Origin of the sequence: Taklimakanibacter albus (assembly GCF_016595235.1) — a bacterium.
Taxonomy (GTDB): domain Bacteria; phylum Pseudomonadota; class Alphaproteobacteria; order Rhizobiales; family Aestuariivirgaceae; genus Taklimakanibacter; species Taklimakanibacter albus.
The window spans coordinates 292,390-348,123 of sequence record NZ_JAENHL010000008.1 but is presented as its reverse complement, the minus strand read 5'-3'; the positions used below and the strand labels follow the sequence as shown (position 1 = coordinate 348,123).

The 55,734-nt window shown below is 63.6% G+C and carries 56 protein-coding genes and 1 other RNA gene (1 of these 57 only partly in view); 31 read left to right on the top strand and 26 right to left on the bottom strand.

The features are described 5' to 3' along the window. Positions 1-423, bottom strand: partial view of a retropepsin-like aspartic protease family protein gene (locus JHL16_RS24560; RefSeq protein ID WP_200187536.1) — the 5' portion only. It extends 129 nt beyond the left edge of the window; 423 of the gene's 552 nt are visible here — the first part of the coding sequence; the start codon lies at positions 421-423; the stop codon falls past the left edge of the window. Positions 424-629: 206 nt separating this feature from the next. After that, positions 630-1,427 (bottom strand): adenosylcobinamide-GDP ribazoletransferase, encoded by a 798-nt coding sequence (cobS, locus tag JHL16_RS24555; RefSeq protein ID WP_200187535.1) that lies wholly within the window; start codon positions 1,425-1,427, stop codon positions 630-632. A gap of 66 nt (positions 1,428-1,493) precedes the next feature. Here cobS and cobT point away from each other — a divergent pair, with 66 nt between their 5' ends. Beyond that, on the top strand, positions 1,494-2,519 hold the full coding sequence (cobT, locus tag JHL16_RS24550) for a nicotinate-nucleotide--dimethylbenzimidazole phosphoribosyltransferase (RefSeq protein WP_200187534.1): 1,026 nt from the start codon (positions 1,494-1,496) through the stop codon (positions 2,517-2,519). 156 nt (positions 2,520-2,675) lie between these two features. On the opposite strand, the gene JHL16_RS24545 is transcribed toward cobT, so the two are convergent. Next, positions 2,676-4,184 carry a sensor histidine kinase gene (locus JHL16_RS24545; protein ID WP_200187533.1) on the bottom strand — a complete coding sequence of 503 codons (1,509 nt, stop codon included), beginning with the start codon at positions 4,182-4,184 and terminating at the stop codon, positions 2,676-2,678. A 159-nt stretch (positions 4,185-4,343) separates the two neighbouring features. On the opposite strand from JHL16_RS24545, the gene JHL16_RS24540 reads away from it, so the two are divergent. The 3 genes from JHL16_RS24540 to JHL16_RS24530 all read left to right on the top strand — a co-directional run bounded on the left by JHL16_RS24540 (position 4,344) and on the right by JHL16_RS24530 (position 6,919). Next, positions 4,344-4,943 (top strand): uracil-DNA glycosylase family protein, encoded by a 600-nt coding sequence (locus tag JHL16_RS24540; RefSeq protein WP_348647278.1) that lies wholly within the window; start codon positions 4,344-4,346, stop codon positions 4,941-4,943. A gap of 50 nt (positions 4,944-4,993) precedes the next feature. Beyond that, positions 4,994-6,085 (top strand): Mrp/NBP35 family ATP-binding protein, encoded by a 1,092-nt coding sequence (locus tag JHL16_RS24535; RefSeq protein ID WP_200187531.1) that lies wholly within the window; start codon positions 4,994-4,996, stop codon positions 6,083-6,085. Positions 6,086-6,187: 102 nt separating this feature from the next. Beyond that, complete coding sequence (locus tag JHL16_RS24530; protein ID WP_200187530.1) at positions 6,188-6,919, top strand: hypothetical protein; 732 nt, start codon at positions 6,188-6,190, stop codon at positions 6,917-6,919. Between the two features lie 63 nt (positions 6,920-6,982). Here the strand turns inward: JHL16_RS24530 and JHL16_RS24525 are convergent, their stop codons facing one another. From JHL16_RS24525 to JHL16_RS24515, 3 genes are read right to left on the bottom strand one after another with little or no spacing between them, the layout of a single operon-like run. Further along, positions 6,983-7,606, bottom strand: coding sequence for a glutathione S-transferase family protein (locus tag JHL16_RS24525; RefSeq protein WP_200187529.1), 624 nt, complete (start codon positions 7,604-7,606; stop codon positions 6,983-6,985). Between the two features lie 13 nt (positions 7,607-7,619). Further along, the gene (locus JHL16_RS24520) at positions 7,620-8,627 is read right to left on the bottom strand and encodes a universal stress protein (RefSeq protein ID WP_246771271.1); all 1,008 of its coding nucleotides are present in this window, start codon (positions 8,625-8,627) and stop codon (positions 7,620-7,622) included. 38 nt (positions 8,628-8,665) lie between these two features. Further along, positions 8,666-10,216: an SLC13 family permease gene (locus tag JHL16_RS24515; protein WP_200187528.1), complete on the bottom strand. Its 1,551-nt coding sequence runs from the start codon at positions 10,214-10,216 to the stop codon at positions 8,666-8,668. An 83-nt stretch (positions 10,217-10,299) separates the two neighbouring features. Between JHL16_RS24515 and JHL16_RS24510 the strand changes: the two genes are divergently transcribed. The 7 genes from JHL16_RS24510 (at position 10,300) to JHL16_RS24480 (ending at position 17,459) form a co-directional block, all read left to right on the top strand. Beyond that, a complete protein-coding gene (locus JHL16_RS24510; protein WP_200187527.1) occupies positions 10,300-11,718 on the top strand; it encodes a M20/M25/M40 family metallo-hydrolase in 1,419 nt (472 codons plus the stop codon). Beyond that, positions 11,715-13,112 (top strand): M20/M25/M40 family metallo-hydrolase, encoded by a 1,398-nt coding sequence (locus tag JHL16_RS24505; protein ID WP_200187526.1) that lies wholly within the window; start codon positions 11,715-11,717, stop codon positions 13,110-13,112. The genes JHL16_RS24510 and JHL16_RS24505 overlap by 4 nt, the downstream gene beginning before the upstream one ends. A gap of 225 nt (positions 13,113-13,337) precedes the next feature. Then, complete coding sequence (locus JHL16_RS24500) at positions 13,338-13,928, top strand: DUF4956 domain-containing protein (protein ID WP_200187525.1); 591 nt, start codon at positions 13,338-13,340, stop codon at positions 13,926-13,928. Further along, entirely contained in the window at positions 13,906-14,733 is an 828-nt protein-coding gene (locus JHL16_RS24495; protein ID WP_200187524.1) for a polyphosphate polymerase domain-containing protein, read from the top strand. Before JHL16_RS24500 ends, JHL16_RS24495 begins: the two co-directional genes overlap by 23 nt. Beyond that, the gene (locus JHL16_RS24490; protein WP_246771156.1) at positions 14,730-15,659 is read left to right on the top strand and encodes an esterase-like activity of phytase family protein; all 930 of its coding nucleotides are present in this window, start codon (positions 14,730-14,732) and stop codon (positions 15,657-15,659) included. The genes JHL16_RS24495 and JHL16_RS24490 overlap by 4 nt, the downstream gene beginning before the upstream one ends. Before the next feature lie 44 nt (positions 15,660-15,703). Next, positions 15,704-16,330: a DUF47 domain-containing protein gene (locus tag JHL16_RS24485; RefSeq protein ID WP_200187523.1), complete on the top strand. Its 627-nt coding sequence runs from the start codon at positions 15,704-15,706 to the stop codon at positions 16,328-16,330. A 10-nt stretch (positions 16,331-16,340) separates the two neighbouring features. Then, positions 16,341-17,459 carry an inorganic phosphate transporter gene (locus JHL16_RS24480; protein WP_200187522.1) on the top strand — a complete coding sequence of 373 codons (1,119 nt, stop codon included), beginning with the start codon at positions 16,341-16,343 and terminating at the stop codon, positions 17,457-17,459. Positions 17,460-17,463: 4 nt separating this feature from the next. Here the strand turns inward: JHL16_RS24480 and JHL16_RS24475 are convergent, their stop codons facing one another. Continuing rightward, complete coding sequence (locus JHL16_RS24475) at positions 17,464-18,225, bottom strand: helix-turn-helix domain-containing protein (RefSeq protein WP_200187521.1); 762 nt, start codon at positions 18,223-18,225, stop codon at positions 17,464-17,466. A gap of 212 nt (positions 18,226-18,437) precedes the next feature. Here JHL16_RS24475 and JHL16_RS24470 point away from each other — a divergent pair, with 212 nt between their 5' ends. From JHL16_RS24470 to JHL16_RS24455, 4 genes are all read left to right on the top strand, one after another. After that, the gene (locus JHL16_RS24470) at positions 18,438-20,579 is read left to right on the top strand and encodes a marine proteobacterial sortase target protein (RefSeq protein WP_246771155.1); all 2,142 of its coding nucleotides are present in this window, start codon (positions 18,438-18,440) and stop codon (positions 20,577-20,579) included. 191 nt (positions 20,580-20,770) lie between these two features. Beyond that, entirely contained in the window at positions 20,771-21,385 is a 615-nt protein-coding gene (locus JHL16_RS24465; RefSeq protein WP_420884584.1) for a class GN sortase, read from the top strand. Positions 21,386-21,445: 60 nt separating this feature from the next. Next, on the top strand, positions 21,446-22,225 hold the full coding sequence (locus JHL16_RS24460; protein WP_200187519.1) for a DUF707 domain-containing protein: 780 nt from the start codon (positions 21,446-21,448) through the stop codon (positions 22,223-22,225). A 66-nt stretch (positions 22,226-22,291) separates the two neighbouring features. Next, complete coding sequence (locus tag JHL16_RS24455) at positions 22,292-23,020, top strand: type 1 glutamine amidotransferase (RefSeq protein ID WP_200187518.1); 729 nt, start codon at positions 22,292-22,294, stop codon at positions 23,018-23,020. On the opposite strand, the gene JHL16_RS24450 is transcribed toward JHL16_RS24455, so the two are convergent. The 10 genes from JHL16_RS24450 to JHL16_RS24405 form a co-directional block, all read right to left on the bottom strand. After that, positions 22,986-24,005: an acetamidase/formamidase family protein gene (locus JHL16_RS24450; RefSeq protein ID WP_200187517.1), complete on the bottom strand. Its 1,020-nt coding sequence runs from the start codon at positions 24,003-24,005 to the stop codon at positions 22,986-22,988. The two genes, JHL16_RS24455 and JHL16_RS24450, sit on opposite strands and share 35 nt — an antisense overlap. Continuing rightward, positions 24,002-24,799, bottom strand: a complete 798-nt coding sequence (locus JHL16_RS24445) for an ABC transporter ATP-binding protein (protein ID WP_200187516.1) — start codon at positions 24,797-24,799, stop codon at positions 24,002-24,004. The genes JHL16_RS24450 and JHL16_RS24445 overlap by 4 nt, the downstream gene beginning before the upstream one ends. Then, positions 24,796-25,590, bottom strand: a complete 795-nt coding sequence (locus JHL16_RS24440) for an ABC transporter ATP-binding protein (RefSeq protein WP_200187515.1) — start codon at positions 25,588-25,590, stop codon at positions 24,796-24,798. Before JHL16_RS24440 ends, JHL16_RS24445 begins: the two co-directional genes overlap by 4 nt. After that, a complete protein-coding gene (locus JHL16_RS24435) occupies positions 25,590-26,444 on the bottom strand; it encodes an ABC transporter permease (RefSeq protein ID WP_200187514.1) in 855 nt (284 codons plus the stop codon). Before JHL16_RS24435 ends, JHL16_RS24440 begins: the two co-directional genes overlap by 1 nt. Continuing rightward, a complete protein-coding gene (locus JHL16_RS24430; RefSeq protein WP_200187513.1) occupies positions 26,441-27,406 on the bottom strand; it encodes an ABC transporter permease in 966 nt (321 codons plus the stop codon). Before JHL16_RS24430 ends, JHL16_RS24435 begins: the two co-directional genes overlap by 4 nt. 47 nt (positions 27,407-27,453) lie before the next feature. After that, the gene (locus JHL16_RS24425; RefSeq protein WP_200187512.1) at positions 27,454-29,091 is read right to left on the bottom strand and encodes an ABC transporter substrate-binding protein; all 1,638 of its coding nucleotides are present in this window, start codon (positions 29,089-29,091) and stop codon (positions 27,454-27,456) included. Between the two features lie 124 nt (positions 29,092-29,215). Next, positions 29,216-29,881 (bottom strand): GntR family transcriptional regulator, encoded by a 666-nt coding sequence (locus tag JHL16_RS24420; protein WP_200187511.1) that lies wholly within the window; start codon positions 29,879-29,881, stop codon positions 29,216-29,218. A gap of 15 nt (positions 29,882-29,896) precedes the next feature. Next, positions 29,897-30,730, bottom strand: a complete 834-nt coding sequence (locus JHL16_RS24415; RefSeq protein WP_200187510.1) for a nitrilase-related carbon-nitrogen hydrolase — start codon at positions 30,728-30,730, stop codon at positions 29,897-29,899. 90 nt (positions 30,731-30,820) lie between these two features. Beyond that, on the bottom strand, positions 30,821-31,807 hold the full coding sequence (locus JHL16_RS24410) for a glycerophosphodiester phosphodiesterase family protein (protein ID WP_246771154.1): 987 nt from the start codon (positions 31,805-31,807) through the stop codon (positions 30,821-30,823). A gap of 43 nt (positions 31,808-31,850) precedes the next feature. Further along, positions 31,851-32,297, bottom strand: a complete 447-nt coding sequence (locus JHL16_RS24405) for a pyridoxamine 5'-phosphate oxidase family protein (RefSeq protein ID WP_200187508.1) — start codon at positions 32,295-32,297, stop codon at positions 31,851-31,853. A gap of 60 nt (positions 32,298-32,357) precedes the next feature. On the opposite strand from JHL16_RS24405, the gene pdxR reads away from it, so the two are divergent. From pdxR to JHL16_RS24390, 3 genes are all read left to right on the top strand, one after another. Next, complete coding sequence (pdxR, locus tag JHL16_RS24400; RefSeq protein ID WP_200187507.1) at positions 32,358-33,800, top strand: MocR-like pyridoxine biosynthesis transcription factor PdxR; 1,443 nt, start codon at positions 32,358-32,360, stop codon at positions 33,798-33,800. Between the two features lie 14 nt (positions 33,801-33,814). Beyond that, positions 33,815-35,407 carry a zinc-binding metallopeptidase family protein gene (locus JHL16_RS24395; RefSeq protein ID WP_200187506.1) on the top strand — a complete coding sequence of 531 codons (1,593 nt, stop codon included), beginning with the start codon at positions 33,815-33,817 and terminating at the stop codon, positions 35,405-35,407. Positions 35,408-35,471: 64 nt separating this feature from the next. Further along, on the top strand, positions 35,472-35,939 hold the full coding sequence (locus tag JHL16_RS24390) for a copper chaperone PCu(A)C (protein ID WP_200187505.1): 468 nt from the start codon (positions 35,472-35,474) through the stop codon (positions 35,937-35,939). 200 nt (positions 35,940-36,139) lie between these two features. Here the strand turns inward: JHL16_RS24390 and fmt are convergent, their stop codons facing one another. The 3 genes from fmt to JHL16_RS24375 form a co-directional block, all read right to left on the bottom strand. Beyond that, positions 36,140-37,051: a methionyl-tRNA formyltransferase gene (fmt, locus tag JHL16_RS24385; RefSeq protein WP_200189530.1), complete on the bottom strand. Its 912-nt coding sequence runs from the start codon at positions 37,049-37,051 to the stop codon at positions 36,140-36,142. 19 nt (positions 37,052-37,070) lie between these two features. After that, the gene (gene def, locus JHL16_RS24380) at positions 37,071-37,592 is read right to left on the bottom strand and encodes a peptide deformylase (RefSeq protein ID WP_200187504.1); all 522 of its coding nucleotides are present in this window, start codon (positions 37,590-37,592) and stop codon (positions 37,071-37,073) included. A gap of 107 nt (positions 37,593-37,699) precedes the next feature. Beyond that, positions 37,700-37,972 (bottom strand): hypothetical protein, encoded by a 273-nt coding sequence (locus JHL16_RS24375; protein WP_200187503.1) that lies wholly within the window; start codon positions 37,970-37,972, stop codon positions 37,700-37,702. A 139-nt stretch (positions 37,973-38,111) separates the two neighbouring features. On the opposite strand from JHL16_RS24375, the gene ffs reads away from it, so the two are divergent. The 4 genes from ffs (at position 38,112) to recR (ending at position 40,918) form a co-directional block, all read left to right on the top strand. After that, an RNA gene (gene ffs / locus JHL16_RS24370) (signal recognition particle sRNA small type) lies at positions 38,112-38,208 on the top strand. 61 nt (positions 38,209-38,269) lie between these two features. Continuing rightward, positions 38,270-39,988 (top strand): DNA polymerase III subunit gamma/tau, encoded by a 1,719-nt coding sequence (locus JHL16_RS24365; RefSeq protein ID WP_200187502.1) that lies wholly within the window; start codon positions 38,270-38,272, stop codon positions 39,986-39,988. Next, positions 39,985-40,308: a YbaB/EbfC family nucleoid-associated protein gene (locus JHL16_RS24360; protein WP_200187501.1), complete on the top strand. Its 324-nt coding sequence runs from the start codon at positions 39,985-39,987 to the stop codon at positions 40,306-40,308. The genes JHL16_RS24365 and JHL16_RS24360 overlap by 4 nt, the downstream gene beginning before the upstream one ends. A gap of 7 nt (positions 40,309-40,315) precedes the next feature. After that, positions 40,316-40,918, top strand: a complete 603-nt coding sequence (gene recR / locus JHL16_RS24355; protein WP_137855774.1) for a recombination mediator RecR — start codon at positions 40,316-40,318, stop codon at positions 40,916-40,918. A 21-nt stretch (positions 40,919-40,939) separates the two neighbouring features. On the opposite strand, the gene JHL16_RS24350 is transcribed toward recR, so the two are convergent. The 3 genes from JHL16_RS24350 to JHL16_RS24340 all read right to left on the bottom strand — a co-directional run bounded on the left by JHL16_RS24350 (position 40,940) and on the right by JHL16_RS24340 (position 42,896). Beyond that, complete coding sequence (locus JHL16_RS24350; RefSeq protein WP_200187500.1) at positions 40,940-41,266, bottom strand: hypothetical protein; 327 nt, start codon at positions 41,264-41,266, stop codon at positions 40,940-40,942. A 77-nt stretch (positions 41,267-41,343) separates the two neighbouring features. Further along, positions 41,344-41,850, bottom strand: a complete 507-nt coding sequence (locus tag JHL16_RS24345) for an isoprenylcysteine carboxylmethyltransferase family protein (RefSeq protein ID WP_200187499.1) — start codon at positions 41,848-41,850, stop codon at positions 41,344-41,346. A gap of 5 nt (positions 41,851-41,855) precedes the next feature. Beyond that, positions 41,856-42,896: a type III polyketide synthase gene (locus JHL16_RS24340; protein ID WP_200187498.1), complete on the bottom strand. Its 1,041-nt coding sequence runs from the start codon at positions 42,894-42,896 to the stop codon at positions 41,856-41,858. Between the two features lie 178 nt (positions 42,897-43,074). On the opposite strand from JHL16_RS24340, the gene JHL16_RS24335 reads away from it, so the two are divergent. Continuing rightward, positions 43,075-43,821: a sulfite exporter TauE/SafE family protein gene (locus JHL16_RS24335; protein ID WP_200187497.1), complete on the top strand. Its 747-nt coding sequence runs from the start codon at positions 43,075-43,077 to the stop codon at positions 43,819-43,821. 33 nt (positions 43,822-43,854) lie between these two features. Here JHL16_RS24335 and JHL16_RS24330 read toward each other — a convergent pair whose 3' ends face one another. Together JHL16_RS24330 and JHL16_RS24325 are read right to left on the bottom strand one after the other, a co-directional pair. Beyond that, entirely contained in the window at positions 43,855-44,787 is a 933-nt protein-coding gene (locus tag JHL16_RS24330) for an EamA family transporter (RefSeq protein WP_200187496.1), read from the bottom strand. Further along, a complete protein-coding gene (locus JHL16_RS24325; RefSeq protein ID WP_348647276.1) occupies positions 44,784-47,099 on the bottom strand; it encodes a penicillin acylase family protein in 2,316 nt (771 codons plus the stop codon). Before JHL16_RS24325 ends, JHL16_RS24330 begins: the two co-directional genes overlap by 4 nt. 165 nt (positions 47,100-47,264) lie before the next feature. Here JHL16_RS24325 and JHL16_RS24320 point away from each other — a divergent pair, with 165 nt between their 5' ends. Together JHL16_RS24320 and JHL16_RS24315 are read left to right on the top strand one after the other, a co-directional pair. Next, the gene (locus JHL16_RS24320; protein ID WP_200187495.1) at positions 47,265-47,666 is read left to right on the top strand and encodes a hypothetical protein; all 402 of its coding nucleotides are present in this window, start codon (positions 47,265-47,267) and stop codon (positions 47,664-47,666) included. A gap of 222 nt (positions 47,667-47,888) precedes the next feature. Then, positions 47,889-48,761: a lysophospholipid acyltransferase family protein gene (locus tag JHL16_RS24315; RefSeq protein WP_200187494.1), complete on the top strand. Its 873-nt coding sequence runs from the start codon at positions 47,889-47,891 to the stop codon at positions 48,759-48,761. Between the two features lie 18 nt (positions 48,762-48,779). Here the strand turns inward: JHL16_RS24315 and moaA are convergent, their stop codons facing one another. Next, complete coding sequence (moaA, locus tag JHL16_RS24310) at positions 48,780-49,811, bottom strand: GTP 3',8-cyclase MoaA (RefSeq protein WP_200187493.1); 1,032 nt, start codon at positions 49,809-49,811, stop codon at positions 48,780-48,782. Positions 49,812-50,006: 195 nt separating this feature from the next. Here moaA and JHL16_RS24305 point away from each other — a divergent pair, with 195 nt between their 5' ends. From JHL16_RS24305 to JHL16_RS24280, 6 genes are all read left to right on the top strand, one after another. Next, positions 50,007-50,714, top strand: coding sequence for a DUF1194 domain-containing protein (locus JHL16_RS24305; RefSeq protein ID WP_200187492.1), 708 nt, complete (start codon positions 50,007-50,009; stop codon positions 50,712-50,714). Next, positions 50,714-51,631: an ornithine cyclodeaminase gene (locus JHL16_RS24300; RefSeq protein WP_200187491.1), complete on the top strand. Its 918-nt coding sequence runs from the start codon at positions 50,714-50,716 to the stop codon at positions 51,629-51,631. The genes JHL16_RS24305 and JHL16_RS24300 overlap by 1 nt, the downstream gene beginning before the upstream one ends. An 11-nt stretch (positions 51,632-51,642) precedes the next feature. Next, a complete protein-coding gene (locus JHL16_RS24295; RefSeq protein WP_200187490.1) occupies positions 51,643-52,905 on the top strand; it encodes a M24 family metallopeptidase in 1,263 nt (420 codons plus the stop codon). 80 nt (positions 52,906-52,985) lie between these two features. Then, the gene (locus JHL16_RS24290) at positions 52,986-54,131 is read left to right on the top strand and encodes an iron-containing alcohol dehydrogenase (RefSeq protein ID WP_200187489.1); all 1,146 of its coding nucleotides are present in this window, start codon (positions 52,986-52,988) and stop codon (positions 54,129-54,131) included. A 213-nt stretch (positions 54,132-54,344) separates the two neighbouring features. Next, positions 54,345-54,962 carry a dimethylsulfonioproprionate lyase family protein gene (locus JHL16_RS24285; RefSeq protein WP_200187488.1) on the top strand — a complete coding sequence of 206 codons (618 nt, stop codon included), beginning with the start codon at positions 54,345-54,347 and terminating at the stop codon, positions 54,960-54,962. After that, positions 54,959-55,734 (top strand): alpha/beta hydrolase (locus JHL16_RS24280; RefSeq protein WP_200187487.1); only part of this gene is annotated, 776 nt, incomplete at its 3' end. The genes JHL16_RS24285 and JHL16_RS24280, both read left to right, overlap by 4 nt.

The window sequence follows — 55,734 nt, the reverse complement described above, 5'->3', positions numbered from 1 at the left end:
GACGTTGTCCACCTCGACACGGCGCAGCGTGACCCGGGCGGCCTTCACCACGCCATTGGCGGTGCTGATCGGAATGTCGAAGTCGAGCCCGCGCGGCCGCAAGCCCACTTTTTCGGCATCCTCATAGGAGAGCGCCACGCCGGTGGCCCCGGTATCGACCATGACCGCGATCGTTGAGCCATTGATGTCGGCTTCGGTGACATAGTGGCCGTTGCGGTCGGCTTTGAGCTCGGTCGCGCTGAGAAGCTGCGGCATGTCGAGCGTGGGCCGCAAGCCTTGGATCGTCGGCTGCACGCTGAAGGCTTCGAGACCCGCGGCGGCGGCGAGCACCGCGATGATCGGCAAGGCCAAGGAGCGCCGGCTGATGAAGCCTGTGGCGATCAGCAGGGCGGTCAGCAAGGCGAAACCGGTGATCCAGATCATCGTTCCTCGACAGCTGTGGCAGGCGGAATGGCTAGATCACGATCACATTAGGTCGGACTGACCTAATGTGATGAACGTGATCGAAATCCTAAATATGGCGCGTGATCGGACGGAAAACCGGTGCCCACTTTTCCTGATCACGCGCTAGTCTTGCGCAGCCTCTGATCAACGACCGGTAAAGGCGAAAGTCCTGTGCGATTCTGTGGTTAAGAAAGGCTTGCCGCGGCTGTGACAATCATCGCCGTCTCGCTCAGGAACTGCAGCGCTCCGCAGGTGTCGCCGCTATGGCCGCCGATCTGGCGCAGGCTCAGAGACCGGAAAAGTGCCGCCACCAGGGCGCCGGCGCCGATGATCAGGAGCGCCGGGACGAGGCCCTGGGTCAGGAGAAGCAGGATCAGCGCAATAACGCCCCCGGAGATCAGCGCGCTCCTGGCGGTGAAGTCGGAGGGCTGGCCGGCCGCATGGGCGACGCCGTCTCGGCGGGCCGGCGGCGTCGAGGCCATGAACCAGACGATGCTGGCACGGGACACGGCGCCCGTGGCGGCCAGCAGCGCCACGATATGCAGCACCGAGAGGTCGGTCAGGGCGGCAAGGCTCGCCGTCTTGACGAGGAGCCCCAGCACCAGGGCCAGCACCCCATAGGTGCCGATATGGCTGTCGCGCATGATGGCGAGCTTGCGGTCGAGGTCGCGCCCGCCGCCGAAGCCGTCGGCGGTGTCGGCGAGGCCGTCCTCATGCAGCGCCCCCGTAGCGACGGCGAGGGCGGCGAGGGCCAGGCCGGCGGTGACAAGATCCGGCAGCCCGAGGGCGGCGAGGGTCGCGAGCAGGAGCCCCGCCACCGCCCCGATCAGGGCGCCGGCCCAGGGAAAGGCCCGCATCGCATCGGCGAGCGTCGTGAAAGGCAGGCCGGACGGCATCGGCAGACGGGTCAGAAAGCCGAGGCACGTGACGAGATCGGCGGCCCAGCCTTTTGCAATGTCGGTTCCGGAGCTACGTGAAGCCATGGCGTAGTCATTATGCGGCGGCTATGAGCTACGCAACATTCCCGATACGCCACGACAGGAAAAAAGATGAACGCAACGACCGGCCTGCCTTTTGACGATTTCCGCCGCCTTCTCGAGGATATGCCGGCCCCGGACGAGGAAGCGGCGGCGGCGGTCCGGGCGCGTGACGGCAGGCTCACCAAGCCGCCGGGGGCGCTCGGCCGAATGGAGGAGATCGCCGTCTGGCTGGCCCGCTGGCAGGGCCGCCATGCGCCCCGGGTGGAGCGTCCGGTCGTTGCCGTCTTTGCCGGCAACCACGGTGTGGTGAATCAGGGCGTGGCCGCCTATCCCCAGGCCGTCACCCAGCAGATGGTGGCCAATTTCCAGGCCGGCGGGGCGGCGGTGAATCAGATCTGCAAGAGCTTCGATCTGGGGCTCAAGGTCTTCGAACTCGCCCTGGAGACGCCGACCGGCGACATCACCGAGGCCGCCGCGATGGAAGAGGCCGAATGCGCCGCGACCATGGCCTATGGCATGGAGGCGGTCGCCGGCGGCGCCGACCTTCTCTGCATCGGCGAAATGGGCATCGGCAACACCACCATCGCGGCCGCCATCTGCCACGCGCTCTATGGCGGAACGGCGGAGGAGTGGGTGGGACCCGGCACCGGCGTCGACGGCGAAGGGCTCAAACGCAAGGCCGACGCGGTGCGCCGTGCCGTCGCCTTTCATGGCGGCCATCTGAAGGATCCCCTCGAGGTGCTGCGCCGGCTCGGCGGGCGCGAGCTCGCCGCCATGGCCGGGGCGATCCTCGCGGCACGTCATTCCAAGGTGCCGGTGCTCATCGACGGTTATGTCGCGAGCGCCGCCGCCGCCATCCTGCATGCGCTCGATCCCCGGTCTCTCGACCATTGCCTCGCCGCCCATTGCTCGGCGGAGCCAGCCCATCGCCGGCTCCTGAAACACCTCGGCCAGGAGCCCTTGCTCGATCTCGGCATGCGGCTGGGCGAAGGGTCGGGCGCGGCTTTGGCCGCCGCCCTCGTCAAGGCCGCTGCCGATCTCCATAACGGCATGGCGACTTTCGAGAGTGCCGGCGTCAGCGACAAGGAAGGGTAGAGCGTCGGGCCGGGCGGCTTGCATTCTCGGACGCAATCGTCGGATGGTACGGAAGACGGCAATCCGCTGTTCCGCGATTTTCGCGAAATTCCCTGTAGATTCCTGCAGATCCGCTGCTAATCCGCTGCAAATTCCGCTGTTGTTTACAGGGGAATATCAGCCGGTGATGGCGATCAGCTTGCGCTGGCTGGGCGTGGCGGCGGCGGGCTCGGAGACGACACCGGCGCGCGGTCCGCTCATGACCCGGGCCGCCGGGAAGATCACGGTCGCCTCGGTGCCGAGACCCGGCTTGCTGCGCAGCACGAACGAGCCGCCATGCATGGTGATCAGTCCCTTGACGATGGGCAGGCCGAGACCGGCGCCGTCGACGGCTTTCTTCACCGCGAGCGAGCCGCGCGAGAAGGCCTCCATGGCGGTGGCGATTTCCTCTTCCGGCATGCCGGGACCGTTGTCGATGACGCTGACCGAGATCTCGCCGCTGTCGCGCTGGCGGACTCTGACGCCGATGCGGCCGCCATTGGGCGAGAACTTCGCGGCGTTGGACAAGAGATTGATCCAGATCTGCCGCACCGCGCGGCGGTCGGCCATGACCTTCGGCAGATTGGCCGGGATGTCGAAATCGAGCGTCTGCGACTTCTCGGTGAGCTTGAAGGAGACGAAGTTCCGCACGTCCTCGAGTGTCTCGGCGACAACGAGCGGCTCGGCATTGAGATCCCGGCGGCCCGCTTCGATGCGGGTCAGGTCGAGAATGTCGTTGACGAGGCTGAGCAGGTAGCTGCCGGAGTCATGGATGTCGTTGGCATAATTTTTGTAGGCGGCGACCTCGTGACGGCCGAACATCTCGCGGCCGATGATTTCCGAGAAGCCGAGAATGGCGTTGAGCGGCGTGCGCAGCTCATGGCTCATGGTGGCGAGGAATTGCGACTTGGCTTTGCTCGCCTCCTCGGCGCGCAGCTTCTCGCGCAGCGCCTCGGCCCTGGCGATCTCGGAGCGGTCACGCTCGGCCATGAGCTTGGTGACGAGTTCTTCCTTCTGCGCCTTGAAGATCAGCATGTCGCGCGCCGTTTCCTGCAGCTTGCGGGCGACGAGCACGAAGAAGATCTGACAGCCGATGGCGAGCGCGCCGAGGCCGGCATAGAGATAACCGGTCTCGGTGAGGCAGCGCAACGCCAGGGCGAAGGTCATCAGACCGGTGCCGGCAATGATGATCGGCATGAAATTCGCCGAGATCATGATGCGCGCCGCGACCATCGCGATGAGGCTGGCGACGATGTAGACATGCTGCAGGTCGCTGGCATTATTCCACAGCAGGAAGAGTGGGGTCGACCAGCAGGCCGCGGCGAGGAATTCGCTCGCCGACAGAATGCCGAGCCACTCGGTGAACTGGGATTTCTTGGGTTGCGCCCTCAGATAGAGACGGCACAGGACATATTGGATGATCTGGCAGCCGAGCGCGCTGGCGAACCAGGCCAATGATTGCTGCCAGGGCGTCCATTGCAGCGTCATCAGCGCGAAAAGCGCGGCGAAGAACGGCAAAGCGAGAACGACCCTGATCTGATTCTGAACGAACAGAGTGAGAAGATCGCGCTCCCACGGAAGGGTCTCGCCGTCGGCGATGACGACATCGTCGGTGGCAGGAGCTGTCGTTGCATCCGTTATCTGCATGGCGGCCTGTCGATCACCCAGTGTGGAGCGTCGCTCCGCGCTGGCGGAGATACGCTTTCGTCGTCCCATGCACAGGATAAGAAACGCGGCTTAAAACCCCCTTCGCGAAAACACTAAAAATGCGCTTATGTATTAACTATGCCGGAGAGCCTCGCCAAGTTGAGCGCCCGTATGAGGGCCTGCCGTATCTGCATCGAAACGCCGAAAGGCCGTCCATTGCCGCATGCGCCGCGCCCGGTTTTCCAGGCCGGTTCAACGGCCAAGGTCCTGATCGCGGGGCAGGCGCCGGGAACCCGTGTTCATGCCTCCGGGCGGCCCTTTACCGATCCCTCCGGCGTCAGGTTGCGGCAATGGCTCGGCATGGACGAAACTCTCTTTTATGATGAACGCAAGGTTGCGCTCGTTCCCATGGGCTTCTGCTTCCCGGGCCAGGACGCCAAAGGCGGCGATCTGCCGCCGCGCCCGGAATGCGCGCCGGCCTGGCGCGCGACGCTGCTCGCGCATCTGAAGAACGTCGAGCTGATCGTGTGTCTGGGCCGCCCGGCGCAGCTCTGGCATTTGGGCGAGCTTGCCGGCGCCGATCTGACCGCCGCGGTGCGGAACTGGCGGCAAGCCTATGCGCTCACCCCGCGCATATTGCCGCTGCCGCATCCATCCTGGCGCAACAATGCCTGGCTCAACCGGAATCCCTGGTTTGCCGAGGAGCTTCTGCCGGTGCTGCGCCGGGACGTGGCAGACCTCTTTCGCAAGCATGGGTAGGTCTGACTTTGGCGTTTTATCTTTGGCGGAATTTGTTCTAAGCGGGACCCATGGAACAGATTACACGCGACCAGATTCTGGCGGCACTCGGCAAGCTCTCCCTCCCGGGCGGCGGGCGGAGTATTGTCGAGGCAGGTCTCATCAGCGACATCGTCATCGCCAACAACCGGGTGATGTTCGCGATCACCGCAGACCAGGCCAACATGTCCGCGATGGAGCCGTTGCGCCGCGAGGCGGAGCGTATCGTCGCCGGCCTGCCCGGTGTCGAGAAGGCGATGGTGGCCCTGACCGCCGAGCGCAAGCAGGCTCCGCCCAAGACCGCCAATCTGAAAGCCGGAATTCCGGGCTTACGCCATATCGTGGCGGTGGCCTCGGGCAAGGGCGGCGTCGGCAAATCGACCATGGCCGTCAATCTGGCTTTGGCGCTCAAGGCCAATGGCCTGCGGGTCGCCGTTCTCGATGCCGATGTCTATGGGCCGTCGCTGCCGAAACTGCTCGGCATCATGGGCAAGCCCAAGGCCGCCGACATGGAAGGCAAGCTCATGCAGCCGATGGAGGCCTATGGCCTCAAGGTGATGTCGATGGGGTTCCTGGTGCCGGAGGACACGCCGATGATCTGGCGCGGCCCGATGGTGATGTCGGCCCTGATGCAGATGTTGCGCGATGTCACCTGGGGCGAGATCGACATCATGATCGTCGACATGCCGCCGGGCACTGGCGATGCGCAGCTCACCTTGGCGCAGCAGACGCCTTTGTCGGGTGCCGTGATCGTGTCGACGCCCCAGGATCTGGCCCTGCTCGATGCCCGCAAAGGCCTCAATATGTTCCGGAAAGTCAGCGTGCCGGTGCTCGGCATCATCGAGAATATGAGCTACTTTATCTGTACCAAATGTGGCGAACGTCATGAGATTTTCGGCCATGGCGGGGCGCGCGCGGAGGCGCAACGCCTGGGCGTGCCGTTCCTCGGCGAGGTGCCGCTCGACATGGAGGTGCGGGCGCGTTCGGATGCCGGCGAACCCATCGTGGCGACTTTGCCGGATGGCCCGCATGCCGCCATTTTCCGGAATATCGCCCGCGAGGTGTGGGCCGGGATCGAGGCTGGAACTGGCCGGAAAACCCCGCGTATCGTCATCGAGGACTAGCCCTCTATGTCCCGATTAAGCTTGATATTAGCGGCCGGTAACGCAAGATTTACCATATGTTCGCATAAACTGGTCGAGTAGAGCAGTCGGGAAGGGCCAATCATGTCGAAACTGATGATCATCCTGGGCATCATCGTCGCCGCAGCAGGCGCGGTGTTGGGGGCGCTCATCTATGTTTCCCCGGGCGAGATGCAGGTCCGCGGACTGACGTATGATGTCGCCTCAGTGTTGCTGGTGGGCGGTCTTGGCCTCGTCGGCCTGGGGGGCGTGATCGCCGCTATGGAGAAGACGACTGCCGCCACGCGCGAGCTGCGCGACTGGCTGACCGGCCAGGACGGTGGTCAGGTCGTCGCTGCCGCTGCCGCGGCTACCGCCGCTGTCACGGCGGATGCAGGTACGTCCGAGTTCAGCGCCGACGCCGTAACACCGCCGCCCTTTACCGTGCCGACCCCGGAGCCCGCTTCCTCGGTGACCAAGTTCGAGAAGCTGGTCGAGGAATCGCGGGTGAGCACCGACCGCGCCGTCGCCGAGACGCGCGAGACGATCGCCGCCATCGACAAGGCGAACAGCGAATTGAAGCAGGCCTTGGGCGATGAGACCGAGCCTGCGGCCGAGCCGCCGGCGGCGCCGGCCCCCGAGGCCGCGGCCGAAGCGACCGAGGAAGTCGAGGATACTCAGCTCTTCGTCGTCGAGGAGCGCTTGATCCGCGGCCGTCCGGCGCGCGTCCTGTCGGACGGCACCGTCGAGGCGGAAACCGACGATGGCTGGATGCGTTTCGAGAATCTCGAGCACCTCGAGGAATATCTCGACGCCATGTCGCCTGGGCAGGCCTGATTCAGGCCTTAAGCATGATCCGGAAAAGTGCGAAGCGGTTTTCCGGAAGGATCATGCGCAGCTTTAGATGCCGCGCGGCATCAGCTCATAGGGTGGCTTCCAGCCGGGAAGCGCCCTGATCCGGTCGAGCCACTTCATCACATGGATGTGCTCTTGGAGCGGCACCGGTATCTCCTCGCCATAGAAGAGATAGCCGCATAGCGAAAAATCGGCGATGGTGGCGCGCTTGCCGATGATGAAGGGCTGGCCGGCCAGATGCTGGTCGACGATTTTCAGCGCCGAGATCACCCGTGGACGCAGAAATTCAGTCACCGGCGTTTCACCGGTCTTGGTGAAATTGATCATGAATCTGAGCGTCGCCAGATAGCTCGTGAATTTGTGGTTGTCGAACAGGATCCAGCGCCAGACCTCGCGCCGCTCGTCCTCGCTCTTAGGCCCGAATTTCCGCGTCTGCTCGGCGAGGTAATCCAGGATGACGCCCGATTGCGTGAGCTTCAGTCTCTTGTGGCCGAGAATGGGGACCTCTCCCATTTCATTGGTTCCAGCGCGGAATTCCGCCTGGCGCGTCTCGCCGTTGAAATAATCGACCCAGACCGGCGACCAGTCGCAGCGGGACAGCTCGAGCATCAACGCCGCCTTGTAGGCGTTGCCTGACTCGCCGAAGCAATGAAGCGTGTATTCCGACATCCGTAGACCCGTCCTATCTGACGTCAAGAACGCTGGTGCGGGCACCACGCACCACAGCGCTCGCCGTCGATCCCTTGAAAATGCGTTCGAGCCGCGAGCGGCCTTCATCGGTCACCACGATGATCCGGTAGCTTGATCCGGTCTCGATGATCTCCTCGACCGTATCGCCGACCGCGGTGCGTGTGTCGGTGACGGTGATCTTCATCGCCTTGAGCAGCGCCTTGGCATTGGCGACGGCCTCTTCCGCCGCCGGCCGCGCCGCTTCGTCCGGGGCCACGGAGAACAGGGTGATGGAAGCGCCTTGCATATGGGCGAGAACGGCGGCTCTTCGCACCGCCTGCATCGAGCGCGACGACCCATCGGTGCAGATGAAGAAGCCTTCCTTGTCGAGGCTGGGGCGCGCCACCAGCACCGAGCAGGACGCATGCGTCACCACCTCCTGGACGACGCCGGTGCCGAACCAGGCCTTGAACTCGCTGCGCCAGCGTGACGGCTCGCCCAGGATCATGAGATTGTAAGGACCGAGCTCATATTGATCGAGAATGCCGTGGCCGGCGTCGGGCGCCGTCTTGAGCTTGAGCACGACGCTCTGGCCCTTGGGGCTTTTGTATTCCACCTTGGTGTCGCCGGCAGGGTCGCCCCAGGCATCCTGGTGGCTCGCTTCCTGCGGCCAGCTTTCGACGTCGATGCCTTCCTCTTTCAGGATCTCGAGCGACCGCTTGAGGTCGCGCACGCCGGGCAGCTCGAAGCCCGATTCCATCATGTTCTGGCGCGCGATGCGCAACTGCAGGCCACCCGACCACAAGGCCTGGTCGATCGGGCGCACATAGAGAACGATGATGTCGCATTCCTCGTTGACCGCGAGCCGGGCGGCGAAAGTGACGGTTATGAAGGATTCCTCCGTACCGTCGATGCAGGCGAGGATGCGGAAACGGTTGCGCCGCTGCTGACGCAGATTGTGCAGCGTCTTCTGGACCGCGCGTTCCTGCCGGTCGCTGAGCTTGGTGCGCGTGAACAGCATCTTCAAGGCGGGGCCGACTCCTCTTGGCTCGCTTTATTCTATCGCGCGATGAAGGGCCAATAAAGGCTCGCGAGCGCCAGGAGGATGATGACCGAGACGACCATCATGCGCGAGCCGATGGTGAAGAAGTCGCGGCCCTTGAGGTAGCCGGAGGCATAGATGATGGTGAAAGCGGGCTGCGCCGCCGGTGTCAGGTAGCCGAAAGCCGACGAGATGGCGGTGATGAAACCGGCGATGATCGGATCCTGTCCCGCCACATGGGCGGTATTGAGCACGATCGGACCGAGTACCGCGACGGCGGCGCCCGCCGTCATCGTGTTCGAAACGCCGATGGTGAGGAGCGAAATGGCGGTGTTGAAGCCGAGGCCGCTGCCGGCGCCGATATTCTCCAGAAGATCGAGGAAGCTCTTGGCCACCCAGTCGGCGGCCCCGGTTTCGGTCATTTCGACGCCGAGCGAGATCGCCGCCGCGTAAAGGAGGACGACGCCCCAGTTGACGCCGGAATTGATGTCCTCCCAGCGCACCAGGCCGAGGACCAGGAAGGCGGCGACGCCCAGCAGCGCGATGACGCCGAGGCCCAATTGCTCCGACAGGAAGATCCAGCCCAGGATGGTCAGGCAGAAGATCAGGATGGTGAGCCAGCCCGAGGGCTTGAGCGGCCCATCCATGATGACCTGGGTCCGGAGCCTGGAGACGGCCCGCGACATGTCTGTCGTTTCCGGCTTGAAGGTGAAGACCAGGAGCGCCGCCACGATCGGCAGCCGGATCAGGAACATCGGGAAGGCATAGATTGCCCAGGTCAGGTAATCCATGAGATAGCGCCGGGTCTCCGGGCTCAGGGGATCGTAGAACAGGTCTTTCCAATAGGAGATGATGATGGCGTTGCGCGCCCCGCCGGAAGGGGTCGCGACGCCCGCGATCGAGCAGCCATAGGCGATCGAGAACAGGATGACGGCGGCGAGATTGTGGACCTTCTTGGGGTCCTGCGAGGTGAGCGTGATGAGCGTCACGCCCACCGGGAGCATCATCGCGGCGACGGTGTGCTCGCCGATGAAGGCGGCGATGGTGCCGCAGACCGCGGTGATGCCGAAGCTGATCCAATAGACGTTGGTGCCGGTCATCTGCACGATCGCCCAGGCGATGCGCTTGTCGAGGCGTTGCTTGACGATGGCGACCGCCAGCATCAGTGAGCCCATGATGAACAGCACCGAATCGGTCATCAGGCTCTGCGCCACCTTGGTCGGATCGACCTTGAGGAGCACCACCTGGCCGATGATGATGAGCAGCGGCACGGTGGGCAGCGGCACCGCCTCGGTGACGAACAGGATGGTCGCCATGATCGACATCGCCAGCACGATCTGGCCTTCCTCGGTGAGGCCCTCGGGCGTCGGCGCGATCATCAGGAGGAAGCCGACCAGCATGGATATGAAGAACCAGCGTCGGGTCCAGAAAAAATTGAGGTCGACATTCTGGCGGACGATCAGATAGCGCTGGTAGCCGCGGCGCTGGAAGCGGGTCAGCCGCTGGCTCGCTTCATGCGCCTGCAGGCTGTCGCGCGGAAGGGAGAAAGTGGCAGCCGCTTGCGTCATTCCACGGCCCTTGCCGAAGGATTGTGGCGCATGAGAGACTGCATGGTATCCCGCTTTGGAAAATTGGCCTTCAGGTTTTGTAGATGAAGAATATTGAAGATGTTTTGCAGGGCATCGACGGCGCCCTGGATGAAAGTGTCGCGCGCCTTTTCGAGCTGCTCCGTTACCCTTCGGTCGGCACCGACCCGGCCTATCACGGCGCCTGCCGTGACGCGGCGGCATGGCTCAAGCGGCTTCTCGCCGAAATGGGCTTCAAGGCGCGCCTGGACAAGACCACCGGCCAGCCGGTCGTCGTGGCTGAATATGCGCCCAAGGGCTTGCCGTCCCATGCGCCTCGCATCCTGTTCTACGGGCATTACGATGTTCAGCCACCCGACCCGTTGGACTTGTGGGAGAGCCCGCCGTTCGAGCCTCAACTGCGCAAGGGTACGGATGGTGAGGAGCGCATTTTTGCCCGCGGAGCCGTTGACGACAAGGGCCAACTGATGACCTTCCTGGAGGCCAGCCGGGCCTGGATCAAGGCCAAAGGCGGCTTGCCGTTTCATCTCACCGTGCTGCTCGAAGGTGACGAGGAGGGCGATTCGACCCATCTCGACCGCTATGTCGCCGAGAATCGCGCCAAGCTCAAATCCGACGTCGTCTTCATCTGCGACACCGGCATGTGGGACGCCAAGACGCCGGCCATCATCACCCGGCTGCGCGGCTGCATCGCCGAGGAGATCGTCATTTCGGGCCCCTCCAAGGACCTGCATTCGGGCTATTATGGCGGCGCCGCGCGCAACCCCATCAGGGTCCTGACCAAGATCCTCGGCGAGTTGCATGACGGCAATGGCAAGGTGACGCTGCCGGGTTTTTATGATGGCGTCGACCCGGTGCCGGCCTCGACCCGCCGGCAATGGAAGTCGCTCAACTTCCCCGCGAAGAAATATCTGAAGGGCGTCGGCCTTTCGATCCCGGCCGGTGAGAAGGGCTATGCGGTCTATGAGCAGATCTGGAGTCGGCCCACCGCCGAGATCAACGGCATCTATTCGGGCTATACCGGGGCGGGCTCCAAGACGGTGCTGCCCGCCGAGGCGATGGCCAAGCTCACTTTCCGTCTGGTCGGCCGCCAGACCCCGGCCCAGATCCGCAAAGGCTTGCGCCAGTTCGTCAAGGCGCGGCTGCCGGCTGATTGCAAGGTCCGCTACAAGTCGGAAGGGGGCGACTCGATGGCCGTGACGGTGGCCGAGACGAGCCCCTGGGTGCGCCTGGCACAGAACGCCCTCAAGCAGGAATGGGGCCGTGCGCCGGTGCTTATGGCGGAGGGCGCCTCGATCCCTGTCGTCGGCACCTTCAAGTCGCTGCTCAAAGTGGACAGCCTGCTGATCGGCTTCGGGCGTGAGGATGACGGTGCCCACAGCCCGAACGAGAAATATGACGTCACGAGTTTCCGCAAAGGCATCAGGAGCTGGGCCCGCATCATTGCCGGCCTCGCCGACCAACAGGAGCGTCCCAAATCATGACCGACATCAATGCCGTCCTCGGCGCCGCCGACCGGGCGCTCGACCAGAGTCTCGACCGCTTGTTCGATCTCGTCCGCATTCCCTCGATCTCGACCGACCCGGCCTACAAGGCGGATTGCCGGCGCGCCGGCGAGCGCATCGTTGCTGATCTTTCCGCCCTCGGCTTCTCCGCCTCGCTGCGCGATACGCCCGGCCATCCCATGGTGGTGGCGCATTTCGAGCCTAAGGACGCTTCTGCCAAGCTGCCGCATTTTCTTTTCTACGGCCATTACGACGTCCAGCCGCCCGACCCCCTCGACAAATGGACCACGCCGCCCTTTGAGCCCCAGAAACGTACCGGCAAGGACGGGGTGGTGCGCCTCTATGGCCGCGGCACCGCCGACGACAAGGGCCAGCTTCTGACCTTCGTCGAGGCGATGCGGGCCTGGATCACCGCGACCGGAACGCTGCCGATCAAGGCGACTATTCTGATCGAGGGCGAGGAGGAATCGGGCTCGCCGAGCCTCATTCCGTTCCTGAAGGAGAACAAGGCCGAGCTCGCCTGCGACGCCGCTTTCGTCTGCGACACGAATATGTGGGACGCGAAGACGCCGGCCATCACCACCAGGCTGCGCGGCATGGTCAAGGACGAGATCACCATCACCGGGCCTCGCGTCGATCTTCATTCCGGCGCCTATGGCGGTCCTGCCGCCAACCCACTGCGTGTTCTCTCGAAGCTTTTGTCGAAGCTCCATGACAAGAACGGCAGGGTCACCATTCCGGGATTCTATGACGGCGTCAGCGATCTTCCCAAGGAGATGAAGGCGCAGTGGGGCAAGCTCAATTTCTCGGACAAGAAGTTCTTGAAGGAAGTCGGCTTGTCGGTGCCGGCGGGGGAGAAAGGAAAGGGCGTGCTGGAGCAGGTCTGGGCGCGCCCGACCGCTGAGGTGAATGGCATATGGGGCGGCTATAACGGGGCCGGCACCAAGACGGTTATTCCCTCCGAGGCCCATGCCAAGCTGACCTTCCGCCTCGTCGGCAAGCAGAATCCCCAGAAGATCCTGAAGGCGTTCCGCGCCTTCGCCAAGGCCGAGGTGCCGAAGGACTGCAAGATCGAGTTCGCCGCCTATGGCTCGGGAAGCCCGGCGACCGAGATCGCCGAAACCTCGCCCTTGATCCGCAAGACCGCCCAGGGGCTGAAGGAGGAATGGAAGCGCGACACGGCCCTCATCGGCTCGGGCGGCTCGATCCCGATCGTGCGCTATTTCAAGGACATTCTCGGCATGGACAGCGTGCTGGTCGGTTTCGGCCTCAATGACGACGCGCTGCACAGCCCGAACGAGAAATACAATCTCACCAGCTTCCATCGCGGCATCAGAAGCTGGGTGCGCATCCTGGCGGCCATCGGACGCTGAATAGCCCTTCCTATTCCGACCGTTTCAATCCGGAAACGGTCGGAATGACCCTGGGTTATGCCGGGCCTCGGCGGAAATATCCGCGTCATTCCCGCGGCATGCCTCTTTAAATAAATGTCATCCGGTCGTCATAATCGGCGAATGGCCGGGAATAGAACCCTGAATGCTCCGTTCTTCTCCTCGCGCGGCTGAAACGCGTGAGAAAGAATAGGAGTTCGAATGTCCATGTCCTCGCTTCAACAGATCCTTCAGGATCCGGTTCTATCGCAGGCGGTCAGGATAGGATTGAATCTCGTCGGGATGAGTGTGCTCGTCTTTGGGCTTTATTATCGCCGCTATCGCGACAAGGAGCTGGTTACCGCAGCGGCGTTGTTCAATGTCTTCATTTTCGCGGTCCTGACCATCCTCTCCTCGGTGAATTTCAGCGTGGCCGCGGGCTTCGGCCTGTTCGCCATCCTGGCGCTCTTCACCTTGCGTTCCGAGCCTCTGAGCAAGACCGAGATGACGTATTTCTTCGGCGCCGTCGCCATCGCGGTCATCACTTCCGTACAAGGAACGACGGTGCCATTCGCAGCATTGGCGGTGAGCTTCGTTCTCGCCGGCGCCTACGTCATCGACCACCCGAAGATTCTGCAATCAGTCTCGGGCGCAAAGGTCACGCTCGACAAGATCAACACCGATCTGCTGGCGGATCCCGCTGCGATGCGCGCCGAGTTGTCGGAGCGCCTCGGCGTCGCGGTCCTGTCCTACCAAGTGCTTCAGCTCGACTACATCACCGAAATGGCGAGGCTCAATGTCTATTATCGCACACGCTGACCTCTCACTGGGGCAGGGCTTCGATCCGATCAGCCTTGCCACGCTCAACGCCCGGGCGGAAATGCTGGAACGACTCGACAACAAATATGTGGTGAAGCGCGCCGTGCTGCAGTCTGCCGCCGCCGAGCTCGCCCGGCACTTCGACATCCTCGAGATCGCCGGCCGCCGCGCCTTCACCTACGAGACCTGCTACTTCGACGACCATGACCGGCGCAGCTATTTCGATCACCATCAGGGGCGCCGCCGGCGGGTGAAAGTGCGCATCCGTAAATATCTCGATGCGGCGCTGTGCTTCGTCGAGGTGAAGCTCAAGGACAAACGCGGCGTGACGGTGAAGAAAAGACTGCCTTACGCGCCGGAGAAATTCGGCCGGCTGGATGACGAGGCGCTTGCCTTCGTGCATCACGTCTATCGTGCTCTCTATGGCGAGTGTTTTCCCTATGAGCTGCAGCGCGTGATCGACATGCGTTATGTCCGCTTGACACTGGTGGCGAAGGAGGGCGGCGAGCGCATGACGATCGACAGTCGACTGCGTTTCTATGATCTGGGCTCCTATTACGCGGTCGACGACGACCAGTTCATTCTCGAGACGAAGTCGGCGCGCGGCAATGGTCTCGCCGACCGGGTGCTGCGGATGTTGCACCAGCATCCGACCAATCATTGCTCGAAATACTGCGCCGCGACCGCGTTGCTCAATCGCGATACCAAGAAGAACCGCTTCCTGCCGGCCTTGCGCAAGCTCGCGAGCCCCGGTCTGACATGCCTGAAACCGGCCGCTCGGCCCGAACTGGAGTTGTTGCAATGAACGCTAAGTACAAAATGATCATGGGCGGGCTCGCGCTGGCTGCTCTTGTCGTGACGTCGCCGGCCGGCGCCGAGCCGAAGCTGGAGGTGCTGGGCAAAACGGAAATCCCCGCGACCGGCAAGAACGGCGTTCTGGTCAATGAGCTCTCGGGCCTCGCCTGGGACGCGGATGAGAAGCTTCTCTATGCGGTCTCCGACGGCGGCGTCCTGCATCAGTTCCGCCTCCAGCTGGAAGGCGACAGGATCAGCGGCATCGAGCATGTCTTCTCGGCGCCCCTGGCGGCGCCGGCGGCCGGCAAGACGGTCACCAATGCCGAGGGGCTGGCGGCGCTCAATGGCGACGACGGCAAACCGGGCAACAGCGAGCTGCTGGTCGCCTTCGAGGACGGGCCGGCCATCGCGCGCTTCACGCCGCAAGGCCAATGGATCGCGGACATCACGCTGCCGGGCCCCCTGGCGGATGCCAAGAACTACGCCAAGAAGAACAGCCGGCTCGAATCCGTCGCCTTCGACAATACCCATGGCGTGCTGACGGCGCCGGAACGGCCCTTGCGTGGTGAGCCCGAGACGCTGCACAAGATCTATGCGGGCGACGGCGCGACCTGGGGTTTCGAGGCGGCCCAGCCCGATGGCCGGATCAAGGCGATCGAGACCATGGCTGACGGCAATCTCCTGGTGCTGGAGCGCACGGAAGGGGCCGACGGCGCCCGCGCGGCGCATCTGCGCTATCTCGATCTGGCGGTCTGCGCGGCCGGCGGTCAATGCGCCGCCCCCGACCTGTCGGCCACCCCCGATCCCCTCCTGATTGACAATTTCGAGGGGTTGGCCCGCCTCACCGGCAGCCTCTTCCTTATCGTCACCGATCGGACGAAGAAAGACGTGGAACCCACGCGCTTCGTGCTGTTCAAGCTCACCGACGCCAAGTAAGGACGGCCAATGACCCCACAATTTCCTGGTGTAAGGACTTAGCGATGTTCTCCCTTCAGACGATCTTCGGCTCCGGCAAGCAGTTCTATGAGCTCCTGGACGCCGCCGCCGTATCGGCTCATGACAGCGCCAAGGCCCTGCACGAGATGCTGGACCCTGCCTCGGGCGACAAGAGCCTGGATGCGATCAAGCTCGCCCGCCACCACCAGCGGGAAGCGACGAACCGGATCAGCCAGGCGCTGGTCGACAGCTTCATCACGCCCATCGAGCGCGAGGACATCGAGGAGCTGCGTGTGGCGCTCTACAAGATCTCCAAGCAGGTCGAGCGCTTCGCCGACCGCTATACCTTTGCGGCTCACCGGCTCGAAGGTGTCGATTTCGCGCCACGCGCCGCCATGCTGGAGAAGGCGACGCAGATCGTCCTCGACATGGTGCGGGAATTGCCGAAGCTCAAGCTCGAGACGATCAAGTCGCTCGACGACCGTCTACATGCGATCGAGACCGAGGCCGATCGCCTGCTGCTCGAGCTCTATCGCGAGCTCTATTCGGGTGACCTCGACGGCGCCCGCATGTTCCTGCTCAAGGAATTCTTCGAGATCCTGGAGAAGGCGATCGACCGCTGCCGCGACGCGGGCGCCATCGTCTATCAGGTCGCGTTGAAGAACAGCTGACGGCGCCCCCATGCTGATCCTCGTTCTGACCGTCGTGCTGATGGCGCTGGTCTTCGAATTCATCAACGGCTTCCACGACACGGCCAATTCCATCGCCACCGTGGTCGCCACCAAAGTCCTGTCGCCGGCCCAGGCCATCATGCTGGCGGCCGTCACCAATCTGATCGGCGCCTTCTGGGGCACGGCGGTGGCCAAGACCATCTCCTCGGGCCTGGTCGACACCGGCGTCGTCAATGTCAGCTTGCAGGTGATTCTCTGCGCGCTTCTGGGCGGCATCATCTGGAATCTCTTCACCTGGTGGCGCGGCCTTCCGTCGTCCTCCTCGCATGCGCTGATCGGTGGCCTGTGCGGCGCCGCCTTGGCCGCCGCCGACAACAACTGGGGCGCGCTCATCTGGTCCAAGACAGTCGGCGACTGGACGAAGAACGAAGGCCTCCTGTGGAAAGTGCTGCTGCCCATGGTGACGTCGCCGGTAGCGGGCTTCACGCTCGGCATCATCATGATGGTGGGTCTGTGGGCGCTCATCGCCGGCATGGCGAAAGCCGGTGGCCTGCTGGGGCGGCTAGCGCGACCGGTCTGGGTCAATGCCTTCTTCGGCAAGGCGCAGCTTGCTTCTGCCGCCTATATGGGACTCGCCCATGGCCGCAATGACGCGCAGAAGACCATGGGTATCATCGCGCTCGCTCTGCTGGGCGCGGAGAGCGCCGGTGCGCTGCAAGGCCTGCCGGAATGGGCGCGTTTCCTCGAGCCCGATCCCGGCAAGGACGGCATCGACAGCTGGATCATCGTCTCCTGCGCGCTGGTGATGGCGGCGGGCACCGCGGCCGGCGGCTGGCGCATCATCAAGACGCTCGGCCACAAGATGGTGAAGCTGCATCCGATCCATGGCTTCGCCGCCGAGACGAGCTCGGCGACGATCCTCACCGTGGCGGCGCATTTCGGCATGCCGGTCTCGACCACCCACAGCATCTCGACGGCGATCATGGGCGTCGGCTTCGCCAAGTCTTCACGCGCCCTCAAATGGACGGTGATCGAGCGCATCGTCTGGGCCTGGATCCTGACCTTCCCGGCGGCGGGCGGCCTCGCCTATGGCCTGCACTGGCTGCTGGAGCTCGTCGGCTGGAGTTGAACGATCACTTCGCGACGAAAAGCGCGAAGGGCTCTTCCAAGGCGCGTGTCACATAGGCCTTGTATTTGGCATAAAACGAATGGCCCTTCTCGACGCGGCCATAAGCGGGATTGCCGCCGAGCGTCTTGGCTGGAACCAGGATGATCGGCGTCGCAACCGGAGTCAGATGCATGCCGCGGCCGGACTGCAGCGTCGTCAATATGCCGAACATTTCGCCCGCGATGGTGGGACGCGAGATGATGACGAAGCGATATTGCCCGAGCTTGTTGGTGATGAGATAGATATAGCCCGACTGATGCGGGATCGACACATTGCCGTCCTGAGTGAAGGCGGCATCGACCCGCTCGCTCTCCTTGAAGGTGAGATGCGACTTTTCCTCGTTCCACGCGATGCAGGTCAGATAGGCGTAGATGGAATCGGGATTGGAGAAAGAGGGGCGGATCGTCACGTAGTCGCCCTCGATCCATGACACCGCCGGTCGCGCATAGGAGCCGAGATCTTCCGGCGCGATGCCGGTGAAGCGTGATGCGGCCGCGAGCTTGGCGGGTGTCGCCCGCCTGAGGGTGAGGCCCAGCGCCGCTTCGAGCCTGACGATGCTGGCGAGCGTGAAGGGGCGTTGCCCCGACAGCGCCTTCTCTAGTGTCGAGAGGCTGATCTTGGCCTGATCGGCGAGATATTGCCTTGTGATGCGGCGGCGGGCGAGCGCCTCGCGCACCATATCCGCCACGGCGTCGTTTTCTTCAGCCGAGAGGGTCTGGTCGGTCATCGGGCGGATGGAGCCTTAAGGGGAAGAGGGCCGTACAAATCCATACATTTCCACAAGGACCTGTCCAAAACAAGGCAAGCTCTGCCGCGTAGCGGCAAGACGCGACGGAAGAATGGCGGATTGCCCGCTCGCGGCGCAGCCTCGACCGGCCCCACATGATGGAGCCACGGACCACCCGGGATCGGGCGGGCCGTTATGGAGCGGAAATCATCATGTACCGATTGTTGCTGACCCTGCTGGGTGTCATCGCCATGACACTCAGTGCCGGCGCCGGCCTCGTCACGCCCTCGCAAATGGGCACCGGCGCCTTGCTGCTCACTACCAGCGAGCCTGGAAAATATGTCGAGGCGCCCCGGGTCGCCACCGATTTCGACATCACCGTGACCGGACCGATCGCCCGGACGCGCGTTACCCAGAAATTCAGGAATCCCACCAATGGCTGGATCGAAGGCACCTATGTGTTCCCACTGTCGGAGAAGGCTGCCGTCGATACGCTCAAGATGGTGATCGGCGACCGGGTGATCGTCGGCGACATCAAGGAGCGCCAGGAAGCCAAGCAGATCTATGAGGAGGCGAAAGCCAAGGGCCAGAAGGCGGCGCTCCTCGACCAGGAGCGCGCCAATGTCTTCACCAACCAGGTCGCCAATATCGGTCCCGGCGAGACCATCGTCATCCAGATTGAATATCAGGAAGCGGTGGCGCAGTCGGGCGGCATATTCTCTCTCCGCGTGCCGACTGTCGTGGCCCCTCGTTATGTGCCCGATCCGAAGGTCGTGCTGTCGGAGAACGCACAGTATTACACCGTCAGGGACAGCATTCCGGATCGCGACCGGATCACGCCGCCGGTGCTCGACCCGCGCAAGTCGGTTCCCGTCAATCCTTTGACGCTCACCGTGCATCTCAATCCTGGCTTCGCGCTGGGCGAGGTCACAAGCTCCTTCCACGATGTGACGGCCGAAGCGGCGCCCGAAGGCGGCAAGGTGATCGCGCTGGCGCGCTCCGAATTCGCCGATCGCGACTTCGAGCTTACCTGGACGCCGGCACAAGGGGCGGCCCCCGAAATCGGCCTGTTCAGCGAAAGAGTGAACGGCACCGACTATGCGCTCGCTTATGTGACGCCGCCTGCCGCGACGACGAACGAGAAGCGCATGCCGCGTGATGTCGTCTTCGTCATCGACAATTCGGGCTCGATGGGTGGTCCGTCGATGTCGCAGGCGAAGGCAAGCCTTCTCTATGCGCTGGGCCGGCTCGATCCCGCCGACCGGTTCAATGTCATCCGTTTCGACGACACGATGGATATTCTTTTTCCCGACACCGTCACGGCGAACCGCGACAACGTCGAGACGGCGAAGAATTTCGTCGGCCGTCTCGAAGCATCGGGCGGCACCGAGATGATCCCGCCCTTGCGCGCCGCCCTGCGCGATGCGCGGCCCGATGATGAGGGCACGCTCCGCCAGGTGGTGTTCATCACCGACGGCGCCATCGCCAATGAGCAGGAGATGTTCGACATATTGAGCGCCATGCGCGGCCGCTCGCGCGTCTTCATGGTGGGCATCGGGTCTGCGCCCAACTCCTATCTGATGACGCGTGCCGCCGAGCTCGGCCGTGGCAGCTATGCGATGATCGGCGAGGGCGGCCAGGTCGAGGATCGCATGCGCGAGCTCTTCGCCAAGCTCGAAAATCCCGCCGTGACAAACCTCAAGGCGCGTTTCGACCAGACTTCGGCGGAAGTGACACCCGCCATGCTGCCCGATATCTATCAGGGCGAACCTGTGCTCTTCCTGATGAAGATGCCGGAGCGCAAAGGCAGCTTGACGCTCACCGCCAAGATTGCCGGACGTGACTGGCAGGTAAGCCTGCCGCTCGCCAAGGCCGAGCCTGGCGCCGGCATCGCCAAGCTCTGGGCGCGGCGCAAGATCGACGACGCCGAGGTGGCGCAGACCATGGGCACGATCACGCCCGGCGAGGCCGACAAGCGCATCCTGGCGCTCGCCCTCGAGCACCATCTGGTGAGCCGTGTGTCGAGCCTCGTCGCGGTCGATAAAACGCCGTCGCGCCAGCCGGGCGAGAAGCTGAGCCGGGCCGATATCCCGCTCAATCTCCCGGCCGGCTGGGATTATGACAAGGTGTTCGGTAAGGAGCAGGCGCCGGACATCCTCCAGCGCGACGCCAAGCTCGATGTCACGCTGATTGCGATGAACAAGACGCCGGTAAGCCATGATGCAAATGCGGTGAAGACGGTCGACCTGCCGCAGACGGCGACTCCCTCGGAGCTGCTGATGCTGTTGGGTGCGCTGCTGTCGCTCCTGGCGATCCTCTTCGCACTCCTCAGCCGGCGCGCGAGGCTCGCATGAGAAGCGGGATCGACCAGATGCCGGTCTTCTGGATGCGGCGCTCGCGCCGCGCCCGCAAGGCTCGCGAGGAGCTGCACCATCGGATGGCGAAGGCGGCCGCCGAAGAGAACGGAATACGGACGGCGATCGGCTCGCTCTCCCTCACCGGGCGAAAGTCCGGGGAGGGGAGCGAAGCTGAAACCCGCAAGGCCATTCCGAGGCTCTTCCTGGTCCTTTCTCTTCTCTGCGCCGTTCTCGGCATCGGTCTTCTCGGCGAGGGCCTGTGGATCAAGGCCAAGGCGGGATTGGCGCAGATCCTGCTCGACCGCGCTTTCGGGGAGAGCGTTGCCACCAGCAAACCGGTCAAACCCTGGAACTGGGCCGATACCTGGCCGGTGGCGCGCATTGCGGTGCCGCGTCTTCAGGCATCGGCGATTGCGCTTGCCGGCGGCAGCGGCCAGGCGCTGGCCTTCGGCCCCGGTCACCTCGCGCAGACACCCAGGCCCGGCGAGCGCGGCACGGCAGTTTTCGCCGCGCATCGCGATACGCATTTCAGCTTCCTGGGCGATCTTAAAGTAGGCGACGAGATCAAGGTCACCCGCGATGATGGCATCACCTTCACCTATGAGATGACAGGCGCCGAAATCGTGCGTTGGGACCAGTCGAAGATCGATGCCGGTGCGCCGGGCTACAATCTGGCACTCGCCACCTGCTGGCCTCTCGACGGCCAGCTCGGCGGGCCATTGCGCTACGTCGTTCATGCGCGCCTCAAGCCCTCCGCGATGTTCGGTGACAGCAAGAGGATCGCCCGCGCCAATCTCTATTGAAACTGTCTGTTTTGTGTCTATGGTTCGTCTCTCGCCACAGGATCAATCCAGAGAGACGATATGAGTGCAAGTGAACGGCGCGTTCTTGTCATTGTGCGTGCTGGTGATGAATCCCTGCATCCCCAATGGCTGGTGCAACCGCCGTCGCAGAAGCGCAATTGGGATTTGCATATCAGCTATTTCGGGGACCTGCGGCGGCCTTATCGCCACCGGGCCTCCGACATCACCTTGTCTTTCGAGAAGGGCACCAAAGCGATCGGCACGGCGGAGTGTCTGGAGAAGCTCGGAAGCCGGATCGACCACTATGACTGGTTCTGGTTGCCCGATGACGATCTGTCCGTAGATCTGCCGACGATCAATCGCTTCTTCGAGATCGTAGCCCAATATGATCTCGATCTGGCGCAACCGGCTCTGGACGAAGGCTCATATATTTCGCATCAGATCACCGTGCGCCGCCCCCATATGCGGTTGCGTTATACGAGTTTTGTCGAGGTCATGGCCGCGTGTTTTTCGCGCAAGGCGCTCGATCTTTGTGCCCCCTATTTTGGCGCGACGGCCAGCTCCTGGGGCCAGGATCTGCTGTTTCCTAAATTGCTGGGCTATCCCGAGCGTGGGATCGCGGTGATCGATGAGAGCCCTGTTGTCCACACCCGACCAGTGGGGGGGCCCAATATGGACTTGGTCGCGAGGATGGGAATCGATCCGCGCGAGGAATTGGCCGAGTTCCGGAAACGTCATGACCTCGAGATGCGACGCGAGATCCGGAGTGGCATTGATCGTGACGGCAACTACGTCACCGATCTCGCGGCGATCGACCGCCATAAGGTCAGCGTCAAATGATTTGCGCTGGGCGGCTTTCCCGATAGACTGCACCCGTCATCGCTATTCGAGCGCCAGGGATTGGGCATGAAACTCCTCGTCTTCCAGCATCTCGCTTGTGAACATCCGGCGGTTCTGCGTAGCTTTCTGAAGGAAGACGGCATCAGCTGGGATGCCGCCGAGCTCGACGAGGGCGACGCCATCCCACCGCTCGAGGCCTATGATATGCTCTGGGTCATGGGTGGGCCGATGGATGTGTGGGATGTCGAGGAGCATCCCTGGCTCATCCCTGAGAAACGCGCCATCCGCAAATGGGTGCGGGAATTGAAACGGCCATTCCTCGGCGTGTGCCTCGGCCATCAGCTGCTTGCCGACGCGCTGGGCGGCACCTGCGGACCGCAGCGACCGCCGGAAGTCGGTATTCTCGATATCGAGCTCACTGAGGCCGGCAAGAGCGATCCGGTCTTCTCAGGCCTGCCGCACCGGATGAAGGCTCTGCAGTGGCACAGTGTGAAGGTGGCCCAGGCGCCCGAGGATGCGGTCATCCTGGCGCGCTCCGATGTTTGTGCGATCCAGGCGATGCGCATCGGTCGCCACACTTATTCGATGCAGTATCATGTCGAGCTCGAAGCTTCGACCATACCCGACTGGGGCAAGGTACCGGCCTATGAAGAGGCGCTTGCCAAGGTGCGCGGCCCTAGCGCATTGCAGGCTCTGGCCAAGGAAGCGGAGCCTTTGATGCCGGGCTTCATCGCCAATGCGCGGACACTCTATCGCGGCTTCATGAATGCCGCGATGCCGGCGCTGGCGAAATAGCGGACAGCACGCGGTCGAGATCGCTTCTGGCAATATGCGCCAGAACGCTTGACCAGCCATCCGCATCGCTGCCGACGGCCTGGTTGACGGTGATCCGACCGAAGAGATTGAAGAGCTGAAGCGCATCGCCCGGTGAGAGTCCGCAGGCCTGCTCCAGGCTGAGGGCCAGGTCGCGGACAGCGATCTGGATATTGGTCTGGAGACTCCCACGCGCCGCGCAGCCGAGTGAGCCCAGGCAATCGTCGTCGCTCAAACGGGGCGTCGCAAGCGAGATGCGGCGGTTCTTCTCCACTCGCACCCGGATCGTGACATCGGCGCTGGTTTCGAGCGCGGTGCCGGTGATCTCGCCGTCGCCCATCAAGGCATGGACATCGCCCAAAGAGAGCAGCGCACCCGGCACATTGACGGGGAGATGCACGGTCGCGCCGGGACGGATGAGCGGGCAATCGAGATTGCCGCCATGCGATGCACCGTAGAGGAGCGAGCTGATCGATTGAGCTGGCGCTGTTCCTATGGTGCCGATCATCGGCCGTGCGGGACAAGCGATGAGTCCGCCATCGAGTGGCAGCATAATTGTGCCGCCATCGAGCCGGGCGATGACCGTCGCCGGCGCAACGCTGCCGGCAAAATCCTCGCCGCCGAACTGACGCGCCCAGTCATCCGCCACATGGGTCACCGCAAAGCCTTGCCGGGCGCCCAGCGCGATGTCGATGATGTCGACCGCGAGCACATCGCCGGGTTCGGCCTCGGTGACGAAGATCGGTCGGTTCACCGGATTGTAGCGCCCGCCGATGTGGTCGAGCACATCTTGGTCGTCCCGCAGGGGCGGACTCTCGGCAGTGAGGCGCCCCGAGAAACAATCGAGCGTCTCGACCAGGATCGTGTCGCCGGAGCGGATATGGAGAGCGGGCACGGCATCGGGGTCGAAGACGAACTGATGCGCGGCGGCCGGGACGCGGACGGGATGCGGACGGCTGATCGTCATGCGACGGGCCGTCCGCTTGCCGCCCGGATCAATGTTTTTGTGTAGTCGTGGCGCGGCGCCTGGAAGACTGTCCGCGTCGCCCCGTGCTCGACGATGCGGCCGTTGTTCATCACATAGACGCGGTCGGCGAGATGGTAGGCGGATGGCAGATCATGCGTCACCATCAGCGTGCTCATCTGGCGCTCGGCGCGTAATCTGGCGAAGAGATCGAGAATGCCGGCCCGGATCGACGGATCGAGCATCGAGACCGGCTCATCGGCGATGAGCAGATCAGGCGAGAGAGCGAGGGAAGCGGCGATGGCGACGCGCTGGCGCTGGCCGCCTGAGAGTCTGTGTGGATGGCGGGCGAGGAAGTCGCCGGGCGGGCTGAGGCCAACGAAGCCCAGAGCCGCATCGATCATCTGACGTCGTTCCGCGGCGTTGGCGCCGATGTGGTGGATGCTCAGGCCTTCGCGCATGATCTCATCGACCGTCATGCGCGGATTGAGCGCCTCGGTCGGGTCCTGAAAGATGAGCTGCACGCGCCGGCGCAGATCCTTGAGCGCGCCCCCCGCCATCTTGTTCAGGGCCTGACCGGACAGCAGGATCTCGCCCGCATCGATGGGCTGCAGCCCGAGGGCGGCGCGCATTGTCGTCGTCTTGCCGGAGCCCGAGGCGCCGATCAGCGCCACGATCTCGCCGCGCCCGACAATAAGGTTCGCATCATCGACGGCGACGACCCGTGGGCCTTCGCCGAAGAGGCCGCGCGCCGCGAATTCCACCCGCACGGATTTGAGTTCGAGAAGGGCGCTCATGCCGGTTCCTCCACCAGACCGAAATCCGGCAAGGCGGCGAGCAGCGTGCGTAAGTGCTCGTGCGTGGGTTTCGTCATCAGCTGGTTGACCGGTCCATATTCGACGATCTCTCCTGCCAGCATCACCGCGAGATCGCCCTGCATGCGCCCGACCAGCGCCAGATCATGGCTGACCAATACGAGCGCCAGATCGAGCGACTGGCGTAGCGCCAGGATCAGCTCGATGATCTCGGCCTGGACGATCGGATCGAGCGCCGTGGTCGGCTCATCGGCGAGCAGGATCTTCGGTCGGCAGGCGAGGGCGAAGGCGATGACGACGCGCTGACGCATGCCGCCCGACAGCTGATGCGGATAGAGTTGTTCGCACGCGGTGGGCAGGCGCACCATGTCGAGAAGCTCGCGCATGCGGGCCTTGGCACGCTTCGGGTCGAAGCCGTGAAAGACGAGGAGCCGCGTCAGTTGCTGGCCGATCATATGGACCGGACTGAGCGGGTTCGATGAGGCCTGGAACACCATGGCCACCTCGCGCCAGCGCAATCCGGCGAGCGCTGCTTCCGGACCTTCGAGCACGTCGACGCCATTGACGACGACGCGCCCCGATACGCTGGCATTGGGCGGCAGGAGGCCGAGCAGCGCCATCAGTAAGGTGGACTTGCCGCTGCCCGATTCCCCGATGATCGCCAATTGCCCGCCATTGCCGAGCGAAAGATTGGCATTCTTGACGGCGTGGATGATGCGGCCGTCGCCCGCCTGCATCCACACATTGAGCCTCTCGACCTCGATCACCGGCATCACGGTTTCTCCGTTGCTGGGGCGCGCAAGGCGAAGGAGCGGATGCGCAGGTCGGTGGTGTGGAGACGCGGATTGAATCTTTGTTCGAGGCTCTGCGCCAGCCAATAGCAAGCGGTGATGACGAGGCATATGCAGAGGCCGGGCGGCACGACCATCCACCAAGCATCGTTCAGCATCGCATCGCGCTGGAAGGCGAAGCGGATCATCGTGCCCCAGGAGAGCACGCCGGTGCCGGCGAGGCCGAAGAATTCGAGCGCCGCCTGGGTGAGGATGGCGAGTGCCACCGCGAGCGAGCCGGTGGTGCCGATGAGCGGCAATACCTGCGGCAGGATATGGCGCGTCAATATATGAAGATGGCTGGCGCCCAACGCCCGGGCACGTTGCACATAGAGCCGCTCGCGTCCGGATTTGACTTGCGCGCGCACCACGCGTGCCGTGGTCGACCACAGGAGAATGCCGATCACCACGATCATGTGGCCGAGACCCGGTCCCCAGATGGCGGTGATCACCATGGCGAAGGGCAAAGCCGGCACGACGATGAAATAATCCATGATGCGCAGCAGCACGAGATCGAGCCAGCCGCGCGAATAGCCGGCGAGGATGCCGACCGTGCCGCCGATCAGAATGGCGACGGCCGCGGCCGACAACCCCATGACCAGCGACGGCAAGGCGCCGATCACCAGCTGGATCAGCACATCGCGCCCGGCATCATCGCTGCCGAGCCAGTTCTGCGCCGAAGGTGCCGCGAAGATGTGTTGGACATCGATCGGCCCTGGATCGATCCCGAACAACGGTCCCGAGAGGGCGGCCAGAAAAAACAGACCTAGGATCGTGATCGCCGCTTTGAACTTCATTCGACGATCCTCGGGTCGAACTTCATATTGACGAGATCGGCCAGGAGATTGACCAGAATCACCACGATGGTGACGACAAGAAGCGCGCCCTGCAGCATCGGATAATCGCGCTGCACGATGGCATCATACATCGCGCGCCCGATGCCCGGCCACGAAAACGCCGTCTCGACCACGACCGAGCCGCCGATGACGGTACCGGCGGAGAGCGCGATGAGCGTCACGATCGGCACCAGCGCATTGGGCAGCGCTTGGTAAGCGAGGATGCGGCTGACCGGATAGCCTTGCGCCTTGGCGGCGCTGACATAGTCTTCTCCCAGCGTGGCGAGAACGGCCGAGCGCGTGACGAGCGTGTATTGACCGAAGGTGGCAAGCGCCAGCGTCAACGACGGCAGGATCATGTGTTTCACGCGATCGGCGAGGATCGACCAGAAGTCGTTGGCGAAGGCGAAGGGATCGGATGCGCCCGAGACCGGCAGATAGCTGGCGAAGGCCAGCACCAGCATGATGGCGATCCATTGCGTCGGCGCCGAATAGACGACGGTGGCGATATTGGAGATGGCGTTGTCGATCGCGGTGTCATGTTTCCAGGCGGCGATGATGCCGCTGGTGACGCCGACCAGGATGGCGATGAGGATGCCGAGCAATGTCATCGGCACAGTATTGCCGAGCGCCCGCAGAACCTCGTCGGTCACCGGGCGCAGCGAGGAATAGGAGACGCCGAGATTGCCCTGCGCGAGTTGCACCAGGTAGTCGAGATATTGGCCCCATAGCGGCTTATCGAGGCCGAACTGGCGCATCAGCGCTTCCTTGAGCTCGACGGATCCGCCGGGTACCCGGGCCATGCTGGAGATCGCATCGCCCGGTAGCACCCGGAACAGGAAGAAGTTGAGCGTCAGCGTGGCGAAGATGCCGAAGATCGCGATGCCGATCTTGCCGAGAAGATAGCGCGAACGGCTGGTCATCGGATGAACGCAAAAGCCCGGCTAGAGGAGTGCAAGCGGCAGATCCTTCAATTGCCCGGCTTCATGCTCATGAAGGGCCGGTTGGAGGTGTAATCGAGGAAGCCGATCGGATTCTCGATGAAGCCCGACCAGCCCCGCGCGTAGGCCTCGACATTGTTCTGCTGGACCGTGACGATATAGGGGCGGTCGCGCTCCAAGATCTCCTGCATCTGCCACACGGTCTGCTTGCGCTTCTCGAGATCGACTTCCTTGGCCTGCGCGTCATAGAGCGCGTCATAGTCCTTGTTGCAATAGGCCGTCTCGGAGAGGCCGCCGATCTGGCTGCACAGCACCACCGAGAGGATGAAGTCCGGATCCATTTGCGGGATCCAGCCCCATTGCGCGATGGTGGAGTCGGCGAATGTATTGTCGGGGCCGGTGATCGCCGCGGCGATGGTGGCGTTGTCGCTCTGCTCGGTGATGAGCTCGACGCCGATCTGCTTGAAGTCGGCAGTGACGATCTCGAGCGCGCGCAGGCCTTCGGCGCCCTCGACATTGGCGGGAATCAGCACCTTGTAGCTCATCTTGCGGCCATTGGTGGTGCGCCAGCCATCGGCGCCCTTGGCGTAGCCCGCTTCATCGAGCAGCTTGTTGGCGAGATCGAGGTCGAATGTCTCCGGCACGATCTTCGGATTGGACCAGTCGCCGGTGACCTTCGGCACCATCGAGTCGCCCGGCGTGGCGAAGCCCAGGTAAGCGACCTCGGCGATCTTCTTGCGGTCGATCGCATGGGCGAAGGCCTGGCGCAGCTTGATGTCACGGATTTCGGGGAACGCCTTCTGGTTCTCCGAGCTGTTGAACAGCCAGCTGTGGAAGCGCAGGCCCGGATAGCTGGCGACGGTGATGCCAGCTTTCTTGACCGCCTCGACGGAGGTGACGGGCAGTGGCGTCACGAGATCGAGCTGCTTGTTGACGAGCGCCTGCACCATCGAGGTCGAGTCGGTGAAGAACTGGATGCCGACGCCCTTGAGCGCCGGGGCGGCGCCGAAATAATCGCCATTGGCTTCAAGCAGAATGACCTGGTCGGCGGCGAAGCGGGCGAGCTTGAAGGGGCCGCCAACCACCGGCTCGTCATTGGGGAAAGTGGCGATCTTGGTGCCGTCGCCTTCGGCCAGCGGCGCCCAGACATGCTCCGGCACGATCAGGATCTGCGCCAGGCGACCGACTGCATTGGACGTGGGCTGCTTGAAGGTGATGACCAGCGTCTGGTCGTCGGCGGCTTCCGCTTTCTCGACATTGGCGATGGCGCGGGCGCGCCGCGCCGTCGGCCCGTTCACATGCTTGAGCAGCATGTTGAAGGTGAAGGCGGCATCCTTGGCGGTGAGCGGCTTGCCGTCACTCCATTGGCCGGTCTTGAGCTTGAAGGTCCAGACCGCGCCCTTGTCGTCGCTACTCCAGGACGTGGCGAGATCGGGCAGGACCTCGCTGCCGGAAGCCTGGCCGAGCGAGGGATACATGAGTCTCAGCGCGGCGAGGCAGGAGGATTGCGTCGTCGTATAGGGATTGAGCGATGAGCAGCTGAAGCTGGTGCCGACGCGGAGAACGCCATTCTGCGCATCCGCGGCGGCCGGCACCGCACCCAAGGCCAGCAGGGCGGTGATTGCCGAAATATTCCGCAGCCTATTGATATGATTGAAATAACCCATCGACGTTTCCCCCGGGCTGGATGCTATTGGTGATTGTTCAGTATGAAATATATTATACACTTCATATGATGAGGCAAGCCCGTTTCGTTGCGTGAGTCGCATTTCCAGCGAAATGTTCGGGGGATCAGCCTTTGGCGGCGCGCAGCCGTTGCTCGAGCCGGTTCCAGGCATTGAGCCAGTTCTGCTTCACCGCTTGCGCGGCGGCCTGCGGGTCGCCCGAGGCGAAGGCGTCGATGATCAGACTGTGATCGCCCCAGGTCAGGCTGCGGATCTCGGCGTCGTCGAAAGCGAGGCGCTCGAAGCGGCCGATCTCCATTTCGATGCCTTCCAGCATGCCGCTCAGCACATCGCCGGCGAGCGCGCGGAAAACCGCATGCAGCTCGAGATCGAGGGTGACGAGGCGCCCGGCATCCTTCTCGTCATTCATCGCGGCATGGCAGGCGCGCATCTGGTCGAGATGGGCGGCGGTGAGCTTCGGCGTCGCCCATTCGGCGGCGAGCCCGTCGAGCGTGCCGCCGATGCGGTAGAGATCGGGTGCCCGCGCCACATTGGGAATGCTCACCCGCGTCTTGCGGCCCTTGCCGAAATCGATGAGCCCTTCCTGCGCCAGCCGGATGATCGCCTCGCGCACCGGCGTGCGGCTGATGCCGAGCAGAGTGGCGACGTCGACATCGCGGATGATCTCGCCGGGCTTGAGCGGGCCGTTGAATATCCAGTTGCGGATCGCGCTGTAAGCTAGGTCCTGCGCATTGGCGAAGCTGCTGGCGGTTTCCGGACCCGGCAATGGCATTCTTCAGGCACTCCCTCAGGCGTTAACGGTTGCTGCGATCTTTCGCACAGTCAGCGGTCGGCGCAATGCCAATGTCGGAATGCGCCGGCGCGCCTCGCGCACCGCTGTGAGATCGGCCTCGAAAAGCAGCATGGCAGGACTGTTGCCGGCCTGGCACAGGACTTCGCCCCAGGGCGAGATGGCGACGCTGTGGCCGTGGGTGACGAGCGGCGGCTCATGGGCGCCGCATTGCGCCGCGGCGATCACATAGCAGCCGGTCTCGATGGCGCGCGCCTTGAGGAGCGGCAGCCAGTGGACGGGCCCGGTGACGGTCGAGAAGGAGGAGGGTACCAGGATGATGTCGGCGCCCGCTTCGGCGAGCGCCACGAAGAGATGCGAGAAGCGCAGGTCGAAGCAGATAGAAAGTCCCAGCCTGCCAAGCGGCGTTTCGATCACGGCGCTTTCACTGCCGCAGTCGAACAATTCCGATTCGGGCCGCGAGCCGTCATCGAGATCGGCGTCGAAGAGGTGAATCTTGTCATAGGTGGCGAGCGTCGCACCGTCCGGCCCCAGGAGATAGCCGCGATTGAGCATCTTGCCCGACGCGAGCCGGATCAGGATCGAGCCCAGATGAACATGAAGCCCGTGCACCTTGGCGGCGTCCGAGGCCGCGGCGAGCACCGGGCAATGGCCTTCGGCCGGCATGCTCTCGCGCAGATCCGGCTGGTGACCACGCAGGATGTTTACCGCCTCGGGAAAGCAGGCAAGTTTCGCTCCCGCGGCGGCGGCGCGGCCGATATCCGCGGCAACAGAGCGGGCATTGGCGGCGAGGTCGGGGCCAGTGGTGGTCTGATGAACCGAAATGAGCATGGAGAGGCCTTAGAAATATATAATATATTCTTGAGGCCATTACTGATCGGATTCAGGAGGACTGTCAACCGGCTGAGCCTGATGATCGGTTCAGAGCCGACCGTCAGTCCGTAACTTGTCGGCAATCAGGCCGATCTCATTCGTCCAGATGCCGCCCGAATAATCCTGGGGAAGCCGGTCCAGCTCTTCGAGCGAGTCGACGCCGGCAGTGCCGTCGCCCTTGCGCATCGGGCCGAGCGCGAAGACCTGGGTGCCGGCATCTTCCATGCGGTCGAGGAAGCGGTTGGGCCAGCCCCACAGCCAGGGCGCGACATTGATCGGCACGAGCAGAGCGGTGTCACGGCAGGCGCCTGGCATGATGCCGGTCCAGCCATAGGCGATATAGGGATAGAGACAGGCTTTCAGCGACTCCTGTGAAAACACCGCGATCTCCGGCAGCCGCTTCTTCACTTCCATCACCGGCCGGTCGCCGCCATAGACGATGAACGCCTTGCGACGCTTAGGGTCGAGCTTCGCCAGCGCCGCGGCAAGCAATTCGCCCTCTTTCGGATCATTGCTCTTCACATTGATCATCAGCTGTTTGTCGGGGAAGGCCGCGAGAACCTCATCGAGCGTCGGCATGAGTCCCAAGCCCTTGCCGCGGAACGGATAGGTCTTGCCGCCATCGGCGGTGTAGCCGTAGCCGATATCGAGCGCCTTGAGCTCAGCCATGCTGTGCTCGCGGGTGACGCCTTTGCCATCGGTTCGGCAGTCGAGCGTCCAGTCGTGGAAGACCGCGAATTGTCCGTCGGTGGTGGGGTGGACGTCGAACTCAACGATGTCGGCGCCCGCCGCATAGGCCGCCTTCATCGAGGCGATGGTGTTCTCGAGATACTCGCTCTTAGGGGCCAAGATGCGCGTTGCCGTGCAGGTGTCGTTGGTGATGCCGTCCGGCGAATAGCGCTGTGCCACACCGCGATGGGCGAGCAGCGTCGGCTTGCCGTCATCGGCGGGCGACCACAGATTGGTGTTGTTGGCGAAGATGAAAAGTGCAAGTCCGAGGATGGCAATGGCCGTCCAGCGAAGGAATTTGCGCAAGCCCTGACCCCATAGTCTGGAGCGCTTCCTTCCGCGGGAAGCGCTAAAGCGATGTGAACTTCGCTTTGTACTGTTCGCGCAATTGGGCTTCTGTGTGGCCGAGATCATAAGCTGGCGACAGAATGAGGCTGGCGGTGTCGACATCGACCCGCACCACCGCCTTCATGATCTCGGTGTACCCCTTCCAGCCGGAAAGGGCCGCGAAGAGGTCGGCGAATTGGGGCACGCTCGACCGGAACATGAAGGCGCGGCCGCGAACCCGCACCGCCTTGCGCGACAGCACGTCGAGGAAGTTGATCTCGATGACCGGGCGCTCGGCAATATTGCCCATGGTGCCGGGCGAGCGGATATGGCCGAAGACCAGCTGTTTGTCGTTGAGCGCGACGAAGGTGCCTTTGGGCGAGAGATTGGGCGTGCCGTCGCGATTGACGCTGGCGACGAAGCCCAAAGGATAGGTCGCGATGATCGATTTCATTTCTTCGGTCAGCATGATCCGCCCTTCACGACATGGCTCTGTTCAGGAGGCGATGCATGTGGCAAAAGTGGTCTGATGAAAAGAGCCACATCAAGAAGAGAGCGGCAGTCCACTTTCGGCGAAGCCGCGCTGGCGAGCATCAGCCTCGACCGCGCGGACCGCGAGCCCCTGCATCGCCAGCTGGCCTCCGAGCTTAAGCGCCTGATCCTGGCGCAGGCCATAGCGCCAGGTGCTCGGCTGCCCTCGAGCCGCATCTATGCCGAAGAGCTCGGCGTGTCGCGTGCCACCGTGGTGGCGGCGGTCGATGAGCTCATCGCCGAAGGTTATGCCGAGGGCCGGCATGGCTCCGGCGTCTTCGTGGCGCCCGATCTGCCGGATCACGTGCTGCGCGCCGCTCAGCAGGTGACGCCGGTGGCGGAGGCGACTTTGCCGCGTCCCGACGAGGTGCGTCCCTTCCAGCCCGCGGCGCCGGAGCTTGCGCTGTTTCCCCATGAGATCTGGGCCAAGCTGATGCTCAAGACCTGGCGCAACCCGGTCCGCGAGCTTCTGGCCTCGCCCGATCCCCTGGGCTGGGCGCCCTTGCGTCTGGCGATCGCCGATCATCTGCGTGCCTTTCGCGGCATGCGCTGCGCGCCCGAGCAGGTGGTGATCACCAGCGGCGCCGGTGAAGCGCTCGAGCTACTGGGCCAGAGCATCCTGAAGCGCGGCGACAAGATCATCATCGAGGAGCCGGGTTATATCCTGATCCGCCGCACCTTCACCGAGCTTGGCTTCAAGACGGCGCCTATTCCGGTGGACGGAGATGGTCTCGACATCACCAAGGGGCCGAAAGATGCCCGCGCCGCGGTGGTGACGCCGGCACGGCATTATCCGCTCGGCATGACCATGCCGCTCAGCCGCCGCCTGGCGCTGCTCGACTGGGCAAGGCAGCACAAGACCTGGATCATCGAGGACGATTACGACAGCGAATATCGCTATCACGGCAAGCCGCTGCCGGCCTTGATGGGTGTCGATGAGGCGGGCGTCGTGATTTCGCTCGGCTCCTTTTCGAAGACCATGCTGCCGGGTCTGCGCATCGGCTATCTCGTGGTGCCGCACAATCTCATCGCCGATATATCGGCCGTGATGCGCGAACGCGGTGCCCGCGTTTCACTTTTCCTGCAGCCGGTGCTCGCCGATTTCATGCGCCTCGGCCACTATGCCGTCCATATCAGGCGCATGCGCCGTCTCTACACCAAACGGCAGCTGGTCTTGCGCGAGGCGATCGACCGCCATGCGAAAGGGGTGCTCGCCACCAGCCCCGAGCCCGCCGGCATGCATCTCATCTGCACGCTCGAAAACGGCATGGATGATCGCGAGGCGGCGAAACGCGCCGCCCGCATCGGCTTGCTCGCGCCGGCGCTCTCCGACTTTTTCGCCGGCAAGCCCTTCCGTCAGGGATTGCTACTTGGTTATGCGGGTTTCGACGAGGCGGTGATCGACGCTTCGATCAAGAAGCTCGCCGACGCTTTGCGCTGAAAGGAATATCCAGAATGATCTCCGCTGAAACCCGGACCGCCTTTGCTTTCGTCGATGAGCGGCAGCCCGATTGGTCGCAATGGAATTTCCATATCTGGTCGCTCGCCGAGACGGCGTGGCGCGAATATCGTTCCGCCGAATGGTATGTGGCGCGGCTCAGGGCCGAAGGTTTCACCGTCGAGGAAGGCTCGGCCGGCATGCCGACCGCTTTCTCCGCCACCTGGTCGAACGGCAAGGGCCCGACCGTCATGGCCTATGCCGAATATGATGCCGTGCCGGGCAACTGCCAGGTCGCCGACACTTATCGCGCGCCACGCAAGGGCCTGTCGCGTTTCGCCGGCGGCCATACCGATCCCCATTCGGCGCTGGGCATGGGCGCATTCGTCGGCGTGCTGGCGGCCAAGGCGGCAATGGAGAAGCACGGCGTCACCGGCACCATCCGTTTCATGGGGGAGCCGGCCGAGAAGGTGAGGGGATCGAAGCCCATTCATGCCGCCAAGGGTTATTATGACGGGCTCGACGCTCTCCTGTCCTTTCATCCCTTCTACATGCTGCCTTATTGCAACACCTGCCGGTGGGATACGCATTGCGGGCCTTACTACGCAGCGATCTATGAATTCCTGTGCGAGCGGCCGGAGACCTGGCTGGCCGATGCCGTGAAGGGACCGATCCCGGCCGCCCATACCGCGGCCCGCGCGCCCGGCGCCAATGATGCGGTCGTCGCCATGTACACGCTCTCCAAGATGATGCGCGACCATATGCTGCCCCATACCGGCACCTGGACGCTGAATGAGACGATCCTGGCGAGCGGCCAGGCGACGGCCGACAATCTCGCAGCCCAGATGGCGCAGATCATATATGCCGCGCGCACCCCCGACCGGGCCATGCTGGAGAACATCTTCTCGGTGCTCGACCGCAATGCCGAGAGCGCCGCGCTCGCCGCCCATTGCACGGTGCGCAAGCATTGGGTGTCGAAGTCGCGGCCGGGTCTTGCCAACCATGCGATGGCCGATGTCACCTATCGCAATATGGAGCGGGCGGGGGCGCCGCATTATGGCGCCGATGCGATCACGGTGGCGCAGGCGATCCAGAAGGAGCTGAAGCTCGCACCGATGGACCGGCCTTTCATTGCCGAGATCGAGGAGCTCATCGCGCCGCAAGAGGCCGAGCGCAAGATCCGTCAGACGATTCCGGCCTGGCAGACGCATTATACGTCCGACGACTACACCGACATGACCTGGCATGCGCCGGCGGTGCGCTTCTATGTCGGCCGCGCCACGTTGAAGGCGCCGGCGGGTTTCGCCTATCCCGACTGGGTGATGAATGCGCTGGGCGGCATTCCCGCCACCATCGATCCGACCGTCAAGACGGCGGCGAAGACCATTGCCGGCACGATGCTCGATTTGATGATGGATAAGGATGCGCTCCAACGCGCCAAGGTTGAGCATGCCGAGCGTCTCGCCAAAGCCGGCGACGTCGCCCCGTGGTGCGACTATGCGCCGCCCATCGAGTTCCCATGGCCCGAATATGTCGAGACGCCGCGCGGACGCGAATGGTGGATTCCTGCCACGCAAGAGGACCGCAGGCTGGCGGCGCGCGACCGTTAGCCGCTCCCGTCCTTCCATAATCGTGCCCATATCGCAGCAGCATATTCCGGGCACGAGGTGCTTCATGCGCAGTCTGATCTTAGAGCTTGCCGCCGCTATCGGCCTGACCATTGCCGCCGCCGTCTCATTCGTGACGGCCGCACATGCTGGTGACATGATGGTCACCGGCGCCTATGCGCGCGCCTCCGCCACGCCGGCCGCCAAAGCGGGCGCCCTCTATTTCACCATCCGCAATGACGGCGATGCTGCCGACAAGCTCACCGCGGTCCAGACCGACGCGGCGCAGATGGCGATGCTGCATGAGAATGTCGAAGAGAACGGCGTGGTGAGCATGCGCCATGTCGAGGCGATCACCATTGCGCCGAAGGCGACCGTGACGCTCGCGCCCCAAAAGATGCATGTGATGCTGACCGGCCTCAAGGCTCCTTTGAAGAAGGGCGAGCGTCTCGCGGTGACGCTTACGTTCGAAAAAGCCGGTGAGGTCAAGCTCGAAGTGCCGATCGGCGGTGTCGCCGCCGACGGGCCCGAGTAGTCCGGATCACGGATTTTTCCCGATCATGCCGATACAGGGAATTCCCTGTATCGCGCGTCGGAAATACAGGGAAGGAACAGGGATTTACAGCGAATTACAGGGAAAATTTTTGGATCCCTGTAATCGTGCCCAGCCGGAACCTCCCGCCTGGAATTCTCCAATTGCACAATTGCGCCCGCGATTGCCAGAGGATGAATAAGCTACCCGATCACGGTTCCCTTCGGCACGGAGAAGCCGCGCAGGAATTCCTCGGTCCCCATGGCGCTCTTGCCCTCACGCTGCAGGCTGAGGAGGCGGACCGCGCCGTCACCGCAGGCGATGGTGAGCTTGTCGTCGATCACCTCACCGGGCCGACCCTTCCCATCCACGATTTCGCAGAGATGGACCTTGATGCGGAAGGTGCGGCTTTCCTGATCGAGCAGGAACCAGGCGCCGGGAAAGGGCGCCAGCCCATGAATATGGTTGCGTACGTCCGATGCCGGCTTGCCGAAGTCGATCTCGCTCTCGGCCTTGTCGATCTTTTTGGCATAAGTGACGCCGGCTTCGGGCTGAGGCCGGCATTCGAGCGCGTCGCCCGCGAGCTTCTTGAGCGCCTCGACCATGAGGCCCGCCCCCAGATGCATGAGGCTGTCATGCAGGCTGCCGGCGGTGGTCGTGGCCCCGATAGGGCCGCGGCCCGTGAGGCACATCGGTCCGGTATCGAGGCCTTCCTCCATGCGCATGATGGTGACGCCGGTTTCCGCATCACCCGCCATGATGGCGCGCTGGATGGGGGCGGCGCCGCGCCAGCGCGGCAGGAGCGAGGCATGGACGTTGAAGCAGCCGAGGCGCGGTGCGTCCAGGATCGGCTTGGGGAGCAGCAGGCCATAGGCGACGACGATGGCCGCATCGGCCCGGTGCGCGCGAAACCGCTTCTGCTCCTCCTCGCCCTTGAGGCTCAGAGGTGTGTGGACTTCAAGATTGTGGGTGAGCGCATAGTGATGCACCGGCGTCAGTTTTTCCGCCATGCCGCGACCCGCCGGGCGCGGCGGCTGGGAATAGACCGCGACGATCTTGTGGCCGGCGTCGAGAAGGGCGGCAAGCGTGGGCACCGCGAAATCCGGCGTGCCCATGAAGACGAGCCGCAACGCCTCAGGCTCCGCTGCGGGCAAGCTTCTGCGCTTTGGTGAATTTCTTCACCACCCGGTCGCGCTTCAGCTTGGAAATATAGTCGATGAACAGGACGCCGTTGAGATGATCGATCTCATGCTGCACGCAGGTGGCGAGCACCCCCGAGCATTGCATCTCCTTTGCCTCGCCCTGGCGGTCGAGGTAGTGCACCGTGACCTCCTTGGGCCTGGTGACCATGTCGAAGAATTCCGGGATCGACAGGCAGCCTTCCTCGTAATCCGACTCTTCCGGGCTCGACCAGGTGACTTCCGGATTGACCAGGAACAGCGGCTGCTTCTCCTCGCCTTCTTTGGAGATATCGATCACCACCACGCGCCGGGGAACCCCGATCTGGACCGCGGCGAGCCCGATGCCGGGTGCCTCATACATGGTCTCCAGCATGTCATCCATGAGCTTGCGCGTCGCCTGATCGACCGCTTTGACCGGTTTGGAGACGGTGCGCAGCAGGGGATCGGGCAGGATGATGAGGTCACGTTTGGCCATGCCGCTCAGATAAGCGATGGCCGGGAAGGGGTCAATGCGCCGGTTCCCGAAACGTAAAAGCCCTTCCCGGCGGCCGGAAAGGGCTCATGTATCACTTGTGGCCGCGTTCAGGCGCAGCGCTTCACATGCTTCGCGACATTGGTCTTGATGCAGGAGGGCGCCGGGCCTGCCGTCGGCGTCACCGTCGGTTCAGCCGCAGACCCGCCGGCCGAGGCGCTGGCCTGAGCCGCTTCGGCCCCGCAGCGCTTCACATGCAGCGTCACATTGGTCTTGATGCAGGTTTCGGCGGCTACCGCCTTGGACGACTGGGCCGAAATACCGGTCTGCAGCAGGATGGCCGCCGCGCCGGCGACGGCAAGTCCGAGTATGGAAAGTTTCATTGTAGTCCCCTGTTGATTGGCTCTTAAAGCGCCGCACTTGCGGCAGGATAGCAGGCCTTTGTGACGGTGAGTCAACTGGGTTCCCAGGTTAAATCCGACAGGCTTGCCTTTTGCCTGACGAGGCCCGATATAGGCGGCGGGAGGTTGGCGGCGGACGTGTCGCTCGCCAACCGGGTCAGGTCCGGAAGGAAGCAGCCCTAACGAGTTTGGTACGGGTTGCCCGTCCAGCCTCCCGCCTTGAGCGCTTTCCAGAAGTTCTCAAGAAAACGCCCTTGGAACAGACCGGCAGGCTCGCCAGTGACCGAAGAAGCAAGCGGCGCGAGCGCCCACGGTTATCGCGTTCTCGCCCGTAAATACCGCCCGCGGACCTTCGCCGACTTGATCGGCCAGGAGGCGGTGGTGCGCACGCTGTCCAACGCCTTTGCGACCGGCCGCATCGCCCAGGCCTATATGCTGACGGGCGTCCGCGGCGTCGGCAAGACCACCACCGCGCGGCTGATCGCCCGCGCCCTCAATTATCCGGGCGGCCCCTCGATCGATATGCCGGAAGTGACGCCTGATTGCGAGGCGATCCTCGAATCGCGCCATATCGACGTGATCGAGATGGACGCTGCCTCCAATACCGGCGTCGATGATGTGCGCGAGATCATCGAAGGCGTGCGCTACGCCCCGATCCAGGCGCGCTACAAGGTCTATATCATCGACGAAGTCCACATGCTGTCGAAGAACGCCTTCAACGCGTTGCTGAAGACGCTGGAAGAGCCGCCGCCGCATGTGAAGTTCATTTTCGCCACCACGGAGATCCGCAAGGTTCCGGTCACCATCCTGTCGCGCTGCCAGCGTTTCGATCTGCGCCGCATGGATGCCGAGGTGCTGATGCAGCTCTTCGCCAAGGTGGCGAAGGCGGAATCGGTTGCGATCGAGGATGACGCGCTGCGCATGATCGCGCGCGCTGCCGAAGGTTCGGCGCGTGATGGCCTGTCGCTGCTCGATCAGGCCATCGCCTATGGCAGCGAGACGGTGAAGGCGACCGAGGTCGGCGCCATGCTGGGCCTCATCGACCGCACCCGCGTCATCGAGCTCTTCGAGGCCGTCATGGCGGGCGACGCGGCCGCCGCCATCAAGGAGATCGAGACCCAGCACGAGGCGGGCGGCGATCCCCATACGATATTGAGCGACCTCGCCGACTATGTGCATTGGGTGACGCGCCTCAAGGTGGCGCCCAAAGCATCGGGTGATGCATCCCGCAGCGAGACCGAGCGCCAGCGTGGCCAGGAGCATGCGGCCAAGATCTCGATGCCGCATCTGACCCGCGCTTGGCAGATGCTGCTGAAGGGTCTCAAGGAGATCGAGCTTCATTCCGATCAGCTGATGGCGGCGGAAATGGTGCTGATCCGGCTCGCTTATGCGGCGGGCCTCCCCTCCGGCGATGATCTGGTGCGGATGGTGCGCGAGGGAGTGCCGGCGCCGCGCGAAGCGCGGCCGGCGCCGCGTGTGGAGCGCGAGCCCGACAATGGTCCGCCGCCGGTCGATTATGGCCAGCTGGCGGTCGCGTCCGAACCCGCAAGCGAGCGGCCGCAGGAGCGCAGCACCGAAACGCGGCCCTTTGCGCATCTGAGCGATGTCGCCGCCTATGTCGGCGAGAAGCGCGACATAAGGCTCAAGAACCAGATCGAGAATCTCATGCGGCATATCCGCGTGAGCCCAGGCCAGATAGAGGTCGCGCTCGAGGCCTCCGCACCACCGGGTCTCGTCAATGAGCTCGGCCGCAAGCTCAATGAATGGACCGGCCAGCGCTGGATGGTGCTGGTCTCGCGCGACGGCGGCGAGAAGCCGCTCGCCCAGCAGCGCCAGGACAAGAAGGATACGATCTATCGCGAGACGCGCGAGCATCCCGATGTCCAGGCGATCCTCAAACGTTTCCCCGGTGCCGAGATCGTCGATGTGCGCGATTTCGAAAGCGCCGTCACCCCCGTCGATGACATGCAAATTGAGAAGGACACGGACGAGCGATGAAGAATCTTGGCGCCATGATGAAGCAGGTGCAGGAGATGCAGAGCAAGATGCAGGACATGCAGACGAAGCTCGGCCAGATGACCGTGACCGGCCAGTCGGGTGGCGGCCTGGTGAAAGTGACGCTCAACGGCAAGGGCGTGCTCACCGCGACCGATATCGATCCGAGCCTGCTCAAGCCGGAAGAGAAGGAGATCCTCGAGGACCTCATCGCCGCCGCCCATGCCGACGCCAAGAACCGGGTCGAGCAGCAGGTCGCCGAGGAAATGAAGGCGATCACCGGTGGCCTGCCGCTGCCGCCTGGATTCCAGCTTCCGTTCTGATCCGTCCATGCGGCGCACCACCGGCCCCGAAATCGAACGTCTGATCCAGGTCCTGGCCAAATTGCCGGGGCTTGGCCCGCGCTCGGCGCGCCGCGCCGCTTTGCATCTGATCAAGAACCGCGAGAAGCTCCTGATTCCGCTCACCACCGCGATGGAGGAAGCGCGCGACAAGGTGACGGTCTGCTCCGAATGCGGCAATGTCGACACCAGCGATCCCTGCACTCTGTGCCACGACCCGCGCCGCGACAGGAGCGTGATCTGCGTGGTGGAGGAAGTGGGGGACTTGTGGGCATTAGAACGCGCCGGTGCCTGGAGCGGCCTCTATCACGTGCTCGGCGGCACCTTGTCGGCGGTGGAGGGCATTCGCCCCGAGGATCTTTCGATCGCGCGCCTGGTCGAGCGGGCCGGGCATGAAGGCGTCAAGGAGGTGGTGCTTGCCGTCAATGCCACGGTCGAGGGCCAGACGACGGCGCATTACATCATCGACCGGCTCAAGGACCTCAATATCGCGACTTCCAGGCTCGCCCATGGCGTGCCGGTCGGCGGTGAGCTCGACTATCTCGACGAAGGCACGCTCACTCAGGCGATGCGGGCGAGACGGCCGTTTTAGGTGCCGGTATCTGAAGGCCGATCAGAACGTTCCGAATATCGCGCGACGCATGCCGTCACAGAACTCCTTGGTCGGCGGCGTCTGGCTACTGATCTGGAATGTGATCGATCTCATGAGCTCGTTCAGATCGCTAGGATCGAATTTCGCGGTTTGCGCGCCGGAGATCACCAGATCGGTCAGCGCCGCGACCTCCGGGCCGGAAAAGCTGACATATCGCGATCGGCAATCCACGGCACGCAATCGCCAAGCTTCCATCAATACCACTAATCTCTGAGCCGGGCTGTATTCGGCGTGAGCTGGAGACGTGCTTGCCAGCAACAGAACACAGCCCATTACGGCCTTCCACATGTGTGGCCTCCCGTGTCGGTGCAGCCACATTGGATGCCGTCTGGTCTGGCTTGTCAACGTCTTGGCTGAAATCGGCCTCAGCTTTGCGGCGTCGATGCTTCCCTGAACGTCTCTTCTTCCACCCGGATGCGCCAATAGAGGATCGCGGCATTGATGAGGGTGCCGGCGAGCGCATACCAGAACATGCCGAACACCATCGGGAGCACGAAGATCTCGAGCGCCACCACGAGGTAATTGGGGTGGCGCAGGAAGCGGTAGGGGCCGCGTGCGACCAGCGGCTCGCCGGGCAGCACGATGATGCGCGTCGTCCAGCGTTCGCCCAAGGCCGCCACCACCCAGCCGCGCATCGCCTCGATGGCGAGGAAGATGAAGAGCCAGGTCCAGTTGACCGGATTGTCGCGCGCCAGGATCCACAGGCCGATGAGCCATGCGGCGTGGAAGACGACGATCACCCAGTAGTGGCCGCTGCCCGCCTCATAGGCGCCGCGCGCCAGGAGCTTCTTGGTGTTGCGCTGGGCGATATAGAGCTCGACCAGGCGCTGCAAGGTGACGAGCGCGAGGATCGCGATATTGAGCCAGATCACGATGGTCAGCTCACCATCGTGGCGAAGCTCGAGGTGAAGCCGGGACCCAGTGCGCTCACGAAGCGCCGGCCGGTGAAGGGTTTCTTCAACGCCTCCTTCAGCACGAACAGCACGGTCGGCGCCGACATGTTGCCGTGATCGGCGAGGACCTGACGCTCGATCTCGAGCGTGCCCTGGTCGAGATGGAAGACCTGCTCGAGCGCCGAGATCACCTTGGCGCCGCCCGGATGGAAGACATACTGGCCGATATCATCGACCGCGAGGCCATTGCGGCTGAGGAAGCCGTCGGCGGCGGCGCGCAGCTCCTGGGTGACGAAGTCGGGGATACGCTGCGAGAAAATGGCGCCGAAGCCCTGCGGATCCATGCGCCAGCCCATGATGTCGAGCGTGTCGGGCCAGCTATGCTCGCCGGAGAATTCGATGGCCGCGAGACCATCCTTCTTCTTGCCCGACAGCACGCAGGCCGCAGCACCGTCACCGAACAGCGCGGTGGCGATGATGTTGGATTTGGTCATCTCGTCGGGGCGGAAGGCGAGGGTACACAGCTCGATGACCACCAGCAGGACATTGGATGCCGGCGTCTGGGCGAGGCGGGCCGCGAGCGAGAGGCCGGTCGTGCCGCCGGCGCAGCCCAGGCCGAAGACCGGGATGCGGCTCACATTCTTGTGGAAGCCCATATCGTGCATGACCCGCGCCTCGATCGAGGGCGTGGCGACGCCGGTGGAACTTACCGTCACGATCGTATCGATCTCGCCCGCCTCCATGCCGGCCTGCGCGAGCGCTTCGCCGGCCGCCTTGCGGAAGAGGTCGGTGGCCCCGTCGATATAGGCGTCGGTCCGCTCCGGCCAGCCCTGCTCGGCACGGAACCAGCTATAGGGCCTGACCGACTGGCGCCGCCTGATCCCGGTATTGGCGAATACCGGCATCATGCGCTCGAAGTCCCGGTGGCGACCGGCGAATATCCGCGTCGCTTCCTCGATGACGTCTTCGGTGCGCAATTCGAAGGGGGGACTTGCGGTCGCAACGGCCATCAGCTGGCTGCGCATATATGCCTCTTTCTCAATAGGTTGGTGCAGCGATTCCCGGCCTACTCTAGCGGAAAGTTTTGCCGACGCCACATCTCTCATACGCTTGGCAAGCATGGCTTCTTGCGTCTTTTGTCAAAGTTTATCTTTGACAGGAAGCACTTGGAAAATCAGGGTAAACCGGATGGGTTGGGAGGAAATGGCGCTATTGTTCGCGGGCGGCGTATTGGCCGGCTGCATCAACGTGCTCGCCGGTGGGGCGGGTTTCATGACCTTTCCCCTTCTGGTTGCCGCCGGCATGTCGGAGATCGAGGCCAATGCCTCGAATTTCGTGGCGCTGCTGCCGGCCAATGTCGCGAGCCTCTATGGCTATCGCCACGAATTGCGCCGCCCGACGCTCCATCTCAAACCCAGGCTGGCGCTCGCCGGCATCGGCGGCGCTCTGGGCTCGCTCGCTTTGCTGGGGCTGGGCGAGGCGTCCTTCCGTATCGCCATTCCCTGGCTTCTGACTTTTTCGACGGTCTCCTTCGCGCTCGCCCCCACGATCAAGCGCTGGCTCGAGCAGCGGCATAATTTCGACGGCAAGCGCTGGCTGTGGCTGTCCTTCGCGCTCGAATTCATCGTCTATGTCTATGGCGGCTATTTCGGCCTCGGCATGGGCGTCGTGCTGCTCGCCCTCTATGCGATGTTCGGCCATGAGGACATCCATGAGGCGAATTCCATCCGCAACGCCACCATCACCCTCATCACCCTGATCGGCATCGCGCTCTTCGCCCATGCCGGCGTCATCCGCTGGCTGCCCTCGCTCGTCATGATGGCGGGTGCCTTTCTCGGCGGCTATCTGATGATCAAGGTGGCGCGTGCCGTGCCGCAGCATTGGGTGCGCTGGGGCATCCTCGCCTGGAGCATCACGCTGACGGCGATTGCCTTCTGGCGCTATCACTAGATCACGATGAGTTTGGGTTGAAGCAACCCAAACTCATAAACGTGATCGATTCTTAAGATAAGCGCGGGATTTTTGCGAAAAACCGGCATCCACTTTTTCGCATCCCGCGCTGATCTTCATCTCTCGAATGAGCGCATAGATGCCGGAGATGACGATGAGTGCGATGCCGAGGAACACCCAGCGGTCGGGCATCTCGCCGAAAACGAAGACGCCGGAGATGAGGGCGAAGATCACCACCGTATAGCGATAGATGGCGGTGGACGCGATGTCGCCGAGGCGGATGGTGAGCACCATCGCGACATAACCGATGGTCAGGAAGCTGCCGCCGCAGAAGATGATGAGGAGATGGCGGGGGCTGGGCACGATCCAGTCCTCGAACGGATAGAGCGCCAAGCCGCTCAGCATCACGATGAGCGCGTTGCCGAAGGCCACGATCATCGTCGGCACGTCGATGGTGAGCTTGCGGGTGAAGATATCGCGCAGCGCCACGGTGACGATGAGGCCGAGCGAGAGACCGTCATAGAAGGTGAAGCTCGCCGGCGACGGCTTGACGATGAACAGCACCCCGGTGAGGCCGACGAGAATGGCGAGGATGCGGCGCGGCCCCACTTTCTCGCCGAGGAACAAAGCGGCGAAACCGATCACCAGCAGCGGCACCACCTGCATGATGGCAGTGAGATTGGCGATCGGCATGTGCATGAGGGCGGTGATGAACAGCAAGGTGCCGGCCATGTCGCTGAGGCTGCGCGCCAGGATGGTGCGCTTGAAGGCCTGGGCGGCATGGATGAGGACACCTTGCTTGATGCAGACGACGGTGATGATGGCCGTGGCGACCATGCCGCGGATGAGAATGATCTCGCCGACCGGCACTTGTCCGGCGAGGAGCTTGGTCATCGTGTCGCCGGCGGTGAAGCTGGCCATCGCCAGGATCATATAGAGGCCGGCTTTGAGGGCGTGGTCGCTCACATGGGAACCAGGTCGATGACCGTCTCGGTGGCAGCCTCCACCGCCGCCGGGCTGAAGAGCAGGGGGACATAGTCGCCCTTGGCCCACAGCGCGGCCAGGTCGGCATAATGCGCGGAGGCGGGATCACCCGATTGGCCGGGCGTATTGATGCAGAGGCTCTTGTCCCAGTCGCCGACATCCATCACCAGGCGCACCGAGGCGCCGGAAGCGACCCGCCAGTCGGCGACCCGCGGGCTTGTGTTCATCGGAGTCGAGTTGTCGCCGCCCATGAGGAAGGGACCGACGGTGAAACCTTTCTCGGTGACGGCAGCAACCGGGCTGCGGAACAGCATCTGATGCAATTGGCCCCAGCGCCATCGCGACGGATCGGGGCCTATGAGGTCCAGCGCCTCGCGCCAGGCGCTGGCGAGCGATGCCGCCATCACGGGCGCCAGCTGCGCGCTGTTGCCCTCCAGGACGGCGAGAAGGGCATCGGCATGGCCGATTCCGACGAGGTTCAAATGACTGCCGAGCTCAGGCGCCAGGGCCGCTATGGTGGCGGGCCGCAAGTGCTTGAGCCACCACAGGCCGTAAAGCGCCGCCGCGGCGCTCTCGGCGTTCATGTCACCGTTCCAGTCGAGGATCAGCGCGCGGGCCTGCCGCGCTCCGGCGTCCGTTGGTGAAAGGGGCGTCAGCAGACGCTGGAGCCTCAGCGCCGGGATCGAGCGGATGTCGGTCTGCAGCCCTTGGGAATGCGAGAGGTCATGGACGGATATCCGGCTGAGGACTTCACGGATACGCATCGCCCGCGCCCCTGAAGTCCATTCGAAGCCGACCGGTCTGGCCTGATGGTCCCAATCCGCCGGCAGGTTGAACTCATTGGCGGTGGCGACGAAGCCGATCTCGGGATCGATCAGCCTCGGCATTTCGGTGCGATCGAGATTGTCCTTCCATTCGAAGCCGCCCGACCCCGGCACCGGTAGCATGCCGGACCAGCCGGTCCGGCGCGGCACATAGCCGGCAGGCGTCCAGGCGATGTGACCGTCGATATCGGCATAGGTCTTGTTGACGGAAGGGGTCTTCCAGCGCGCCAGCGCCTGGTCGAATTCGGCGAAGTTGCCGGCCCGCATGGTGGACAGGCTGGCGAGATAGGGCGCGGCACCGGGTTCCGCCCAGACCGAGCGCACAGCGATGGCCAGCGCCTTGCCGGGATCGGTGAAGACCACCGGCCCGTGGCGGGTGAAATAGTGGGTCTGCTCCTGGGGCTCCGAGCCCTTGACCTCGAAACGTTCGACCCTTGTGGTCATCCGTTCGAAACTGTCGCCGAAACGATAGCGCAGCGGGTCCTTTGGATCGGTCTCATAGATATAGACGTCTTCCTGGTCGGCATCGAAAATGGTGAGGCCGAAGGCGATGCGCTCATTGTGGCCGATCGAGATGCCCGGCAGGCAGGGCTCACCGGCGCCGATCGCTTCGATGCCCGGCCCCGAGAGATGCGCGAGATACCTGATCGAGGGCAGGCTCAGCACCCGATGCGGATCGCTGGCGAGGATGGGCCGTCCGGTGGTCGTTTTGCTGCCATGCACGACCCAGCTGTTCGAGCCTTCCGGCTGGCTGTCGCGGGTCACGCCGAAATCATCGAAGATCGACCAGCGCCAGGCATCTTCGAGCCGTGCCGCCAGCCTTTCGCGCGAGAAGGAGACCGGCGCGCTGGCGAGCCTGAGGCGATCGATGATCCGGGCGGGAATCCGCGCCAAATCGATCCGGCCCGGATTGTCGAGGGGGAGATCGGGCAGGCGCTCCTGGCGCAAACGATCGGCGTCGTCCTGGCCGGCCGCCAGCAGAACCGCGCGGGCGATCTCGGATTGTGCATTGGCGGTGAGACCGTGGCTCCTGACGCGGACCACGTCTTCGGCCGCCCAACGCTCCGGCTTCGTGCCCATCACGGTGAATTCGGGCGGCAGCGGCGCTTGTTTCCTGTCGATGGCGGCGATGAAGGCGTTGATGCCGCCGACAAAGGCGGTGCAGATTTCCTGCGCATCCTCGGCATAGGAGCGCCATTCGGCCGCCATGTCGCCGCGATAGAGAAACAGCCGCGCCGCCTGGTCCTGGGCCAGATAGCCCGGCCCGAAATCGGCGGCGAGCAATCCCAGGCCGCGCTTGCGCCACAGATCGATCTGCCAGAGGCGGTCGCGCGCAATGTTGAAGCCTTGCGCGAAGAACAGATCGGCCTTGGTTTCGGCCTTGATATGTGGGATGCCCCAGCGGTCGATCAGGATGCGGGCCGGCTTTTCGAGGTCCGCCAGTTGAAAACGCACTTTTTTCGTTGTCACGTCAAATCACCGCCAGGATCAAGGAGGATAGGCTTGCTGCGAATTGTCAGTCAATTTGCCGGACATCCTGGTCAGAGAACAATGGGAAATAAAGAACCATCTGGCACAATTCCTGCGTGCGGGAAGGCGTGATGGACCATCCTGGTACATGGGTGGGCTGCTGTCTTGAAGAATGTCGGTTTTTGGAGCGCGGGTACTAGGTTGACGTCGATGGTGGCGAGTTTCCGGATGTTTGGCGGTATGGTCATGGCCCTTGCCTTGATTTGCCTGCTTGGCTTCGAAACTTCGGCGCCGTCCGCGGCGCAAGGGACTTCCACCTTAACGGCGCAACTCGTCGTAGCGGCCGAGCCCGACCATGTGCATCGCGGCGACGGTAAAGAGCATCACGACAAGGAGGGAGCGCAGACTTCCTGCTGCACCTCCGCCGCCTGTTCCGGCGCGGGAGTGATGTCGACCCCGGCGTCGTTGTTCGTCAAGCCGGCCTCGCTTGCCTGCCGGGCCATGCCGCTCGACCGGCTGATTCCCTTCGAACAGTCACCCTCCGAGAGACCTCCCAGAGCCGCATAGCATCCGACGCGCGCATCGTTTCGCTGCGCGCGAGATCGCTATGTTCTTGGAGGCTTTGCCATGTCCGAATTTGCAGTCCCTGCAAACACTCCGCCTTGCCTGAGGCGCGGAGCGCTACCCGATACCACGACCAATATCCAAGTTTCCGATCCTCAAGACGCACGGATCATCACGCGTCCCGCGCCCACGGTTGATCGCCAATTATTCGGCCTGGCCGACCTGTTGGCCCTCGGTGTGCTCGCGGCAACGCCGGTCGCGTCGCTTCTGCCCGCCCGCCAGCTTCGTGCCGCGGCGGTGCGCCTGGCCGAGCTGTTGCCGGCCGGTTTCCGCCAGGAGGCTTCGCTCGAAACCTTTGTCGCTCTGGGTGGGCTTTCGCGTGACGAGGCGGCTGCTCTCCGCCGCCGTCAGCTCGCACAGAAGCTGACGTCCCTTGCTTTCTTCCTCAAGCAGCTCGGCGGCAGTTCAGTCTATGAGATCGCCGTGGAAGGAAGGGAGCATGTCGCCGAAGCCCTTGCCGGCGGGCGTGGCGCCGTCATCTGGATCGCCGATTTCGTCTTCGCCAGCGAGGTCGTTCGCCAGGCCTTTCACGAGCTGGGGCAGCCTCTGACGCATGTGATCCGCCCCGAGCACGGTTTTTCGTCGACGTGCTTCGGCGTGCGGTGCCTCAATCCGGTTCATATGAAGGTTGGCAGGCGCCATGTGCGGGAATTTGTCGTCTTCGACCGCGACAGGCCCGATGATGCGCGCCGCAGACTGGAGCAGCGGCTCGGCGAGAACGGACTTATCTCACTCCTCGCCTGTGCCTATGAAGGACGGACGCTCGTTCGGACGCCCTTCATGCGCGGGAAACTCCAACTGGCGACTGGTGCTCCGGCGCTCGCCTTCAAGATGGGCTGTCCCATCCTGCCGGTCTTTACGCGGCCGTCGCCGGAGGCGCCGCATTTCACGGTGAGCATCGGCAGCCCATTGATGATGAGCGGTACGGACCGCCGAGCGGCAATAATGGAAGCGACGGAGGACTTCGTCGCGCGGCTCGCCCCTTGCGTCGGGACTCACCCCGAACTGTGGCGCGGCTGGTCTTCGCTGACGGAATGAAACGGGGTGTCGATCGGCTCAGCCGCCCGTCACGCTCATATGGCGCGACAAAGCCGGCTTGTTGTGCCGGCGGTCGATGATGAAGTCATGGCCCTTGGGCTTGCGAGAGATCGCTTCGTCGATCGCCGTATTGAGGAGATCATTGTCGTCGGACGCGCGCAGGGGGGCGCGCAGATCGGCGGCGTCCTCCTGGCCGAGACACATGAAAAGGGTACCGGTGCAGGTGAGGCGCACGCGGTTGCAGCTCTCGCAGAAATTGTGGGTGAGGGGCGTGATGAAGCCGAGCCGCCCGCCGGTCTCCTTGACCTCGACATAACGTGCCGGGCCGCCCGTCTTGTAGGGGATGTCGGCGAAAGTGAACTGGTCCATCAATTGAGCGCGCAGCACCGACAGAGGCAGATATTGCTCGGTGCGGTCGCCGTCGATGTCGCCGAGCGGCATGGTCTCGATCAGGGTGAGGTCCATGCCCTCGCCATGCGCCCAGCGGATCATTTCCGGGATCTCGTCGTCATTGACGCCCTTGAGCGCCACGGCATTGATCTTGATCGCCAGCCCTGCCTTCTGCGCCGCGGCGATGCCGTCCTTCACCTTCTTGAGATCGCCCCAGCGGGTGATGGCACGGAATTTCTGCTCGTCCAGCGTGTCGACCGACACGTTTATGCGTCGGACGCCATGGTCCACGAGCTCCGTGGCATAACGGGCGAGCTGGCTGCCATTGGTGGTCAGCGTCAGTTCCTCGAGCGCGCCCGCTTTCACATGCCGGCCCAGATTTTCGATCAGCGACATGACATTGCGGCGCACCAGCGGCTCGCCGCCGGTGAGCCTGATCTTGCGGACGCCGCGCCCGATAAAGGCCGCGCAGACGCGCTCGAGTTCCTCGAGCGTCAGCAGGTCCTTTTTGGGCAGGAAGGTCATGTCCTCCGCCATGCAGTAGACACAGCGGAAGTCGCAGCGGTCGGTCACTGACACGCGCAGATAGGTCACATGCCGGCCGAAGGGGTCAACCAAAGCCGGCCCGGAAACGACAGGGCGCGTGACGGGCGTATTCATGCCCCAGATGTCGGGCTTTGGCGGCCTCTCGTCAAGTCCACCAGGGTCACACCCGCCATGAGCCTGGAGCCGACCAGCGGCCGCCGCCCGGCTTTGTCAGCAGCAGGAAGGGTGAGCGCTTTGCGTCTTTACCCGGCCGCAAAGCTGGCCATAAGATTACGTGGCTGGTGGCATTGGCCGCGAATCGAGGTTCTGATGCCCATACGTCGTCTGCTGGCGCTTTTGTGCCTGCTGCTTGGCCTTACCTGGGTGGCCGGCCCCGGCCGCACCCCCCTTTATGCCCAGCAGCCCGAGGTCGACCTGGCCCTTATCCTCGCCATCGATTGCTCCTTCAGCGTCGATGCCAATGAGTTCCGCCTGCAGATGCAAGGGCTCGGCGATGCCTTCAGGCGCCCTGAGGTCAAGGAGGCGATCACCAAGGGGCCGAACGGGCGCATCGCCGTCCTCGCCATGCAATGGTCTGACGAGGCCAATCAGATGGTGATCATCCCCTGGATGATCATCGCGAATGAAAAGGACGCCGACCGGCTGGGGGCCTCGCTCGCCGAGATCCCGCGCCGCCTGGCCGAGGGCGGCACCTCCATCTCGATGGCGCTCGAATATGCCGCGGCACTTTTCCCGCAGGCGCCGCCGAGCCTGCGTCAGGTGATCGACGTCTCTTCCGACGGGCGCAACAATATCGGCCCGCCGGTCGCTCTGTCGCGCAACAAGGTGGTCAAGATGGGCATCACCATCAATGCGCTGACCATCCTCAATGAATGGCCGACGCTCGATAAATATTTCGAGGAGAATGTCGTCGGCGGTCAGGGTAATTTTGTCATCCCGGCAGACGACTATGCGGCCTATACCCAGGCGATCTATAAGAAGCTCCTGCGCGAAATCACCGGACCCGGAATCTCCTGATGCGATTTGTTTCTGCCGAAGACGTCCACCGCCTCTGCGCCTGGACGAACCTTTGTGATGCCTTGGCGGAAGCCCATAAGGGCCCGGAGCCCAAGGTCGATCGCTCCGAGATCCATTGGGAGCGGGATGGGCACCGGGAGACCTATTTCAACCTGCCGGCCTGGCAGCCGGGCGTCGCCATGGGAACCAAGGTGGTGACGGTGTTCCCGGGGAACCGTGATCTGCCGGCGGTGCAGGCGCTCTATCCCTTGTTCGATGGGGCGACCGGAGAGCCGCTGGGCGTGCTGGACGGAACGGCGCTGACCTATCGCAAGACGGCCGCCGACTCCGCCTTGGGATCGCGCCTTCTGTCCAATCCGGACGCCCGCATCCTGCTGATGGTCGGCGCCGGCAGCCTCGCCCCCTATCTGATCGATGCGCATCGGGCCATCCGTCCCGGGATCGAAAAGGTCTATGTCTGGAACCGCGACCGCGCCAAGGCCGAGAGACTGGCGCATGAGGTAAAAGGGCGGATCGCCGATGATCTGGAGGATGTGGCCGGCAAAGCGGACATCATCAGCTGCGCCACGTCCGCGACCGTGCCGGTGATCAAGGGCGCATGGCTCAAGCCCGGCGCCCATCTCGATCTCGTCGGCGGCTTCACGCCTGAAATGCGCGAATGCGACGACGAGGCGGTGCGCCGCGCCCGGCTCTTCGTCGACAGCCGCTGGTTCGCCATCGAACAGCCTGGTGATTTGGGCGATCCCTTGCGCCGCGGTGTGATAACGCGCGAAGATATCGAAGCCGATTTGTTCGAGCTTTGCCGCGATGGATATGACGTCAAGCGCCAACCCGATGAAATCACGCTGTTCAAGAACGGCGGCGGCGCACATCTCGATCTGTTCACGGCAATGTTCATCTGGCGCAATCTGAGCTGAGAGGAAAATCAATGGACGTGAAGGTCTTCAGTGATCCCCGCAAGCCGGCCTATCTGAACTTCGACGCCGGCAGCAAGCCGCTGAAGGACCCGATCAGCCCCGCGACTCTGGCGCGCGTCAGGGCCTATCGCCATGGCCGCATCAAGCAGAAGCTCGTCGAGCATGATTGTGCGGCCATCCTGGTCTATGACCCGCTCAATATCCGCTATGCGACGGACTGCTCGGACATGCAGATCTGGACCATGCATAATCCGTCGCGATACGCGCTGATCTTTGCCGATGGTCCCACCATCTGTTTCGAATATGCGCAAGCGCTGCATCTGGCCGAGGGCCTGCCGATGGTGGACGAGGTCCGGCCCTGCACCAGCTGGTTCTATTTCGCGAGCGGCCCCCGATTGACCGAAAGCGCCGGCAAATGGGCCGACGAAATCGCCGATCTCATGCGCCAGCATGGCGGCGGCAACAAACGCCTCGCCGTCGACAAGATAGAACCCTTGGGCGTCGATCTCCTGCGCGCCCGTGGTTTCACGCTGGTCGAGGGCCAGGAGCTCACCGAGACCGCGCGCATGATCAAGTCGCCCGACGAGCTGGAGCTCATGGGCTGGACGATCAAGGTCTGCGAGGCCGGCATGTGGCGCATGCGCGAGAATTCGCTGCCCGGAAAATCCGAGAACGAGGTCTGGGCCGAGCTTCATTACGAGAACATCCGCAATGGCGGCGAATGGATCGAGACGCGGCTCCTGGCGATCGGCGAGCGCACCTATCCGTGGTTCAAGGAATGCTCCGGCCATGTCGGCAAGGAGGGCGACATGCTCTCCTTCGACACCGATCTGATCGGGCCTTACGGCTATTGCGCCGATCTGTCGCGCGCCTGGACCGTCGGCCTCGTCAAGCCGAAACCGATGCAGAAGGAGCTTTATGCCTTCGCGCTCGAGCAGATCATGCACAACTGGTCGATCATCAAGCCCGGCATGAGTTTCCGCGAGTTCAACGACAAGTCATTGCGCATGCCGGAGGAGTATCACGAGAACCGCTACGGCGTGGCGCTGCACGGGGTGGGGCTTTGCGATGAGTATCCATCCGTGCCGACCCATGTCGATATGGACAAGGGCAAAGGTTATGACGGGGTCTTCGAGCCCGGAATGTGTCTGTGCGTCGAAAGCTGCACCGGCTCGAAACGCGCCGGCGAGACGGTGAAGCTCGAGATCCAGGTCGTCGTCACCGAGACCGGCACCGAGCGGCTGGACAATTTCCCCTTCGAGGATTGGGTGTGAGGCCTGTCGCGCTCGCTTTGTGAAAAGGTGAAGCGGTTTGACGCTTGATCGCCCGGGAATGCCTATCTAGAGGCATAGGCATGCAAAGCTTCTCTCTCGCCCCGGTTCCTGAAATCGCTTTTGGCAATGGCCGGTTGGCCGAGTTGCCCGGCCGCGTCACCGGCTTTGCCGGCAAGGGGACGGCGGTCATGATCATTGCCGATCCGGCGATGACCGCATCGGGCGTGGCGCTCAAGCTCGTCGGCCTTCTGGCGGAAGCCGGCCATGCCGCGAGCCTCTATGACGGTTTCAAAGGGGAACCCAAATACAGCGACATCGACCGCGCCGCCGCCATGGCGCGGGAGATCCACGCCAGAGTGGTGATCGGGCTGGGCGGAGGCACGGCGCTCGACACGGCGAAGCTCGTCGCCGCCTGCGCCGTCTCGGGCCTGGCGGTCGAAGCCTATCGGTTCTGTGAGACAGCGTTGCCTGCCGATCCTCTGCCGCTCATCGCAGTGCCGACCACGGCCGGCACCGGGGCCGAAGTGACGCGCACGTGTATTTTCACTGACAGGGAAGGCCGGAAGGTCTGGGCCTGGGGCACGGAGCTCAAGCCGATGTTGGCGCTGCTCGATCCGGAGCTGACCGTGGGCGTACCGGCCGCCGTTACGGCGGCTACCGGTCTCGACGCGCTGGTTCATGCGATCGAGGCCTGCACCAACCGTAACCGGCATGCCGCCAACGATCTCTATTGTCACCAGGCGATCATGCTGATCTCGGGGGCGCTGGAGCGGGCGGTGACGACGCCGGGCGATCTCGAGGCCAGGGGAGCCTTGTTGCTCGGCAGCTGCTATGCCGGCATCGGCATCGACAATTGCGGTACGGCGCTGGCGCATAATATCTCCCATGCCATGGCCGAGCTGGCACCGGTTCCACATGGACGGGCAACCGGACTGGCCATGCTGGCCACGATCGACTGGGTCAAGGACGGCAATCCGGAGGCTTTTGCCGAAGTGGCGCGATCCATGGGGGCCGACGGAAATGTGGCGGGCGCCTTCGAGGGGCTGGTGCGGCGCTCGCGCATCAAGGTCGATTTCGCGGGCGATGGGCTCGAACTCGAGCGGCCGGAACTCCTGGCCGAGCGCATGGCGTCGGCTGCCCATGCGCCCATGCGGCGGAACACGGTGCGCGATGTGAGCGATGCCGACCTCTTGCTGCTGGCGAAGAATGTATACGCCCTCCGATGACGGGCGAGGGGCGCGTGCCGTTAACCGACCGGCGCGAATGGCGTTTCGGAATCGACGCAGAATGGACAAAGTGCCGATCCGATCCGGGTGGGCTTGGATCGGGTCACCTGGGAACGCTTCTGCCTTTGGTGATGTATGGGTGTGGAGTCTGAGAACTGGGACGCGATCGGGTGGATATCGCTTTATCCGATCCGCGTTGTTGGGGGCGGGTAGTTGAACGACAACATTTACGGTCCCGCCATCTGGGTCATCGACACCATCCGCACGTCGCTCAAGGGCGAGGGAGCCGCTGAGGTCAAGGCGCGCCTCGCCGTTCAGGACCTGTCGCCGGCAGCGGCTATCGATCCAGGCTCGCGCCGGCTTCCCGCCACGCGCCATTTCGCCGAATGCGTTGCGACATCCATGTTCCTCGTTCCCGAGGTCGCCGCCGCGCTCGCCGGGGTCGACGAGTTCCTGCATTGGAAGCAGAATCCGAACTACTCCGACGACGTGATGGGCGAAGGCTATATGGACAACTACGCCTATGCCGAGATCGTCGGTCCCGACGGATTCTTTCCCGGCGATGATTTCCTGATGGGGCTCCTGCTTCTGGGGCCGGGGCGGCTCTATCGCGATCACTGGCATAAGGCGCCGGAGCTTTACTGGCTCCTGACCGGCCCGAGCGATTGGCGCAAGGACGCCGGCGCCTTCACCCGCCGTTCCCCTGGGGAGACGGTCTGGCACCCGCCGCGCATGAGCCATGCAACCCGTACCGATGCCAGCCCGTTGCTCGCCGTCTGGGCGTGGACGCGCGATGTCGGCTCACCCGCCCGGCTGGTGGAGGGCGCATGAGCGCCGGCCTGATTCCCGTTCTGCGGCTGGCCGCCATCGCCGCCATATCGCTCTATCTGCTCGCCGCCCTCTTCATGTATGCGAGCCAACGGAGCTATCAGTATTTTCCCTCTCATCGGGGATTGTCGGCCACCGCCGCGGGCCTCGTCGGCGTGGCGGATCTGAGACTGGTGACCGAAGACGGCGAAACGTTGCAAGCCTGGTACACGGTGCCGAAGCCGGGAAGGCCGGTCATTCTCTATTTTCATGGCAATGGCGGTGAGATATCTGGCCGAAGTGAACGGTTTGCCGCCTATCAGGCCGGAGATTTTGGCGTGCTCTTCGTGTCCTATCGCGGCTATGGCGCGAGCTCCGGAAAACCCTCGGAAGCCGGATTGGTGAAGGATGCCCGCGCCGCCTATGACTGGCTCATCGCGCAAGGGGTGAAGTCCGAGACGATCATGCTGGTGGGCGAGTCGCTGGGCAGCGGCGTCGCGGTGCAGCTTGCCGCCGAGCGCCGGGTCGGCGCGGTCGCGCTCGAGGCGCCGTATTATTCGGCCGCCGATATCGCCGCCGCGGCCTATTGGTGGCTGCCGGTGCACTGGCTCATGAAGGACAGGTTCGATTCATTCGCCTTTATCGGCCGGGTCCACGCGCCGCTCCTCGTCATCCATGGCGACCAGGACCATGTCATACCCATCGCCGAGGGCCGGAAGCTCTTCGCCGCCGCCAACGAGCCCAAACAAATGGTCGTCGTCCCGGGCGGTACCCACGGCACGATCTTCTCGCCCGA

Coding starts and splice junctions, on each gene's coding strand:
- JHL16_RS24450 (WP_200187517.1), bottom strand. CDS start 24,005: ATGACGATCAGCCGTCCGCATCCCGTCCGCGTCCCGGCCGCCGCGCAT.
- cobS (WP_200187535.1), bottom strand. CDS start 1,427: ATGGCTTCACGTAGCTCCGGAACCGACATTGCAAAAGGCTGGGCCGCC.
- JHL16_RS24445 (WP_200187516.1), bottom strand. CDS start 24,799: ATGAGCGCCCTTCTCGAACTCAAATCCGTGCGGGTGGAATTCGCGGCG.
- JHL16_RS24545 (WP_200187533.1), bottom strand. CDS start 4,184: ATGCAGATAACGGATGCAACGACAGCTCCTGCCACCGACGATGTCGTC.
- JHL16_RS24425 (WP_200187512.1), bottom strand. CDS start 29,091: ATGGGTTATTTCAATCATATCAATAGGCTGCGGAATATTTCGGCAATC.
- JHL16_RS24485 (WP_200187523.1), top strand. CDS start 15,704: ATGTTCTCCCTTCAGACGATCTTCGGCTCCGGCAAGCAGTTCTATGAG.
- JHL16_RS24455 (WP_200187518.1), top strand. CDS start 22,292: ATGAAACTCCTCGTCTTCCAGCATCTCGCTTGTGAACATCCGGCGGTT.
- JHL16_RS24515 (WP_200187528.1), bottom strand. CDS start 10,216: ATGACGCAAGCGGCTGCCACTTTCTCCCTTCCGCGCGACAGCCTGCAG.
- JHL16_RS24530 (WP_200187530.1), top strand. CDS start 6,188: ATGTCGAAACTGATGATCATCCTGGGCATCATCGTCGCCGCAGCAGGC.
- JHL16_RS24435 (WP_200187514.1), bottom strand. CDS start 26,444: ATGAAGTTCAAAGCGGCGATCACGATCCTAGGTCTGTTTTTTCTGGCC.
- JHL16_RS24290 (WP_200187489.1), top strand. CDS start 52,986: ATGCAAAGCTTCTCTCTCGCCCCGGTTCCTGAAATCGCTTTTGGCAAT.
- JHL16_RS24395 (WP_200187506.1), top strand. CDS start 33,815: ATGATCTCCGCTGAAACCCGGACCGCCTTTGCTTTCGTCGATGAGCGG.
- JHL16_RS24390 (WP_200187505.1), top strand. CDS start 35,472: ATGCGCAGTCTGATCTTAGAGCTTGCCGCCGCTATCGGCCTGACCATT.
- JHL16_RS24300 (WP_200187491.1), top strand. CDS start 50,714: ATGCGATTTGTTTCTGCCGAAGACGTCCACCGCCTCTGCGCCTGGACG.
- def (WP_200187504.1), bottom strand. CDS start 37,592: ATGGCCAAACGTGACCTCATCATCCTGCCCGATCCCCTGCTGCGCACC.
- JHL16_RS24505 (WP_200187526.1), top strand. CDS start 11,715: ATGACCGACATCAATGCCGTCCTCGGCGCCGCCGACCGGGCGCTCGAC.
- JHL16_RS24295 (WP_200187490.1), top strand. CDS start 51,643: ATGGACGTGAAGGTCTTCAGTGATCCCCGCAAGCCGGCCTATCTGAAC.
- JHL16_RS24305 (WP_200187492.1), top strand. CDS start 50,007: ATGCCCATACGTCGTCTGCTGGCGCTTTTGTGCCTGCTGCTTGGCCTT.
- JHL16_RS24405 (WP_200187508.1), bottom strand. CDS start 32,297: ATGCTGACCGAAGAAATGAAATCGATCATCGCGACCTATCCTTTGGGC.
- JHL16_RS24340 (WP_200187498.1), bottom strand. CDS start 42,896: ATGCGCAGCCAGCTGATGGCCGTTGCGACCGCAAGTCCCCCCTTCGAA.
- JHL16_RS24500 (WP_200187525.1), top strand. CDS start 13,338: ATGTCCTCGCTTCAACAGATCCTTCAGGATCCGGTTCTATCGCAGGCG.
- JHL16_RS24475 (WP_200187521.1), bottom strand. CDS start 18,225: ATGACCGACCAGACCCTCTCGGCTGAAGAAAACGACGCCGTGGCGGAT.
- JHL16_RS24375 (WP_200187503.1), bottom strand. CDS start 37,972: ATGAAACTTTCCATACTCGGACTTGCCGTCGCCGGCGCGGCGGCCATC.
- JHL16_RS24535 (WP_200187531.1), top strand. CDS start 4,994: ATGGAACAGATTACACGCGACCAGATTCTGGCGGCACTCGGCAAGCTC.
- JHL16_RS24460 (WP_200187519.1), top strand. CDS start 21,446: ATGAGTGCAAGTGAACGGCGCGTTCTTGTCATTGTGCGTGCTGGTGAT.
- JHL16_RS24470 (WP_246771155.1), top strand. CDS start 18,438: ATGTACCGATTGTTGCTGACCCTGCTGGGTGTCATCGCCATGACACTC.
- pdxR (WP_200187507.1), top strand. CDS start 32,358: ATGAAAAGAGCCACATCAAGAAGAGAGCGGCAGTCCACTTTCGGCGAA.
- JHL16_RS24420 (WP_200187511.1), bottom strand. CDS start 29,881: ATGCCATTGCCGGGTCCGGAAACCGCCAGCAGCTTCGCCAATGCGCAG.
- JHL16_RS24520 (WP_246771271.1), bottom strand. CDS start 8,627: ATGCTGTTCACGCGCACCAAGCTCAGCGACCGGCAGGAACGCGCGGTC.
- JHL16_RS24525 (WP_200187529.1), bottom strand. CDS start 7,606: ATGTCGGAATACACGCTTCATTGCTTCGGCGAGTCAGGCAACGCCTAC.
- JHL16_RS24490 (WP_246771156.1), top strand. CDS start 14,730: ATGAACGCTAAGTACAAAATGATCATGGGCGGGCTCGCGCTGGCTGCT.
- JHL16_RS24440 (WP_200187515.1), bottom strand. CDS start 25,590: ATGCCGGTGATCGAGGTCGAGAGGCTCAATGTGTGGATGCAGGCGGGC.
- moaA (WP_200187493.1), bottom strand. CDS start 49,811: ATGAATACGCCCGTCACGCGCCCTGTCGTTTCCGGGCCGGCTTTGGTT.
- JHL16_RS24510 (WP_200187527.1), top strand. CDS start 10,300: ATGAAGAATATTGAAGATGTTTTGCAGGGCATCGACGGCGCCCTGGAT.
- cobT (WP_200187534.1), top strand. CDS start 1,494: ATGAACGCAACGACCGGCCTGCCTTTTGACGATTTCCGCCGCCTTCTC.
- JHL16_RS24495 (WP_200187524.1), top strand. CDS start 13,906: ATGTCTATTATCGCACACGCTGACCTCTCACTGGGGCAGGGCTTCGAT.
- JHL16_RS24480 (WP_200187522.1), top strand. CDS start 16,341: ATGCTGATCCTCGTTCTGACCGTCGTGCTGATGGCGCTGGTCTTCGAA.
- JHL16_RS24335 (WP_200187497.1), top strand. CDS start 43,075: ATGGCGCTATTGTTCGCGGGCGGCGTATTGGCCGGCTGCATCAACGTG.
- JHL16_RS24430 (WP_200187513.1), bottom strand. CDS start 27,406: ATGACCAGCCGTTCGCGCTATCTTCTCGGCAAGATCGGCATCGCGATC.
- JHL16_RS24350 (WP_200187500.1), bottom strand. CDS start 41,266: ATGTGGAAGGCCGTAATGGGCTGTGTTCTGTTGCTGGCAAGCACGTCT.
- JHL16_RS24415 (WP_200187510.1), bottom strand. CDS start 30,730: ATGCTCATTTCGGTTCATCAGACCACCACTGGCCCCGACCTCGCCGCC.
- fmt (WP_200189530.1), bottom strand. CDS start 37,051: ATGGGCACGCCGGATTTCGCGGTGCCCACGCTTGCCGCCCTTCTCGAC.
- recR (WP_137855774.1), top strand. CDS start 40,316: ATGCGGCGCACCACCGGCCCCGAAATCGAACGTCTGATCCAGGTCCTG.
- JHL16_RS24360 (WP_200187501.1), top strand. CDS start 39,985: ATGAAGAATCTTGGCGCCATGATGAAGCAGGTGCAGGAGATGCAGAGC.